The organism is Gilliamella sp. LMG 34359, assembly GCF_984569085.1.
Genome location: NZ_OZ474906.1, coordinates 1,095,758 through 1,153,428, shown reverse-complemented (window position 1 = coordinate 1,153,428; position 57,671 = coordinate 1,095,758). Strand labels below are relative to the sequence as shown.

Annotated in this window: 54 protein-coding genes (1 of these 54 cut by a window edge); 33 read left to right on the top strand and 21 right to left on the bottom strand. The window is 35.3% G+C overall.

Features of this window, described 5'->3' with window-relative positions; all coding sequences use genetic code 11:
* Nucleotides 1-1,127 carry the 5' portion of a mannitol dehydrogenase family protein gene (locus AC5LXV_RS05370; protein WP_493467568.1) on the bottom strand. 343 nt of this gene lie to the left of the window's left edge, so 1,127 of the gene's 1,470 nt are visible here — the first part of the coding sequence; its start codon is at nt 1,125-1,127; the stop codon falls past the left edge of the window.
* 280 nt (nt 1,128-1,407) lie between these two features.
* On the opposite strand from AC5LXV_RS05370, the gene AC5LXV_RS05365 reads away from it, so the two are divergent.
* The 3 genes from AC5LXV_RS05365 (at nt 1,408) to AC5LXV_RS05355 (ending at nt 4,520) form a co-directional block, all read left to right on the top strand.
* The gene (locus AC5LXV_RS05365; RefSeq protein WP_110434383.1) at nt 1,408-2,169 is read left to right on the top strand and encodes a GntR family transcriptional regulator; all 762 of its coding nucleotides are present in this window, start codon (nt 1,408-1,410) and stop codon (nt 2,167-2,169) included.
* Between the two features lie 75 nt (nt 2,170-2,244).
* Entirely contained in the window at nt 2,245-3,426 is a 1,182-nt protein-coding gene (uxuA, locus tag AC5LXV_RS05360) for a mannonate dehydratase (RefSeq protein WP_493445958.1), read from the top strand.
* 632 nt (nt 3,427-4,058) lie between these two features.
* Entirely contained in the window at nt 4,059-4,520 is a 462-nt protein-coding gene (locus AC5LXV_RS05355) for a DUF3597 domain-containing protein (protein ID WP_110434385.1), read from the top strand.
* Between the two features lie 90 nt (nt 4,521-4,610).
* Here AC5LXV_RS05355 and pth read toward each other — a convergent pair whose 3' ends face one another.
* Both pth and AC5LXV_RS05345 read right to left on the bottom strand, forming a co-directional pair.
* A complete protein-coding gene (pth, locus tag AC5LXV_RS05350) occupies nt 4,611-5,195 on the bottom strand; it encodes an aminoacyl-tRNA hydrolase (RefSeq protein ID WP_110424142.1) in 585 nt (194 codons plus the stop codon).
* Nucleotides 5,196-5,273: 78 nt separating this feature from the next.
* The gene (locus AC5LXV_RS05345) at nt 5,274-6,221 is read right to left on the bottom strand and encodes a ribose-phosphate pyrophosphokinase (RefSeq protein WP_034883364.1); all 948 of its coding nucleotides are present in this window, start codon (nt 6,219-6,221) and stop codon (nt 5,274-5,276) included.
* A gap of 259 nt (nt 6,222-6,480) precedes the next feature.
* On the opposite strand from AC5LXV_RS05345, the gene trmB reads away from it, so the two are divergent.
* The 8 genes from trmB to galM all read left to right on the top strand — a co-directional run bounded on the left by trmB (nt 6,481) and on the right by galM (nt 15,134).
* On the top strand, nt 6,481-7,182 hold the full coding sequence (gene trmB, locus AC5LXV_RS05340) for a tRNA (guanosine(46)-N7)-methyltransferase TrmB (RefSeq protein WP_493451793.1): 702 nt from the start codon (nt 6,481-6,483) through the stop codon (nt 7,180-7,182).
* A gap of 18 nt (nt 7,183-7,200) precedes the next feature.
* Nucleotides 7,201-7,926 (top strand): oxygen-insensitive NADPH nitroreductase, encoded by a 726-nt coding sequence (gene nfsA / locus AC5LXV_RS05335; protein WP_493451794.1) that lies wholly within the window; start codon nt 7,201-7,203, stop codon nt 7,924-7,926.
* Nucleotides 7,923-9,086, top strand: coding sequence for a histidine-type phosphatase (locus tag AC5LXV_RS05330; protein ID WP_493451795.1), 1,164 nt, complete (start codon nt 7,923-7,925; stop codon nt 9,084-9,086). The genes nfsA and AC5LXV_RS05330 overlap by 4 nt, the downstream gene beginning before the upstream one ends.
* Nucleotides 9,087-9,539: 453 nt before the next feature.
* Nucleotides 9,540-10,814 carry an MFS transporter gene (locus AC5LXV_RS05325; protein WP_493467567.1) on the top strand — a complete coding sequence of 425 codons (1,275 nt, stop codon included), beginning with the start codon at nt 9,540-9,542 and terminating at the stop codon, nt 10,812-10,814.
* Nucleotides 10,815-10,853: 39 nt separating this feature from the next.
* Entirely contained in the window at nt 10,854-11,870 is a 1,017-nt protein-coding gene (galE, locus tag AC5LXV_RS05320) for a UDP-glucose 4-epimerase GalE (RefSeq protein WP_493467566.1), read from the top strand.
* A 67-nt stretch (nt 11,871-11,937) separates the two neighbouring features.
* A complete protein-coding gene (galT, locus tag AC5LXV_RS05315; protein ID WP_493467565.1) occupies nt 11,938-12,987 on the top strand; it encodes a galactose-1-phosphate uridylyltransferase in 1,050 nt (349 codons plus the stop codon).
* Complete coding sequence (gene galK / locus AC5LXV_RS05310) at nt 12,988-14,145, top strand: galactokinase (RefSeq protein ID WP_493467564.1); 1,158 nt, start codon at nt 12,988-12,990, stop codon at nt 14,143-14,145.
* Entirely contained in the window at nt 14,136-15,134 is a 999-nt protein-coding gene (galM, locus tag AC5LXV_RS05305) for a galactose-1-epimerase (RefSeq protein WP_493467563.1), read from the top strand. The genes galK and galM overlap by 10 nt, the downstream gene beginning before the upstream one ends.
* A 204-nt stretch (nt 15,135-15,338) precedes the next feature.
* Here galM and AC5LXV_RS05300 read toward each other — a convergent pair whose 3' ends face one another.
* On the bottom strand, nt 15,339-16,334 hold the full coding sequence (locus AC5LXV_RS05300) for an alpha/beta fold hydrolase (RefSeq protein WP_493467562.1): 996 nt from the start codon (nt 16,332-16,334) through the stop codon (nt 15,339-15,341).
* Between the two features lie 253 nt (nt 16,335-16,587).
* Here AC5LXV_RS05300 and coaD point away from each other — a divergent pair, with 253 nt between their 5' ends.
* From coaD to relA, 3 genes are read left to right on the top strand one after another with little or no spacing between them, the layout of a single operon-like run.
* Nucleotides 16,588-17,076 carry a pantetheine-phosphate adenylyltransferase gene (coaD, locus tag AC5LXV_RS05295; protein WP_110434395.1) on the top strand — a complete coding sequence of 163 codons (489 nt, stop codon included), beginning with the start codon at nt 16,588-16,590 and terminating at the stop codon, nt 17,074-17,076.
* A gap of 15 nt (nt 17,077-17,091) precedes the next feature.
* Nucleotides 17,092-18,417, top strand: a complete 1,326-nt coding sequence (gene rlmD / locus AC5LXV_RS05290; RefSeq protein ID WP_493467561.1) for a 23S rRNA (uracil(1939)-C(5))-methyltransferase RlmD — start codon at nt 17,092-17,094, stop codon at nt 18,415-18,417.
* 5 nt (nt 18,418-18,422) lie between these two features.
* A complete protein-coding gene (relA, locus tag AC5LXV_RS05285) occupies nt 18,423-20,681 on the top strand; it encodes a GTP diphosphokinase (protein ID WP_493467560.1) in 2,259 nt (752 codons plus the stop codon).
* 56 nt (nt 20,682-20,737) lie between these two features.
* Here the strand turns inward: relA and folA are convergent, their stop codons facing one another.
* Both folA and AC5LXV_RS05275 read right to left on the bottom strand, forming a co-directional pair.
* The gene (gene folA / locus AC5LXV_RS05280) at nt 20,738-21,238 is read right to left on the bottom strand and encodes a type 3 dihydrofolate reductase (RefSeq protein ID WP_493451805.1); all 501 of its coding nucleotides are present in this window, start codon (nt 21,236-21,238) and stop codon (nt 20,738-20,740) included.
* A 10-nt stretch (nt 21,239-21,248) separates the two neighbouring features.
* Entirely contained in the window at nt 21,249-22,313 is a 1,065-nt protein-coding gene (locus tag AC5LXV_RS05275) for an MJ1255/VC2487 family glycosyltransferase (protein WP_493467559.1), read from the bottom strand.
* A 313-nt stretch (nt 22,314-22,626) separates the two neighbouring features.
* Between AC5LXV_RS05275 and AC5LXV_RS05270 the strand changes: the two genes are divergently transcribed.
* Nucleotides 22,627-22,938, top strand: coding sequence for a hypothetical protein (locus tag AC5LXV_RS05270; RefSeq protein ID WP_493467558.1), 312 nt, complete (start codon nt 22,627-22,629; stop codon nt 22,936-22,938).
* Between the two features lie 120 nt (nt 22,939-23,058).
* On the top strand, nt 23,059-24,618 hold the full coding sequence (locus AC5LXV_RS05265) for a multicopper oxidase family protein (RefSeq protein ID WP_493467557.1): 1,560 nt from the start codon (nt 23,059-23,061) through the stop codon (nt 24,616-24,618).
* A 78-nt stretch (nt 24,619-24,696) separates the two neighbouring features.
* Here AC5LXV_RS05265 and AC5LXV_RS05260 read toward each other — a convergent pair whose 3' ends face one another.
* Complete coding sequence (locus AC5LXV_RS05260; RefSeq protein ID WP_110434402.1) at nt 24,697-25,452, bottom strand: DeoR/GlpR family DNA-binding transcription regulator; 756 nt, start codon at nt 25,450-25,452, stop codon at nt 24,697-24,699.
* A gap of 272 nt (nt 25,453-25,724) precedes the next feature.
* Between AC5LXV_RS05260 and AC5LXV_RS05255 the strand changes: the two genes are divergently transcribed.
* From AC5LXV_RS05255 to AC5LXV_RS05215, 9 genes are all read left to right on the top strand, one after another.
* Nucleotides 25,725-26,246 carry an RpiB/LacA/LacB family sugar-phosphate isomerase gene (locus AC5LXV_RS05255; RefSeq protein ID WP_034883345.1) on the top strand — a complete coding sequence of 174 codons (522 nt, stop codon included), beginning with the start codon at nt 25,725-25,727 and terminating at the stop codon, nt 26,244-26,246.
* An 18-nt stretch (nt 26,247-26,264) separates the two neighbouring features.
* Nucleotides 26,265-27,635 (top strand): PTS galactitol transporter subunit IIC, encoded by a 1,371-nt coding sequence (locus AC5LXV_RS05250; protein ID WP_493467556.1) that lies wholly within the window; start codon nt 26,265-26,267, stop codon nt 27,633-27,635.
* A complete protein-coding gene (locus tag AC5LXV_RS05245) occupies nt 27,632-27,916 on the top strand; it encodes a PTS sugar transporter subunit IIB (protein ID WP_110424157.1) in 285 nt (94 codons plus the stop codon). Before AC5LXV_RS05250 ends, AC5LXV_RS05245 begins: the two co-directional genes overlap by 4 nt.
* Before the next feature lie 14 nt (nt 27,917-27,930).
* Complete coding sequence (locus AC5LXV_RS05240) at nt 27,931-28,380, top strand: PTS sugar transporter subunit IIA (RefSeq protein WP_493467555.1); 450 nt, start codon at nt 27,931-27,933, stop codon at nt 28,378-28,380.
* 54 nt (nt 28,381-28,434) lie between these two features.
* Entirely contained in the window at nt 28,435-28,974 is a 540-nt protein-coding gene (gene hxlB, locus AC5LXV_RS05235) for a 6-phospho-3-hexuloisomerase (protein WP_493467554.1), read from the top strand.
* Nucleotides 28,975-29,157: 183 nt separating this feature from the next.
* The gene (locus AC5LXV_RS05230; protein WP_493467553.1) at nt 29,158-29,502 is read left to right on the top strand and encodes a hypothetical protein; all 345 of its coding nucleotides are present in this window, start codon (nt 29,158-29,160) and stop codon (nt 29,500-29,502) included.
* Nucleotides 29,503-29,586: 84 nt separating this feature from the next.
* Entirely contained in the window at nt 29,587-32,316 is a 2,730-nt protein-coding gene (gene secA, locus AC5LXV_RS05225; protein WP_493467552.1) for a preprotein translocase subunit SecA, read from the top strand.
* A gap of 115 nt (nt 32,317-32,431) precedes the next feature.
* The gene (gene mutT / locus AC5LXV_RS05220; protein ID WP_110424162.1) at nt 32,432-32,836 is read left to right on the top strand and encodes an 8-oxo-dGTP diphosphatase MutT; all 405 of its coding nucleotides are present in this window, start codon (nt 32,432-32,434) and stop codon (nt 32,834-32,836) included.
* Between the two features lie 281 nt (nt 32,837-33,117).
* A complete protein-coding gene (locus AC5LXV_RS05215; RefSeq protein WP_034883332.1) occupies nt 33,118-33,330 on the top strand; it encodes a DUF4177 domain-containing protein in 213 nt (70 codons plus the stop codon).
* Nucleotides 33,331-33,416: 86 nt separating this feature from the next.
* Here the strand turns inward: AC5LXV_RS05215 and AC5LXV_RS05210 are convergent, their stop codons facing one another.
* Genes AC5LXV_RS05210 through AC5LXV_RS05190 form a run of 5 tightly spaced genes read right to left on the bottom strand, consistent with a single transcriptional unit; the run spans nt 33,417 to nt 35,313 of the window.
* On the bottom strand, nt 33,417-33,806 hold the full coding sequence (locus AC5LXV_RS05210; RefSeq protein WP_110434409.1) for a DMT family transporter: 390 nt from the start codon (nt 33,804-33,806) through the stop codon (nt 33,417-33,419).
* On the bottom strand, nt 33,806-34,162 hold the full coding sequence (locus AC5LXV_RS05205) for an EamA family transporter (RefSeq protein ID WP_034883329.1): 357 nt from the start codon (nt 34,160-34,162) through the stop codon (nt 33,806-33,808). Before AC5LXV_RS05205 ends, AC5LXV_RS05210 begins: the two co-directional genes overlap by 1 nt.
* Complete coding sequence (gene zur / locus AC5LXV_RS05200) at nt 34,150-34,584, bottom strand: zinc uptake transcriptional repressor Zur (RefSeq protein ID WP_493467551.1); 435 nt, start codon at nt 34,582-34,584, stop codon at nt 34,150-34,152. The genes AC5LXV_RS05205 and zur overlap by 13 nt, the downstream gene beginning before the upstream one ends.
* A gap of 20 nt (nt 34,585-34,604) precedes the next feature.
* Nucleotides 34,605-34,883, bottom strand: coding sequence for an RnfH family protein (locus AC5LXV_RS05195; protein WP_034883326.1), 279 nt, complete (start codon nt 34,881-34,883; stop codon nt 34,605-34,607).
* Between the two features lies 1 nt (nt 34,884).
* Nucleotides 34,885-35,313 (bottom strand): type II toxin-antitoxin system RatA family toxin, encoded by a 429-nt coding sequence (locus AC5LXV_RS05190; protein WP_034883383.1) that lies wholly within the window; start codon nt 35,311-35,313, stop codon nt 34,885-34,887.
* Between the two features lie 66 nt (nt 35,314-35,379).
* On the opposite strand from AC5LXV_RS05190, the gene smpB reads away from it, so the two are divergent.
* Complete coding sequence (gene smpB, locus AC5LXV_RS05185) at nt 35,380-35,862, top strand: SsrA-binding protein SmpB (protein ID WP_034883325.1); 483 nt, start codon at nt 35,380-35,382, stop codon at nt 35,860-35,862.
* Between the two features lie 13 nt (nt 35,863-35,875).
* On the opposite strand, the gene AC5LXV_RS05180 is transcribed toward smpB, so the two are convergent.
* The 3 genes from AC5LXV_RS05180 to AC5LXV_RS05170 are packed head-to-tail and all read right to left on the bottom strand — an operon-like array spanning nt 35,876 to nt 39,323.
* Nucleotides 35,876-36,874 (bottom strand): LacI family DNA-binding transcriptional regulator, encoded by a 999-nt coding sequence (locus tag AC5LXV_RS05180; RefSeq protein ID WP_493467550.1) that lies wholly within the window; start codon nt 36,872-36,874, stop codon nt 35,876-35,878.
* A gap of 20 nt (nt 36,875-36,894) precedes the next feature.
* On the bottom strand, nt 36,895-38,013 hold the full coding sequence (locus tag AC5LXV_RS05175; RefSeq protein ID WP_110434413.1) for a glycoside hydrolase family 172 protein: 1,119 nt from the start codon (nt 38,011-38,013) through the stop codon (nt 36,895-36,897).
* 41 nt (nt 38,014-38,054) lie between these two features.
* Nucleotides 38,055-39,323: an oligosaccharide MFS transporter gene (locus AC5LXV_RS05170; protein ID WP_493467549.1), complete on the bottom strand. Its 1,269-nt coding sequence runs from the start codon at nt 39,321-39,323 to the stop codon at nt 38,055-38,057.
* 350 nt (nt 39,324-39,673) lie between these two features.
* Here AC5LXV_RS05170 and AC5LXV_RS05165 point away from each other — a divergent pair, with 350 nt between their 5' ends.
* The 5 genes from AC5LXV_RS05165 to AC5LXV_RS05145 all read left to right on the top strand — a co-directional run bounded on the left by AC5LXV_RS05165 (nt 39,674) and on the right by AC5LXV_RS05145 (nt 46,157).
* The gene (locus AC5LXV_RS05165; protein ID WP_034883319.1) at nt 39,674-40,951 is read left to right on the top strand and encodes an MFS transporter; all 1,278 of its coding nucleotides are present in this window, start codon (nt 39,674-39,676) and stop codon (nt 40,949-40,951) included.
* A 106-nt stretch (nt 40,952-41,057) separates the two neighbouring features.
* Nucleotides 41,058-41,975 (top strand): GntR family transcriptional regulator, encoded by a 918-nt coding sequence (locus AC5LXV_RS05160; RefSeq protein WP_110434414.1) that lies wholly within the window; start codon nt 41,058-41,060, stop codon nt 41,973-41,975.
* Nucleotides 41,976-42,088: 113 nt separating this feature from the next.
* The gene (locus AC5LXV_RS05155; RefSeq protein ID WP_493467548.1) at nt 42,089-43,528 is read left to right on the top strand and encodes a tagaturonate reductase; all 1,440 of its coding nucleotides are present in this window, start codon (nt 42,089-42,091) and stop codon (nt 43,526-43,528) included.
* A 27-nt stretch (nt 43,529-43,555) separates the two neighbouring features.
* Nucleotides 43,556-44,572, top strand: a complete 1,017-nt coding sequence (locus tag AC5LXV_RS05150) for a zinc-binding alcohol dehydrogenase family protein (protein WP_034883984.1) — start codon at nt 43,556-43,558, stop codon at nt 44,570-44,572.
* A 67-nt stretch (nt 44,573-44,639) separates the two neighbouring features.
* Nucleotides 44,640-46,157 carry a UxaA family hydrolase gene (locus tag AC5LXV_RS05145; RefSeq protein WP_493467547.1) on the top strand — a complete coding sequence of 506 codons (1,518 nt, stop codon included), beginning with the start codon at nt 44,640-44,642 and terminating at the stop codon, nt 46,155-46,157.
* Between the two features lie 62 nt (nt 46,158-46,219).
* On the opposite strand, the gene AC5LXV_RS05140 is transcribed toward AC5LXV_RS05145, so the two are convergent.
* The 6 genes from AC5LXV_RS05140 to AC5LXV_RS05115 form a co-directional block, all read right to left on the bottom strand.
* On the bottom strand, nt 46,220-47,542 hold the full coding sequence (locus tag AC5LXV_RS05140; RefSeq protein WP_493467546.1) for a glycoside hydrolase family 28 protein: 1,323 nt from the start codon (nt 47,540-47,542) through the stop codon (nt 46,220-46,222).
* A 111-nt stretch (nt 47,543-47,653) separates the two neighbouring features.
* The gene (locus AC5LXV_RS05135; RefSeq protein ID WP_110434418.1) at nt 47,654-49,168 is read right to left on the bottom strand and encodes an MFS transporter; all 1,515 of its coding nucleotides are present in this window, start codon (nt 49,166-49,168) and stop codon (nt 47,654-47,656) included.
* 92 nt (nt 49,169-49,260) lie between these two features.
* Nucleotides 49,261-50,760, bottom strand: coding sequence for a UxaA family hydrolase (locus AC5LXV_RS05130; RefSeq protein ID WP_493451897.1), 1,500 nt, complete (start codon nt 50,758-50,760; stop codon nt 49,261-49,263).
* Between the two features lie 13 nt (nt 50,761-50,773).
* Complete coding sequence (locus tag AC5LXV_RS05125; protein WP_493467545.1) at nt 50,774-52,237, bottom strand: tagaturonate reductase; 1,464 nt, start codon at nt 52,235-52,237, stop codon at nt 50,774-50,776.
* 47 nt (nt 52,238-52,284) lie between these two features.
* Nucleotides 52,285-53,697, bottom strand: coding sequence for a glucuronate isomerase (gene uxaC / locus AC5LXV_RS05120; protein WP_493467544.1), 1,413 nt, complete (start codon nt 53,695-53,697; stop codon nt 52,285-52,287).
* A 76-nt stretch (nt 53,698-53,773) separates the two neighbouring features.
* Complete coding sequence (locus AC5LXV_RS05115) at nt 53,774-55,039, bottom strand: MFS transporter (protein ID WP_110424178.1); 1,266 nt, start codon at nt 55,037-55,039, stop codon at nt 53,774-53,776.
* A gap of 246 nt (nt 55,040-55,285) precedes the next feature.
* On the opposite strand from AC5LXV_RS05115, the gene exuR reads away from it, so the two are divergent.
* Together exuR and AC5LXV_RS05105 are read left to right on the top strand one after the other, a co-directional pair.
* A complete protein-coding gene (exuR, locus tag AC5LXV_RS05110) occupies nt 55,286-56,062 on the top strand; it encodes a transcriptional regulator ExuR (protein ID WP_110424179.1) in 777 nt (258 codons plus the stop codon).
* Between the two features lie 431 nt (nt 56,063-56,493).
* The gene (locus AC5LXV_RS05105; protein WP_493467543.1) at nt 56,494-57,504 is read left to right on the top strand and encodes a substrate-binding domain-containing protein; all 1,011 of its coding nucleotides are present in this window, start codon (nt 56,494-56,496) and stop codon (nt 57,502-57,504) included.
* Nucleotides 57,505-57,671: the final 167 nt, after the last annotated feature.

Below are 57,671 nucleotides of genomic sequence, written 5' to 3'. Positions count from 1 at the left end.
TGGGTACCATCCATAGCAATTTGCCATGTTCGATGTTTTAGTGATGGATTACTAAATCGTTCAATAAGTTTTTCAGCATATTGTTGTAAATTCATGTGTGAAGGAACATTTAAAGTTGGTGCTTGTTGTTGCATCATTAATGATAAAGTCGCTTTTTTATAATTTTCGTCATTCATACAATCATTAATATGCTCATAACCAGCTAAATAACCTAAATAAGCTAAGAATGAATGGCTACCATTTAACATTCGAAGTTTCATCTCTTCATATGGAACAACATTATCAACAAATTCAGCACCAACTTCATTCCAATTAGGTCGAGATGTTACAAAATTATCCTCAATAACCCACTGAATGAATGGCTCACAAGCAATACCACAAGGATCAAACACGCCGCCTAATTCCTCTTGGATTTCTTCTAAGGTTTCAGGCGTTGCGGCAGGAACAATACGGTCAACCATCGTACATGGGAAAGTTGTATTGCTTTCAATCCATTTTGCTAACTCTGGATCACGGGCATTGGCTAAATCTAAAATAGCTTTGCGCAAAACTAAACCATTTTCTGGCATGTTATCGCAGGATAAAGCAGTAAATGATTTTAAACCTCGTTGCATTCTTCTATGTAATGCTTCAACAATAACGCCCGGCGCTGACATAGGTTTACTTGGTGAAGCTAAATCGGCTTTAATTAATTCATTATTCAAATCCAATCCTGTTCCGCCAGGCAACATACAATAACCTTTTTCTGTCACCGTTAACGAAACAATTTCCACCAGCGGATCAGCCATTTTTTCTAAAATTGTTTCTATACCATCAGTTGGAGCTAACAATGACTCTTTAACACTACCTATAATATAGGCTTGTTTAGATGTTGCCCCTTTTTCTAATACTGTATAGAGATGATCTTGTTTACGAATATCATTGATTAACTCCTCCCCTCCAACAATATTCACTTCACAAATAGCCCAATCACTATTGCCTTTATTTAACAGGCGATCAGTAAATAATGCCTGATGTGCTCTATGAAAGGCGCCGAAACCGATATGAACAATACGAGCAGTCATTGTTTGCCTATTGTATAAAGGTTTATTTTTAATTGATTGTGGGGTTTTTAATAAATTGAGCATTTTTTATACCATGATTAACTAGTTAACAACATTTATTGGTTAGACATATTTTCATTTGTTGACAAATTTTTCATCTATATTTTTTAATTTTTGTGACTTATATCACATTTTTTGGTTTATTTTATGAGGATGTTTGCTAAAATCTCTATAATGCATAACAACATTGGTACACCAATTTAACGGTGTTATATATTTCTTTGATTATTCACTTAGAGGAGTTGTGATAATTAGCGTATAATTATCTGCAACAAACTTAATAGAATTCTGAGGATTATAGATTATGCCAAGGGTCCATCGACTCTATCAAAAAATTGGTAATGAGTTAAAATCATTATTAACTAGTGGTACCTTTAAAATTGGTGACCGACTACCACCAGAAAGAGATATTGCAGAAACTTTTAATGTTAGTCGTACGGTAGTTCGAGAAGCATTAATTATGTTAGAGCTTGAAAAATTAGTTGCCGTAAAAAAAGGTTCTGGTGTTTATGTTATTGGTTTACCTGACGAGTTCTTATCCGAAAAAGATAGAGAAATAGAGGAAGAAGATTTTGGCCCATTTGAGCTGTTACAAGCAAGACAACTTCTTGAAAGTAACATCGCCGCATTTGCTGCGTCACAAATTGTAAAGTCCGATATTATTGAGTTAAGAACTATAATTGAACAAGAACGGCAAACTTTAGAACAAGAAGTACTTGATGACTATAGTGCCGATGAAATGTTTCATGTTGCAATAGCTCGAGCCACAAAGAACTCAATACTTGAGCGTCTGTTAGAAGACTTATGGTCAAAACGTTCATCGAGTAAAATGTGGGACCAATTGCAAAGTAGAATAATTGATCATAGTTATCGAAAAAAATGGTTATATGATCATGAAAGAATTCTACAGGCACTACAATTAAAAGATTCAATGGCGGCACGTCACGCTATGTGGCAACACTTGGAAAATGTTAAACAAACATTAATGACAGTTTCTGACAGTGAAGATCCAAATTTTGATGGTTATTTATTTGACTCTATTCCAGTCACTATTGTTAACCAATAGAAACAAATATGCATTGTTTATGGATCTTCATTTTAGAATAAATTAGTAAATGAAAAATCATTGAGGAGATTTTAGATGGAACAAACAATGCGCTGGTTTGGACCTAACGACCCTGTATCATTGGCCGATATTAGACAATCAGGGGCAACAGGAATTGTTACCGCCTTACACCATATACCTAATGGTGAAGTTTGGACAATTGATGAGATTGAAAAACGAAAAAAAATGATTGAAGACAGTGGTCTTACTTGGTCTGTTGTTGAAAGTATTCCTGTTCATGAAGAAATTAAAACCCATTCTGGTAATTTTGAACAACATATTGCCAACTATCAACAATCAATTCGTAATTTAGCTGCTTGTGGTATTGATACAGTTTGTTACAACTTTATGCCTGTATTAGATTGGACACGTACCGATCTTGGTTATCAATTACCGGATGGTTCTCGAGCATTACGCTTTGATCAAATTGCTTTTGCAGCATTTGATATTCATATTTTAAAACGACCTAATGCCGAAAAAGATTACACACCAGAAGATATACTGGCAGCAAAAAGTTATTTTGAACAAATGTCTCAAGCCGATAAAGATAAACTGGTTGGCAATATTATTGCTGGTTTACCTGGTGCTGAAGAGGGTTATTCACTCGATCAATTCCGAGCTCATCTTGCCACTTATGATGGTATTGATAAAGCTAAGTTACGCGAAAACTTTGCTTATTTCTTAAAAGCTATTGTTCCAGTCGCAGAAGAAGTTGGTGTAGTTTTAACCGTTCATCCAGATGATCCTCCTAGACCAATTTTAGGTTTACCACGTATTGTTTCAACCATCGAAGATATGCAATGGATGAAAGAGACTGTTGATAGTATCCATAACGGATTCTGTTTCTGTACTGGTTCTTATGGTGTTCGTAGCGATAATGATCTTGTGACAATGGCGGAAAAATTTGCTGATCGCGTTCATTTTATTCATTTACGTGCAACAGTTCGTGAAAATAATCCATTATCTTTCCATGAAGGCGATCATTTAGCTGGTGATGTTGATATGTATGGAGTAATTAAAGTACTGATTGCTGAAGAAGAACGACGTAAAAAAGCGGGAATTAAACGTTCAATACCTGTTCGTCCAGATCACGGTCACCAAATGCTTGACGATCTTAATAAAAAAACTAATCCTGGCTATTCGGCGATAGGCCGCTTAAGAGGTTTAGCAGAAATTCGTGGCGTTGAATATGCAATTAGACGTGCATTTTTTGAGTAAAATTTAATTATTTTTTAATTATCTTAATTTCTTAGTTATCTTAGTTAAAGAGCCCATAATAATGGGCTCTTTTATTATCTTAATTTGCACATAAAAATAGCGTGATATACACGCTATTTTCCTTATATTGTTAGGAAGTTTTTATTATAACTAATTATTTGCATAATTAATTATCGATATTTACTATTTAGAACACCTTCAAATCAAATTGAAGAATAAAATTCATAGATTAATTTCTTCGTTTAGACTAATGTTCAATGATTTAAGGCTAATTAATAGAGGCTGTATTATAATTGGTAAACCAAATAATACTACTATTTTAAACCAATATATTGCTGAATTTGTTAAATAACGTGACACAAATCACATTACTTGTACAAATTGGTATAATAAATTTTTATAGTAAAAAAATCAATCCGTTTAAATTAATAATTAAATAATTTCAAAAAAGAATATTCAATAAAAGCAAAAGGTATCTTTGTACACCCTTAATTCGATATTACAAAAAATGCTATCAGTTAATTCTAGCTTTGACACTATTTATATTTAACCGCTATACTTTAGGGGATATTTTCTACATCTGTATCGTTAAGCAGTTTTTTAATAAGCAGTTTAAACATAAGGGGTGTAAAATGGGTATCTTAAATAATATTTTTTCTAAAATATTTCCAAGCGCACAGGCCGCTGTAGGTCATGCAAAAGATGCGGTGAAAGAGCAAGTTGATAAAATTACTGACACCGTTAAAGACAAAACTTCTACCAATACCGACAATACCGGAAATAACAGTAATTCCGATCAAAATCAACAAAATTCCTCAGAAAACAAAACGCCTATATCTCAAGTCGACGTTATGTCAATTTTGGATAATTTGGCTAAAAAATTTCCTGAAAAACTTAATTGGAAAACTTCAATTGTTGATTTATTGAAATTATTAGGTATTGATAACAGTTTAGATGCACGCAAAAAATTAGCAACTGAACTTAATTATACTGGTAGCACAGACGACACCGCCGCAATGAATACATGGTTAATCAAAGAAGTAATGAAAAAAATTGCAGAGAAAGGCGGTAACGTTTCTCACTTATTTTCTTAGTCTGAATGGATACGTGATTTGTCATCCACCTGTTCATCAGGTGGATTTTTTATGTTTAATTTATTACGGGACAGGTTATTTTTAGCAAGTTTAAGCTTTGAATGAATGCAGACGATTCATCGCACTTTCTATGCCGTCCGTTAATAGAATATTGGTACAATACACTGATTCATCAATAGCTTTATCAATTAACTCTTGTTCAGGTTTAGATGGTTTATTTAATACATAACCGACGACTTTATTTTTATCGCCTGGATGCCCAATTCCAATTCTTAATCGATAAAAATTCAGATTATTGCCAAGTTTACTGGCAATATCTTTCAAACCATTATGACCACCATGACTACCGCCAAATTTCAATTTAGCAATACCGGGATTAAGATCTAACTCATCATGAGCAACCAATATCTCATCAGGTTGAATTTGATAAAAAGACGCCATCGCTTGAACCGCTTTTCCACTCAAATTCATAAAGGTTGTTGGTACCAGCAAACGGACATCATGACCATTAAGATTAATTCGGGTAGTGTATCCAAAAAATTTAGGATCATTTTTTAATGGTTGATTATAACGTTCAGCAAGAAGATCCACATACCAAGCACCAGCATTATGGCGAGTTGCCGCATATTCATTACCGGGATTTGCTAAGCCTACAATAAGTTTGATTGTTGTCATAATAGTTTAATCATTAATTATTCGGTTATTAGTAAAAAGCCCCTATGAGGGGGCATTTATCTAATTGGCAAGAAAAGATTATTGATGGAACATTGCTGAAATTGATTCTTCGTTACTAATACGTCGAATTGCTTCAGCAAGCATGCCTGATAATGTAAGTTGACGCACATTATTTAATCCTTTAACTTCAGCAGTTAATGGAATTGTGTCACAAACTACGATTTCATCAATGGCAGAATTTTTAATGTTACTAACCGCTTTTCCTGAGAAAATTGGGTGAGTAGCATAAGCGAAAACACGTTTTGCTCCGCGAGCTTTTAATGCATCAGCCGCTTTACAAAGCGTTCCAGCAGTATCGATCATGTCATCAACTAAAATACAATCTCGGTCTGCGACATCACCAATAATATTCATCACTTCTGCTTCATTAGCACGTTGACGGCGTTTATCAATAATCGCCATATCTGTATCATTTAAAAGTTTGGCTATCGCACGCGCTCGAACCACACCACCAATATCCGGAGATACCACGATTGGGCGTTCAAAATCACGTTGTAACATATCTTCTAAAATCACAGGGCTACCAAATACATTATCAACTGGTACATCAAAAAAGCCTTGAATCTGTTCAGCATGAAGATCAACAGTTAAAACCCTATCAACACCAACAGTTGATAAAAAGTCTGCAACAACTTTGGCAGTAATAGGAACTCGAGCTGAACGCACTCGGCGATCCTGCCTTGCATATCCAAAATAAGGAATAACAGCAGTAATACGACCGGCAGATGCTCGACGCATTGCATCAATCATTACTAATAATTCCATTAAATTGTCATTTGTAGGCGCACAAGTTGATTGGATAATAAAAACATCTTCACCACGGACATTTTCATTAATTTGGACATTGACTTCACCGTCACTAAAACGGCTAACAATAATATCACCAAGGGAAGTATAAAGACGATTAGCTATACGTTTTGCTAGTTCGGGTGTGGCGTTACCAGCAAACAGCTTCATATCAGGCACGAGAAATCCTCAAGCATGTAATCATGATTACATAAAACGTAATCGGTTAAATCGGAGTTATAATTATATAATCATTTACAGATCATCCTCAACCAGATTATAAAAAATTCTTACAAATATTTTATATCTGTCACTATTATATATAGAAAAATAAGTAACAAGATGTTTTTTGAAGTGGATTAAAAATCGGTTAAACTACTGTACAACAAAGGTGAACAATTACCTTGATAAACTATTTAACAATAACAGCAGATACGCAATGAGTGAACAATTAAAAACCAATAATCAACAGACAGAATCTAAACGAACAATACGTAGTTTTGTATTGCGACAAGGTCGCTTAACCAAAGGGCAACAACAGGCTTTAACTCATTTATGGCCTATATATAGCATTGAATATAATGCAAATTCATTAATCTCTGTTGAGGAGAATAAACCGACAATATTAGAAATCGGTTTTGGTATGGGCGCTTCATTAATTGAAATGGCTAACGCCTCTCCAGACAAAAATTTTATAGGTATTGAAGTCCATCGACCTGGTGTCGGTGCCTGTTTAATGGCTATTGAGGAAAAACAATTAACTAATTTAAAAGTGATGTGTCATGATGCCGTTGAAGTTTTAGAAAACATGATACCTAATGAATCATTAGATAAAGTACAAATCTTCTTTCCCGATCCATGGCATAAAGCAAGACACAACAAACGCCGCATTATTCAACCACAATTTGTACAATTAATTCGGCAAAAATTGAAAGAAGGCGGTATTTTACATTTAGCTACCGACTGGCAAAATTATGCTGAACATATGTTAGAGGTTTTAACCGAAGCTGAAGGTTTTGAAAATTTATCAGCGACAGGCGACTACATTCCAAGACCCGAAGATCGCCCTATTACCAAATTTGAAAAACGTGGTCAAAATTTAGGTCATGGTGTTTGGGATTTACAATTTATAAAAAAATAGTGGTATTAAGGAGCCATTATGCAAAATAAAACAATTGATATAATTTGTCATCGTCGTTCAATTCGGTCTTACCAATCAACGGCATTAACTACAGAGCAGATAGAATCACTTGTTCAAGCTGCACAATCGGCTCCAAGTTCCAATTTTCTACAATGCGCGACAATAATTAGAATTACTGATAGCGAGAATCGCTCAAAACTAGCACATTATGCGGGAGATCAGGAGTATATACTTCAGGCTCCTGAATTTTGGGTGTTCTGTGCCGATTTTAATCGGCATTTTCAAATTGATCCAACTATTCCCCTTGAAAAAGCAGAACAGCTTTTAGTGGGTTGCATTGATACGGCTCTTATGGCACAAAATACCGTTATTGCAGCGGAATCATTAGGTTTAGGCACGGTTTATATTGGCGGATTACGCAATAATATTGAGAAAGTAACACAATTACTGGCCTTACCTAAATATGTTCTTCCGCTTTTTGGGCTTTGTATTGGTTATCCTGACCAAAATCCAGATCTAAAACCAAGATTACCGAAAGAATTAGTTTTTTTTGAAAATCACTATCAACCAATCAATCATCAATTATTAGCACAATATGATACTCAGATGCGTAAGTACTATGAGCATCGACTGGCTAATCAAAAAACCAATGGTTGGAGTGATAAAATCGCAGAAACAATTATCAAAGGGCAACGAGATTTCATTTTAAATTATTTGCATAAACAAGGATGGATAACTAAATGAACAACAATCAATACCAATTAGACAAAGTCGTTATATTAAGCCGCCACGGTATCCGTACACCGCTAGAAAACACGATAGCATTTTTAGAAAAGTCCAGCCCACTAAAATGGCCTAGCTGGGATCATGCTTATGGTTATTTGACCACCCGAGGTGGAGTATTAGAAACTTTTTTTGGCCATTATCTATCTCAATGGCTTGAGCAACAAAATATTAAACTCACCCCTGAAAATCCAGATATCTATGTTTATGCCAATAGTCTTCAAAGAACGGTAGCGACAGCTCAATTCTTAGTTGCTGGCGCTTATGCTGGTTATGATATTCCTATCGAGCATAAATATACCATTGAAAAAATGGACCCTATTTTTGATCCAAGTGTAAAAAACGACTCATCAGAAATTAAACAAAAAGTATTAAAAGAAATCGAAGAAGCTGACCAAAAAGAGTCGATCTTCAAAAATTTAGCCTCGGCATATAAAATGGTATCGGATATATTAGACTATTCACACTCACAATTATATGCTGAACTTAAATGTGATTTTGCAGATATCCCTTATGAACTTCATTTTGTAAAAAACCAAGAGCCTGAACTACGCGGGCCATTAGCCATTGGTATTTGTGTCATCGATGCTTTTTTATTACAGTATTATTCGGCATTTCCTAAAGAGCATATTGCTTGGGGAAGAATAACCAGTCAAGAACAGTGGCAACAATTGATGCAAATTCGCAACCATTATATTGACTTAGTTTTTCATTCTAGAACGATTGCTCGACATAATAGTAAATTATTAATTAATAAGATAGATGATTTATTACACAATAAAACTCATAAAGTCAATCTACTGGTCGGTCATGATAGTACCATTGCCGCACTGCTCGGCGCTTTGGATTTTGCACCATATCAGCTGCCAAACCAATTTGAAAATACACCAATTGGTGGCATGGTTATCTTACAACGTTATCGACATGTCACATCCGGCAAATACTTTTTTAAAGCTGAATACGTCTACCAAAGTTTTGAACAGCTATATACTGGCGAAGCGATTGATATTAATAATCCTCCACAACATTATCAACTCAAGTTGCTAAATGCGACACCGAATAGTGATGGTTTTTATTCGTGGCATGATTTTGAAAAACGTATAAAAGATTTTCAACCCTAAGTTTAATTAATTAGATTGTCTATATGGCTACTAGCTTTAAGTCATTAGACAATCTACAAAATAGCTAATAGACTTAAAATTGTTTTCCCTGATTTTATATAACTTGGTCATTGCCACCATAAAAAATGTAATCGATACCATGAAATAAATGATATTCTGTTAAAATCCTGAAAATCAGACATAAACAAACCTCTATAATTAGTTGCTTAAAAGATAAATAACGCTTTTACCACGGAACGCATTGAATTCTCGTAATTACAATTAAGATTATTAATCATCTAAATTAATACTTACAAAAATGTAAGCGATTTCACAAAATGTTAACTAGATCACTTTTTTGCCCAATTTTAAATGCTATCATCCTGAGCAATTTATCGCTTTTTGTTTATTTAAAATGTAAGCGATTTCTAGATGATTAAGTAATCATTTAAAGCTTAGCAAAGGAAGTTCATTATGAATCAGAAAATTAAGTCGACAATGCGCAACAAAAACTATTGGGTATTTAGCCTCTACTTTTTTCTTTATTTCTTTATCATGGGAGCTTATTTCCCCTTTTTTCCAGTCTGGTTAAAAATGATTGGCTTAGATCAAGCTGATACAGGATATGTTTTCTCATTTATTTCGCTATTTGCATTATTCTTTCAACCAGTATTTGGATTGATATCCGATAAATTAGGTTTAAGAAAACACCTACTTTGGATGATCACCTTTCTATTGGTGCTATTTGGGCCATTCTTTATTTTTATATTAGGTCCTTTACTCAAATTAAATGTAACGCTTGGTGCTACTGCTGGTGGTTTATATTTAGGTATGGTATTTAGTGGTGGCGCACCGGCAATTGAAGCTTTAGTTGAAAAAATCAGTAGACGAAGCGGTTTCGAATTTGGTCGTTGTCGGATGTTTGGTTGTTTTGGCTGGGCGATTTGCGCTTCATTTGTCGGGATTATGATATCCAAAGATGTTAATGCCGTTTATTGGTTATGTTCAGGATTCGCTTTAGTATTATTAATTTTAGTCAAAATTGCTGATCCGGCTAAAACGCCTACCACGGATGTTGTTGAACAAATGGGCTTAAACAAACCTGAACCATTTAACTTAAAATTGGCGGTGGATCTACTAAGAATGCCTAAGATTTGGTTCTTTATGCTCTACATTGTTGGTGTAGCTTGTACTTATGAAGTATTTGACCAACAATTTGCCAACTTCTTCACTTCATTCTTCTCCAGTGAACAGGTAGGGCGTGAGGCCTTCGGCTATGTCACCACATTAGGTGAATTTTTAAATGCGACTGTGATGTTTTTTGCGCCAGTTATTGTTATGAAAATTGGCAGCAAAAATACCCTATTAGTTGCTGGGGCGATCATGTCAATTCGCATAACAGGTTCAGCCTTCGCCAGTTCAGCTGTTGAAGTGGTTATCTTAAAAACATTACATATGTTTGAGGCACCACTATTGCTTGTCGGTGCATTTAAATATATTACCAAACATTTTCCGATTCGTTTTTCAGCAACGGTATACTTAATTGCTTTCTGTTTCGCAAAACAACTATCTATTATGTTTATGTCCACCTTTGCAGGTCAAATGTATGTTAAAATTGGATTTGAAGGAGCTTATTTAGTGCTCGGCTTAATCGCATTTAGCTTTACACTAATCTCGTCCTTTACGTTATCAGGTCGAGGACCGTGGGATTTGTTTAAACATAATAAGATTGAAGAATCGGAAAATTAGTACAAATTAATTAGAATTAGCATATGTTAAGGTATCAAGATGAAAATATTAGTAACGGGTGGTTGTGGATATATCGGCAGTCATACTTGTGTTCAATTAATTCTTGCCGGATATACTCCAATTATTATTGACAATTTATTTAATAGTAAAGCCTCGGTATTGGAAAGAATAAAAACCATCACAGGACAATCAATCGATTTTTATCATGGCGATGTATGTGATGCAAATATATTAGCAACAATTTTTAAAGAACATGATATCAAAGCCGTTATTCACTTTGCTGGATTAAAAGCCGTTGGTGAATCAGTCTATAAGCCACTTGAATATTATGAAAATAATGTTTACGGCAGTATTGTCTTAATGAAAGCAATGCGTGATGCTGGTGTAAAACAGTTGGTTTTTAGTTCATCTGCCACAGTATATGGTGAGCTAGCGCCGATTCCTTACGTCGAAACCTTACCGCAAGGGTTACCCTCTAGCCCATATGGTAAGAGTAAACTTATGGTTGAACAGTGCATGATGGATTTAGCGGTTGCTGAACCTGATTGGTCCTTAACATTATTGCGATATTTTAATCCTGTCGGTGCGCATCCAAGTGGTTTGATGGGAGAAGATCCGCTTGGCGTACCTAATAATCTTATGCCATTTATCACCCAAGTTGCCGTAGGTAAGCGCGAGTCATTATCGGTATTTGGTAATGATTACCCAACTGTTGATGGTACCTGCGTGCGAGACTTTATTCATGTTGTTGATTTAGCGGATGGTCATATCGCTGCACTTAAAGCTGACCAAAATAGAGCCGGTGTACATATCTACAATTTAGGCTCGGGAGTAGGCTTCAGTGTGCTACAAGTGATTAAGGCCTTCGAAAAGGCATCCGGTAAACCACTTAATTGGCAGTTTGCGCCAAGACGTGCTGGCGACTTGCCTGCATTTTGGGCTGATGCCAAGAAAGCTGAACAGCTGTTAGGTTGGAAAACCAAATTAACCCTTGATGATATGGTTAAAGATTCATGGAATTGGCAATCTAAAAATCCACAAGGTTATCCCGATTAAGGTTATATTTACGCAACAGTTGTATTTATACAACAATAGTCGCAACATCATAATTAAAGAGGCAAAAATGGATATTTTTAACCCAGTTGACCATCCTCATCGCCGCTATAACCCATTGACCGACCAATGGGTGTTAGTTTCGCCACATCGAGCAAAACGGCCTTGGCAAGGTCAGCAAGAGACCTTAAATGAAGAACCAAAACCCCATCATGATCCAAATTGTTATTTATGTCCGGGCAATAAACGAGTCACCGGTGATATAAATCCTAATTATACGGGTACCTACGTCTTTACCAATGATTTTGCTGCATTAATGGAAGACACACCTAATTCAGCCAATAGTAACGATCCTTTATTTCAAATTCAAAGTGCTAAAGGAACAAGTCGAGTGATCTGCTTCTCCCCCGATCACAGTAAAACTCTACCCGAACTCGATCTACCAGCAATTGAAACAGTGATAAAAACGTGGATAAGCCAACAACAGGAGCTAGGTAAACACTACCCTTGGGTACAAATATTTGAAAATAAAGGCTCAGCCATGGGCTGTTCAAATCCCCATCCACATGGACAAGTTTGGGCGAATAGTTTTATCCCCAATGAAATTGCGCGAGAAGATAGCAATATGCGCAACTATTTTCAAAAATATGGCCGAAATTTATTAGTCGATTATGTAGAAAAAGAGTTAACTAATCAAGAACGCATTGTGGTTGAAACAGAGCATTGGCTAGCTGTCGTGCCTTTTTGGGCAATATGGCCTTTTGAAACGCTGCTATTGCCGAAAACACATGTTGCTAGATTAACCATGCTTAATCAGGAAGAGCAGAAAGATTTAGCCATTGCCTTAAAAAAACTAACCTGTCGCTATGACAATTTGTTTAACTGTTCTTTCCCGTATTCGATGGGATGGCATGGGGCACCGTTTGTCGCTGGCAATAGTGATTATTGGCAAGTACATGCCCATTTTTATCCGCCACTATTACGTTCAGCTACTATTAAAAAGTTTATGGTTGGTTATGAAATGTTTGCTGAAGTTCAACGGGATTTAACACCAGAACAAGCTGCCGAAAGGTTGCGCAACGTTAGTGATGAGCATTATAAAGATGAAAAGGATAAATAGATGAAAGCATTAATCAATAAAACCATACAAGCTTTTACAGCTATATTTGGTTATAAACCAGATACCGTTGTTGAAGCTCCCGGGCGAGTTAATTTGATTGGCGAACATACTGATTACAATGATGGTTTTGTTTTACCTTGCGCCATCGATTATCAAACAGTTATTAGCTGCCATAAACGTTCTGACAACTTAATTCGTGTAATTGCTGTTGATTACAATAATGAACAAGACCAGTTTTTGCTTGATTCAGAAATTGAGAAACATCCAAATTATCAATGGGCTAATTATGTCCGAGGGGTAATTAAACATATCATCAAATATACTAAAAATATTAGCGGTGTTGATTTTGCTATTAGTGGTAATGTACCTCAAGGTGCAGGTTTAAGCTCATCGGCCTCACTTGAAGTAGCAATTGGCAAAATGTTTCAAGTACTTTTTGATTTACCTTTAGATGGCAAACAAATAGCCTTAATCGGCCAAGAAGCTGAAAATCAGTTTGTTGGCTGTAATTGTGGCATTATGGATCAATTAATATCCTCACTTGGTCAAGCACAACATGCTTTATTAATTGACTGCCGATCACTTGAAGTATCACCTGTTTCAATTCCTGAAGATCTCGCGGTTGTGATTATTAACTCCAATATCAAGCGTGGATTAGTTGATAGTGAATATAATACTCGTCGCAAGCAATGTGAAGCAGCAGCCAAAGCACTTGGTGTTAAAGCACTTCGTGATGCTTCGTTAGTTGATTTATTACAGATCCAAGCCTCGCTCGATCCTATTGTTTATAAACGGGCTCATCATGTCATAACGGAAAATGAACGCACACTTAAAGCCGCTCACGCGCTGGCTAATGAGGATTATCCACTACTCTCTAAATTAATGGCTGAAAGTCACAACTCTATGCGCGATGATTTTCAAATCACCGTACCAGCAATTGATTATCTAGTTAACATTGTTCAAGGCGTTATTGGCAATCAAGGCGGTGTGCGAATGACTGGCGGTGGTTTTGGTGGCTGTGTTGTTGCCCTAGTTCCTAAAGATAAAGTTGGTGATGTCAAAGATGCGGTAAGCCAAAACTACCATAAAAAATTTGCAATCAAAGCAGATTTTTATATTTGCCAGCCAAGTGAAGGGGCACATAAACTATGTCTGTAAAACACATTATTACGCTGACAAACCGTCAAGGCATGCAAATTAAACTGTCCAATTGGGGAGCTACTTGGCTTTCCTGTATCATTCCAGTTGGCGAAGAGAAGCGTGAGTTACTACTTGGTTGCCAATCATTCGAACAATACCAACAGCAAGATGCTTATTTAGGTGCGACCATTGGACGTTATGCTAACCGCATTGCAAATGCGCAAATAGATATCGCAGGCAAACACTATCAACTTACTGCCAATCAAGGTGTTAATCAATTACATGGTGGCAAACAAGGTTTTGATAAGCAATTATGGAAAATTGAATCACAATCGAACCAACAAATTGTATTTAGCTTAATTTCTCCTGATGGTGACCAAGGCTATCCAGGCGAACTTAAAGTTACGGCTAGTTATACGTTAACTGACGATAATCAGGTAAATATTGAATATTATGCGAATACTAGCAAATGCACACCAGTTAACTTAACAAATCATGCCTATTTTAATTTAGATGGTGAAACCGAAAATATACTTGCACACAGTTTAAAAGTGAATGCTGACTATTATCTACCGGTCGATGCTACTGGTATTCCGAATAGCGATTTAGTTAATGTGACGGAAGGTGATATGGATTTAAGACAGTTGCGAGTGATAGCTAATAATTTATTAACTAGTTCAGCTCGAAAAATTACTGGTGGCTATGATCACGCTTATCTATTAGATAAATCAAAATCGGTCGCAGCTCAACTTGTCTCATCAGATAAAAAAGTAACGATGGACGTAACTACGTCTTACCCTGCCCTACAAGTATATACGGGTAACTTTTTAGCCCACACGCCAAATCGTCATAATAGTCAATACGCTAATTTTGCGGGGGTGGCATTAGAAGCACAGTTTTTACCTGATAGTCCACATCATCCGACATGGCCACAACCAAGCTGTTTCTTAGAGCCGGAACAAACTTATCATCAGCAAATTTGTTATCAGTTTTTTATAAATCAATAAATGGATTCTCACTATTTTTTATTATTGATGAAGAGTGAATAACTTCATCAATAATAAACAGTTCAACAAATCTCTGCTTAACGCTAACCGATTTAAAATAATAAAAAAGTTGAGGAACATTTTTTTCAACCTTAAAAACACCATAAATTATGATAGAAATGATTAAATTTCTTCAATCAAATCGGCAAAATAAACTTATAAAAACTATCTATCTGATTTAAGAAAATCAATCACAGAAGAAGTAAATAAACTTCTGCCATATTTATTGCGATCCAAATGGGCAAAATGCGTGCCGTTAGGTATTTCCACAAGTTGCGCTTGCTGAGCTTCATTAACTATCGCTACTGCATCCGCTTTACGGCTCCAAAAATCATTTTGTGAAAAAATAACTAATATTGGCATCGTCAAATGTTTGGCCTGCCACTGTTTTTTACCAATCGCTAACTCAAAACTATCAGCCATGGCACCCGTTGGTGAGCGAAATTGTGGAGGTAAATGCGAAAAAGATTGAGGATCAGAATTGATTGCTTCTTCAGCATAAGCATTAGCAACTAAAGGATCACGCCATAACTCTTTATTATCCAAGGGAATACTCGAATCCCACGCGGTAAATAGGCTTTCTCGAGTATTTAACTGATAACCGCCAATATCATGATTAAATTCTTCTAGGTGTTGCTTATCCTCAAATACCGATCCTTTGCCTAACAGTTGGTGATTATCTATAGCACCATATAATGAGTTATAAATAATCAGTTTTTTCACGTTATCATTATGTTGCTCGGCATAAGCGGCAGCCCAATGTCCTCCTGTGGCCCACCCTAACATATTGACTTTTGGGGCATGAGTCCATTTTAAAATTTGCTTTACTGCGCAGCCGATATCAGCAATTGCCGCTGGTGTCCTAACCAATGGTTTAGACTCATTCGGCGCATTCAACATCTCTTTGGGACGGCTTGACTTACCATAACCTCGTAAATCGATAATATAGATATCAAATCCAGCCAGAGCTAAATCTTCGGCTAACGATCCCCCTTTGACAGGTAGATCAAACGAACCAATACCGGCTACTCTAGCACCATGAATCAATAACAAAGGTTCATGGTTTGCTGGTTGATGATTATCTTTTAACTTAACCTGTCTAATAAAGATATTCTCATCTGAATAACAAGACTTAATAAAATGGTCACTCTTTTCAATCATATTCACATTACCTGCATTGGCTAGAGTCAAAACAAACTTATTATGACTATTTTAATTAGTCTGCTTAGATTAACAACAAAACATATCAGCAAGCATAGCCTTTAAGCAAATTTATTTATAATTATAATTACAAATAACAATGAGGAAAGGTGGTTTTGAACATAAAAAAACGAAGATTTTGCATACTTAAGCTAACAATCCAAGCTAAAATTAGGTATGATATTCTCCTATTCGCTGATGGATAATAAGATAAATGAAAAGTAAAACTCTCACAGCTATTTTCCCGGGAACATTTGATCCAATTACCAATGGTCACATTGATCTGATTACTCGAGCCTCCCAGCTATTTCCTCGTTTAATTGTTGCTATAGCAGAAAATCCTAATAAAAAAACGCTATTTGCTTTAGATGAACGTGTAAACCTAGCCTCAACATCAGTTGAACACTTATTAAATGTTGAAGTGATTGGTTTTGATAATCTTATGGCGGACTTTGCCCAAAAACATGCCGCGACGGTTATTGTTAGAGGAGTGAGAACCACTCACGATTTCGAATACGAAAGACAATTAGCTGAAATGAACCGCGCATTAAAATCCGATTTAGATACTATCTTCTTAATGCCATCTATTGCGATGGGATTTATTTCATCTACCATTGTAAAAGATGTGGCTTACCATGGTGGTGATATCACTAATTTAGTACCTTTACATGTTAAAACCCAACTTCTTAAACGTTTAACCTAATGTCGATTTATTAAAATGGTTAATTTTTATACCCCCCCGAAAAAAAAGCTAACTTCGCAAAAATTGACTGTTACCGTCACAAAACTAGATACTTTTGGTCAAGGCGTTGCCAATCATAAAGGTAAAACGATTTTTGTAAAATCGGCATTGCCAGACGAAACTGTTGATATTCAATTGACTGAAGATAAAAAAAATTACGCCAAAGCAAAAGTAATAAAATACCACAATTACAGTCAACAACGTGTTAAGCCAAAATGTCAATACTATACAAAATGTGGCGGCTGTGAATTACAGCACATCTCATCAGAGTTACAACAACAAGCCAAATACGAAGCGCTAATTAAATTATTATCAAAAGAAACTGGGGCTCTGTTAGAGGATAATCCACCTGACATAGTTGCAGATCAACCCTATCATTATCGTCGACGAGCTAGGTTAGCCATCAATTTAGTCAAAGGTGAATTATTTATCGGTTTTAGACAACCTGAATCAAGTCAAATTATAAATATAGAACACTGCCCGGTATTGGTTGAACAATTAGATGCTTTGTTAATTCCATTACAATCTTGTTTAAGACAAATCAAACAGAAAAAAGCCCTTGGGCATATTGAATTGATTGCGGTTGATAGTGGAATAATTTTAGTTTTAAGACACACTATGCCACTAACAGAACAAGATAGCCGATTACTTATACAATTTGCTGAAGTTCATCACATTTCGCTCTATTTTCATGGTGATAATTTGCGCCATGCTTCTGGTTCTAAAGAACATTACTACCTGATTAACCAACTAAAATTAACCTTTAGTCCACTCGATTTTATTCAGGTTAATAGTCGAATTAATCAGAAGATGATCGAGAAAGCGCTCGCGTGGTTAGATGTGTCAGCAAACGATAACATACTTGATCTATTTTGTGGTATGGGCAATTTTTCACTACCAATAGCAACAAATTGCCAGTCGGTAACCGGTATTGAGGGCGTTGAGGCATTAGTTGAAAAAGCGAAATTCAATACCAAATTGAATAAAGATAAAGTTAAAGCTAAGACACAATTTTTTACCTGTAATTTAGAAGATAAGCAACAATCTTCGCTATGGAATCAAACCATTTTTGACAAAGTATTATTAGATCCGGCAAGAGCTGGGGCTTATAATGCTACAGAAGAAATTATTAAGATATCGCCATCAAAAATCGTTTATATCTCTTGTAACCCAGCTACATTAGCCAGAGATTGCAAGTTATTTTTTAAGGAAGGATACAACATTGCTAAAATTGCTATTTTGGATATGTTTCCACAAACTAAGCATATAGAATCAATGTTGATGTTAACCAGATCAGGATAATAATTATGGTATCAATTAGAGGCGCCCATCAACAAAATGACGAGCATTATACTCTAACACAGTTTGATGTTGAACAATGGGCTAAACAAGAACTACTATTAACCAACCTTGAATCCTATCAAAAGTTCAAAGATATCTGGGATTTTTGTTTTGAACATAGTGCAGGCGCGCCTGAACAAGCCTATTGTTTTCAAAATGCTATTGAAATGGTTGAAATTTTATCGACCTTAAATATGGACATTAATAGTCTATGTACTGCCCTTTTACTGCCTTTCTTTGACACTAAAATTATCTGCCGAGACGATCTTCCCGAAAATTTTGACCGAGAAATTATTCACATCCTTACCAGTGTTGTCAAAATGAAGGAAATTAGGCAACTACGAGCCATTCGTAATGGTCATGCCACTACAGAGCAAATTGATAGTATTCGCCGTATGTTACTGGCTATGGTGAATGACTTCCGTAGTGTGGTGATAAAATTAGCAGAGCGTATTACTTATTTACGTAATCTTATACAGGCACCAAAAGAAGATCAAGTACTGGCTGCTAAAGAGTGTTTTAATATCTATGCACCTCTAGCCAATCGATTGGGAATCGGGCAATTAAAATGGGAACTTGAAGATTTTTGCTTCCGTTATTTGCATCCAGATCAATATCGCTTTATTGCTCATAAGTTACATGAAAAACGCCTTGATCGTGAATCATACATTAATCAATTTGTTAAACATCTACAGGATATGATGAATCATGATCATATTCGTGCAGAAGTTTACGGTCGACCAAAACATATTTATAGCATTTGGCGAAAAATGGAGCGTAAACATCTACAATTTGAGGAGTTATATGATATTCGAGCAGTACGTATTATTTGTGACCGAATTGAAGATTGTTATAACGCTTTGGGGATTGTGCATAGCCATTATAAACATATAGCTAAGGAATTCGACGACTATGTGGCTAACCCAAAACCAAATGGCTATCAATCCATTCATACTGTGGTTTATGGTCCACAAAACAAAACTATTGAAATTCAAATCCGTACTGAGCAGATGCACAATGATGCTGAATTAGGTATAGCAGCACACTGGAAGTATAAAGAAGGCAGTACCGATAAGATGACGGCATACGATCAACGAATTTCTTGGTTACGTAAGCTATTAACTTGGCAACAAGAAATGTCAGAAAGTGGCGAAATTCAAGAAACAGTTCGTAGCCAAATTTTTGATGACCGCGTTTATGTATTTACGCCTAAGGGTGACGTTGTAGATTTGCCAGCTGGTTCAACGCCTTTAGATTTCGCTTATCATATACATAGTGATGTTGGACATCGGTGTATTGGCGCTAAAGTTGGCGGTCGTATTGTGCCATTTACCTATATATTGAAAACAGGCGATCAAGTTGAAATTATCACCCAAAAGCAACCAAACCCAAGTCGTGACTGGTTAAATCCAAATGCAGGTTTTGTTAATAGCAGCCGAGCGCGAGCAAAAATTCAAGCCTGGTTCAAAAAACAAGATAGAGATAAAAATATTGCAGCCGGTCAACAAATTCTTGAAAACGAACTGGTGCCATTAAATATTACCTTAAAAAGCGTCGAGAAGATTCTTATTAGCAAATACAATGCCCACTCGTTTGATGAAGTGCTCGCCGGAATAGGTAGCGGTGATGTGCGAATCAATCAATTGGTTAACTTCATTAATGCTCAATTTAATAAGCCGACAGCAGAAGAAGAAGACGAAGCGGTTCTTAAACAAATCACTCAAAAATCAACATCGCAAACTAAAAACACCGGAAGATCGACTGCAATAAAAGGTGGTGAAATCATTATTGAGGGTGTTGATAATTTACTTTATACCATTGCTAATTGTTGTCGTCCTATTCCTGGTGACTCAATTGTTGGCTTTGTAACGCAAGGGCGAGGAATTTCAATTCATAGAGCTGACTGTGAACAATTGCAAGAGTTAAAAAATCATGCGCCGGAGCGTATTACCAGTGCGGTATGGAGTGGTAATCATAATTCTAGTTATACGATGGTTATTCGAATCATCGCAAATGATAGGAGCGGTTTATTACGAGACATCACCACCATATTAGCTAATGAAAAAGTGAATGTTTTAGGAGTTTCAAGTCGAATTGAAATGAAACAACAAATAGCAACTATTGATATGGATATGCAAATTTTTGATCAAGATTCACTTGAACGAGTACTAAACAAAATTAAACAACTAGCAGATGTGATCGAGGCAAAACGGTTACAAGGGTGATAATTATTTAAGTTGCCACAAATTTTAGGTGGCAACTTATATAAATTATCTGTTGATTAATGCCTTTCCAATATCTCAAATTGATAATCATAACGATTTTTTTCATCTGCTTGATGTTCTTCTAGATGAATTTGTCGCCAAGACATTTGAGTATAATCAGGAAAATAAGTATCACCTGATAATTGGGCATCAATATGCGTTAAATAAAGACGATTAACTAGTGGTAAAACCTGATTATAAATATTACCGCCACCGATAATAAAGGCTTCATCAACCAACTGTTTATTAACCAGTGTTATTGCGTCATCAATCGATTGAACCCAAGTTACATCAGAATTAATTGAAGTTTTGTTGGCAATTTGACGACTTATGACAATGTTATGGCGGTTGGGCAAAGGTCTACCAATAGATTCAAACGTTTTACGCCCCATAATAACCGGCTTATTTAAGGTGTTTTTTTTAAACCAAGCTAAATCTGCTGGCATATGCCACGGCATTTGATTATTTAATCCAATAACCCGATTATCTGCCATCGCAACAATAATACTCAATATCATGTTAGCCCCTTTATACATAACCTAACGATTTGATTTGTTGTCTCACATTGTCAGGAAATACAGTCTGTTGCCAGAGCCTTTGGCTTAAAGATAGTAAGGTCTCTTTTTGTCCGGAAACAATCCAATTAGCTAATTCGTCAGCAACATTCGGATATATAATCGGTTTGGTTGAGGGTAAGCTAAGCCAATATTTTAGCTTCAAACTACTTAGATTTTCCATCACGGTTGCCATATCTAAAGATTGCAAGCATTGAGCATTGTAAACTTGCTCGAATTGACCAGCGACTGGCTTAGTAAGAATCTTCTTGCCTAAAGATAATGCTTCGGAAATTAATGCAAATCCGGTATTAGAAATAATACCAGAACAACTAAGTAAAGCTTGGGTAAAAGTATCTCTACTTAATGGGTGTAGCAATAAATTCTTACGTTCAGAAATTTGTTTCACATCGGGATGAAAACAACAAAATTGATATTGTGGAAATTGATTGACTAGTTGAGCTATTTCCTGCAAATCTTCAAACGGCAAATAAACAACAATTTTACCATCTTCAGTTGGCTGAGTTTCAAATGAATCAATCATCGGTGGAATAAGTTTCTGACCAAAATGAAACCAATGCAAGCCAATTGGTTTAGTAACCGGAGCATAGTACTTCATAATTACATTAGCTATCATGCCATACTCTTTAGGTTTCAGATAATGGCAAATAGATTGATTACTGATACCCAAACAATCTCGATTTTGATGATGTGCAGCCCAAGCGCTCACTGGCTCAAAATCACTAATAATGCAATCATATTTTGATAAATCGAGATCACGAACATCTTTTATTAATCTAAAGGCACGAATTCGTTGAATGGTTTTACGAAAATTAATTTTTCCATTAAGTGTCGCAAAAGACAAACCACTAAAAGTTCGATAATTACCAAAGGCCTGCATATCAAAGTAATCTTTAGGATCACGACCACTTAAAATATAATCAACATCAGCACCAGCCTTTTTTAAAGCTTTTGCTAATGTTCTACAACGACTGATATGGCCATTTCCTGTTCCTTGAACTCCGTAAAGAATTTTCATATCGTTTTTATTCAGAATAATATTTTTATATAAATATAATACCAGAACCATTTATGTTTGGCTTATTTATTTTATGATTATCTTTTACTGCAAAACTATTAACTTAGTCAATTAATGTGAATATTGCAGATTGAAAAATTGTTGATTATTGGCAATTGAACTTGAATAAAATTGCCAATTACTAAAATGGTATAAATTTTATGTTTTATCTAGTAAAATAAAATCATGGTTTGTTAGATTAATTGTGTGATAAACAATGTCATTAGCCATTAACAAAAAGCGATTTAATATTTTAATTATATCGACAATCTTTTTGTTTATTTCTTCTATTTGGCATTTTTCGTCAATTATTCCCACAACCTGTTCAGCTGACCATTCACCAATGTTAATCTCCTTAAGGGTGAACGCAAATCTCTATTATTCAATTACCGATTTGCCGACTTCTAAATCAACAAAACCTTTTATTGGTAAATCAGTCAATCATTGCACCAGTTGTGGTACAGTAATAACTAATTACACTGTTAATATTGATTATCCGATTCACCGCGAACAATATCTACCAACTAACGTTATACCTGAATATAAAGAATTTATTCCTGAGTTAAAACCACCAAAATTTATCTAATTTACACTGCTGTGTATAAGTAATAAGTACTGGAAATCAATAACACAGTCTTTACTGCTTGTAGTTTTGCAAGCTGAATGGCTGTTATTGTTTAACGTAATAAATAATGATAGGAATAGTATGAAACGCCGAATTTTTATAAAGAATATAACCGCTGCCGTTGGTGGTTTAATTGCAACTAAAGCCATTGCCAATTTGGATAATTCACCAATATCGGACATGGTTTGTGATGTTAAATCTGATAATTGTGACAAGGGGGACAACATGCACGATCATATGAACATGAATATGAATATGAATATGAACATGAGCACAAAAAAACCGCAAAAACTATTATCTACTTCAGCATTACCAAAAGGTCAGGATTTACCCAAATTCAAACATTTAAAGAATAATAGTAATCAATCAGGTTTATTCGAAGCAACTATTGAAGCAAAACCAGTAAAAATTGCTTTAACACCTGATATTACTACAGAGTTTTGGGCATATAATGATTCAATTCCAGGACCACTTATTGAAGTTTATGAGGGCGATAAAGTCAAACTTACAGTGAAAAATAAACTTCCACAAGCAACAACTGTACACTGGCATGGTTTACTGGTTCCTTCAAATCAAGATGGCAATCCACAAGATGAAATCCCAGCCGGTGGAGAGCGTATTTATGAATTTACCATTCCTGAAGATAGTGCTGGTACCTATTGGTACCATCCGCATGGTCATAATACCGTTGCAGAACAAGTCGCCAGAGGATTAGCGGGTGTATTTATTGTTCGAAGTAAAAACGATCCATTAGCCTCGTTACCTGAACTCAATTGGTTCTTCTCCGATCTAAAACTGACAGACAAAGGAGAAATTGCCGATAACTCAATGACGGATTGGATGAATGGTCGAGAAGGGCAATTTGTGTTAATTAATGGTGGTTATCGTCCAAAAATGAAAGTTGATAGCGCAACTCGTGTTCGTGTTTGGAATGCCTGTTCTGGACGTTATCTTAACCTTTCCATTCCCGGTTGTGATGTCTTCTTAGTCGGTAGTGATGGTGGATTAATGCCTGAACCTATTTCTCTTGAAAAGCCTCTCTTGTTATCACCGGCGGAACGCGCTGAATTGGTAATTTTACCCAAACAAACCGGCAGTGTATATTTACAATCAATTGGTTATGATCGCGGCAAAATGGGAAATGTGCCGGTAGAACAAGATATAATACTTGCTGAATTAGAACTTCATCAGGCCAATTCAATTGTCTTACCATCAACATTACGTACCCTACCAAAAATGGCCGAAGCAAAAACCCATAAATCACTTGAATATACCGAAGTGATGGATAAAAGCGAACCTAGAGGGGGCATGCTATTTTTAATTAATGGTAAACGCCATGATATGAAACGTATTGATCTAGAAAGCAAAATACATGAGGTTGAAGAGTGGACGATAACCAATAACTCACATATGGACCATAACTTCCATATTCATGGTACACAATTCACTGTGGTATCCCATGAATTTGATGGTAAAAAATATCCTCCAGAATATGTCGCATTAAAAGATACCATCAATTTACGCCCTCACGAAAAAATCACCATAAAAATCCAGCAAAACATGCCTGGATTACGTATGTATCATTGTCATATTATCGAGCATGAAACGCTTGGCATGATGGGACAATTGATGGTTAAATAAACTAATCAGTTATCTCCCTTCCCTTGTTTATTTAAGGTAAGGGAGATCTTTATTATTTGGCGTTGCTAAGAAATATTCTTAACACAAAATAACTTTGGTTTTAGCTTCTAACTTAGCAACCTGTGCCTGATCTGCAAGATTATTGGTAATTAATGCGGTTATATCACGCCAATCACAAATTTTATACAGACTCTTCCTATTAAATTTCGTGTAGTCGCCTAAAATATACTTTTTCTCGGCATGAGCGATGATGGCTTTATCAATATAAGCGTCTGAAGATGAAGGACTTGAAGGTCCAGTTAAATTACTAAATCCATCAGTACCTAAAAAACAGAGATCAACCTGAATTTCATTAATCATAGATAACGCCCAACCGCCATAGACTGATGAACTTTTATTGCGTAACTCCCCACCAAACAAGAAAACTTGGTTTTCAGAGGAAATAAGGGTATTGGCAACAGGTAATGAATCTGTAAAAATCTTAAAACCTGAACGATACATCAACAATTTGGCTAATTCTAATGTGGTACTACCAGTACCAATAATCATAGAGCAATTATCAGGTAGTAACGTTAGTGCTTTTTGCGCAATACTTTTCTTTAAGCTGGCATTTTCTTTCTCTCTAATTTGAAATGGATGTTCAATAGCACCTTGTTTTAGTGTTGCACCGCCATGACATTTAACTAAATACCCTTTTTTTTCTAAATCGGATAAATCCTTACGAATGGTTTCGTAAGTCACTTGGTATTTGCGAGCTAATTCACTCACATATACCGTTCCAACAGTGATTAACTCTTCTAAAATTAATTCTCGTCTTTCATTCATTAATTGCATTGTTAACAATCTCAAATTTTGATTTAGATATGACTAACCATGTCTGATTATTACCAATATTTTAGCAAAAAGTCCACATGATTCATTCATAACTCATCGTATCTTTCCTGATCTCAAATTAAATAACATATTATAAAAAACAAATTAAAATTGGTTTATATTGGTTTTTTTAATATTATAAATCATCATCTTATTATTTTTGTGATCTTGATCACATTGACATGCCAATAAAAACCAATTATAAAATAATTATTAATTTAGGAGAGGAAAAAATGAAAACAAAAATTGCTATAGCTAGTGACGACTTAGGTTTCGAATATAAAGAAGAAATCAAAAAATATCTGATTAATGAAAAAAATGCCGATGTTGTTTATGACCCGGTAAAGGTTAAAACAGATGGTATTAATACTTATGCCAAATTGGCTGATGAAATGTCAATCTTGATTCAGAAAGATGTTTGTCGTTTAGGAATATATATTTGTGGAACAGGTATTGGTTTTACCTGCCAAGCTAACAAACACTGGGGCATTCGTGCTGTTGCTGTCACTAATCCCTATTCAGCTAAACGAGCTAGGCTAAGCAATAATGCTCAAATCATAGGACTAGGTTGTCGAGTCAATAGCCTTGAATATACCAAAATGATCTTAGACGCATGGTACGACCAACCATTTGATTTTACTACTGCGCGTGAAAATTCTAAGAAAAACTTGCTTGAAGCTGAGCGTAATGACAATGCGTTATTGGTCAAACCTGCTCATATTGCTTGGAATATGGGCTTTCGAGCCAATGAGTAACGATAAAAGGAGTCACATATGGAATTAATTACACAATTTATCAATGATTTAGGAAACTTTATTTTTATTCCGATAATATTTTTAATCTTAATGGCTGCGCTCGGCAGGCCTATTTCTGAATGTATTGCGTCGGCAATGAAAGTTGGCATTGGATTTATTGCATTAAGTATGACAATTAAATTTATGCTAGATAAAATGGCACCTGCCGTTACGGGGCTAGCCGAAAGTACCGGTTCGTCATTAAGTGCAATTGATGTTGGTGGCGCTGCAACTGCGGTAATGGGCTTTGGTTCAAGCATGGGACCAATTATTATTCCATTATGTGTTGCCGTAAATGTTCTATTACTAATTATGAAAATCACTGATTGTGTGAATGTTGATGTGTTTAATTTACACCAAAATGCGTCAATGGGAGCAATTGTCGGCGTTTATTCAGGTAGTTTTTTATATGGTGTATTAACAGCCGCACTATTTCACGTTTGGGCATTAATTGCTGCTGATCTAGGCGCAAAGAATAATGAGAAATTCTTTAATCTTCCAGAAGGTGTCTCAATTTCGCATCCGGTTGCAAACACCTATCTTATTTTTGCTTATCCATTTAATTGGATTTATGACCGTATCCCGGGTTTTAGAAATATAACTGTAACCGCAGAGACTATTCAAAAACGTTTTGGGGTACTTGGTGATCCAACCGTAGTCGGTTTTATTATTGGTGTTTTACTTGGTTTTTGCGGTTACTCATGGCAAAGTCCTTATCATACTATTATTTCAAGCTTACAGTTAGGCATGTATTTAGCGGCGGTAATGTTATTGTTGCCTCGCATGACCTCAATTATGATGGAAGGTCTAGTTCCTTTATCTAATGTGGCTAGAAAAAAATTAGTTAAACGTTTTCCCAATCGCGATATTACTGTAGGTATGGATACCGCATTAATTGTGGGTAATCCTTCGGTTATCGCCCCAGCTTTATTATTGATTCCTATTATTGTCATTTTAGCGGTGATTTTACCTGGTAATAAAGTCATGCCGTTGGGTGATCTATCACAATTTGTCTTCTTTATTGCCTGTATGGTTCCTGTATTTAGAGGCAATATTATCCGGACTTGGGTTACCTCAATATTTTTATTTGGTGGAGGTTTATATATCGCGTCATGGATGACCCCTGCAACTAACGAAGTATTCCAAGCGTTTGGTTCTAATCCAGATGCCTCTGTAATGTATACCTCATTAAATCCGTCAGCCAATCCATTTACTGGACTCTTTGCTGCAACTAGCCATGTCGGAATATTTGGTTACTTATTGATTGGCTTAATTTTGCTATCAGTGGGCTATCTATTAAAGAAAAAAGAAAAAAATTCAAAAATTAATACAAGCGAGGTTTCAAAATGAAAAAAATATTAGTGGTATGTGGTAATGGCATTGCTTCTTCATCAATTATGGTTTCAATTTTGCAAGATTATTTGAAAGAGCAACATATTGATGCACAAGTAGATAAATCATCACTTATGGCTTGCAATGCTGATATTTTTAATAGTTATGATTTAGTGGTTTCATCAACTAAAATTGATAATCCAGATATTACAACCAATGTCATTGTTGGTGCTGGTTTACTCACCGGTATTGGCGAAGATGCCATTTTTGATGCGGTTAAGCAGAACTTAACGCAATAATTAGGAAGTTAACCATGCACATTTTAGTTCATGATTTACAGGAAAAAGTAAAAATATATCAAGATGCGATATTAACTTCAGGCGAATATTTATTAGAAAAAAATTATATTACACCTGAATATATTACGGCTTGTATTGACCGGGAAAAAGATTATCCAACGGGATTACTAATCAACAGTGGCATAGGTATTGCTATACCACATGGTAATTCCCGGTTAGTTAAATCAGATTCAATTAGTTTAGTTCGTTCAAGCAAAGGGGTAATTTTTGGGCAAATGGCAGATGCTAGTTTGAAGGTAACTTGCCAATTGATCTTCAATTTAGCATTAGCAACAAGCGATCAACACTTATCAATACTTAGACGTTTAGTTACTTTATTTCAAGATGAATCTTTTGTAAGTAAATGCCAAAAGTTTAATTGCCAGCAAACTGAAGAATTAATCACTCAGCAGTTAAATATTTAGTTTACATTTTATAGTCGAAAAATAGCATTAGCTATTTTTCGACAGGAGACAGCAGTGCAAGCACAATTAATCATTAATGAATTGAATCAATCAGTTAGAACATTGAGCGATGATGACATCATTGATCTAATACAAAAAATACAACAGCATAAACGTATATTTGTTTATGGCACAGGACGTTCAGGTCTTATGCTCAAAGCATTTGCAATGAGACTTATGCAACTTGGTTTAAACTCTTTTGTTGTTGGTGAAACAACCACTCCATCAGTTCAGAAAGGAGATTTACTTATTCTAGCCTCCGCATCTGGTGAAACAGAAAGCGTAAATATTATGGCGAAATCAGCGCTCAATCAAGGAATTGACTTAGCCATTATTTGTGCATCCGACACATCAACATTAGCAAAACTCCAATCACCGAACATATTATTACAATCAGGAACCAAATTTAATCAGTCACAAGTTAGCCAACAACCTTTAGGTAGCCTTTTTGAGCAAATGCTACTAATTATATTTGATACTGTTATTTTAGTTATGAGTAGAGAGCAAAATGAGAGTAATAATGATATGGCAAAACGACATGCTAGTTTAGAATAATATTACCGTAATTCGACTGAAAACCACTTGTTTTTATCAGTGGTTTTAAAATCAGATACTACCTATCAGCTCTATTTTAAAATTAATTTCTTTTTATAAATAGATGAATCCTAAATAATAAACAATTACCTATTTGTAATAATAGTTTTTCATTTTGGCAAAAAATGCTAAGATATTACCGTTATGACCGTGATTAATTACTGGCAAAAAATTAGTAAACGCCTCATCATTAAAACTGCACTATCGCACTTATTATTAGGTGTGATTGCTACTGGGTTCGGTTTTTACGAAAAAAATGCATTACCAGTTCAATCATCTTCCACCCAGGTGGGGATTATTGCGATTACGGCAATTGTACAAGATCACCAAACACCGATAAGAAAAGAATCGCAAACTTTACCTTTGTCTCAAAAACAGCATTACGATAAGCAAATTGTCTCGTTAAGTTATGACAAAGTGAACCCAAGCACCGTTATTCGATTATCACCCTATAATGGAATAAGGGCCGGTCCCCAAGCTACCGTTTAACACATTTTTATCTAAATAAATTAATTTTTTGAATAAGGTTGATTCCTTATTACTCCCATTATAAAAAAGAATAAGAGAACAGTTATGTTATTAAAATTATTAACAAAAGTATTCGGTAGCCGGAATGAACGCGTTTTAAAAACTATGCGCAAACGAGTTGAAAATATTAATGCGCTTGAACCATCAATGGAAGCATTAACCGATGATCAACTTAAGGCAAAAACCAATGAATTTAAGCAAAAAATTGCTGATGGCACTAATTTAGATGACATATTAGAAGAAGCTTTTGCCGTAGTTCGTGAAGCCAGTAAACGTGTATTTGGTATGCGTCATTTTGATGTGCAACTAATTGGTGGTATGGTTTTAAATGAACGTTGTATAGCTGAAATGCGTACTGGTGAAGGTAAAACTTTAACTGCCACATTACCTGCTTATTTAAATGCCTTAACTGGCAAAGGCGTCCATGTTGTTACAGTCAATGATTATTTAGCGCAGCGTGATGCGGAAAACAATCGCCCGCTATTCGAATTTTTAGGATTAACGGTTGGTATTAACTTACCAAATATGCCACCACATTTAAAGCGTGAAGCCTACAATGCTGATATCACTTATGGCACCAACAACGAATATGGCTTTGACTATCTGCGTGACAATATGGTCTTTAGTAAAGAGTCTCGCGTTCAACGCCCTCTTCACTATGCCTTAGTCGATGAGGTCGATTCAATTTTAATTGATGAAGCAAGAACACCGCTCATCATTTCAGGCCAAGCTGAAGACAGCTCAGATAGATATGTTAGTATTGATAAAATTATTCCATATTTAGTTAGTCAAGAAAAAGAAGATTCAGATCAGTTCCAAGGTGATGGTGACTTTTCAATTGATGAAAAATCACGCCAAGTTAACCTTACTGAACGAGGTTTAATTAAAGTTGAAGAGCTATTAATCAAACAAGGTATTATGAAAGGTGATGAATCACTATATGCGCCTAATAATATTGTGTTGATGCACCATGTTAATGCCGCTCTTCGAGCTCATCATCTATTCCACCGTGATGTAGATTATATTGTTCGAGATAATGAAATCATCATCGTCGATGAACATACAGGCCGTACCATGGATGGACGTCGTTGGTCTGATGGTTTACACCAAGCAGTAGAAGCTAAAGAACATGTTAAAATTCAAAACGAAAATCAAACGTTAGCTTCTATCACTTTCCAAAATTATTTCCGTTTATATCAAAAATTAGCCGGTATGACAGGGACTGCTGACACTGAGGCTTTCGAATTTAACCAAATCTATGGTCTTGATACCATTGTTATTCCAACTAACCGACCAATGGTTAGAAAAGATTTACCTGATTTGGTCTATATGACAGAAAAAGAGAAAATTAATGCAATTGTAGCTGATGTACAAGAATGCGTTAAACGCGGACAACCCGTTTTAGTAGGTACTGCTTCAATCGAGAAATCAGAACTTGTCTCTCATGCCTTTAAAAAAGCGGGTATTAAGCATAATGTACTTAATGCCAAATTCCATGCACAAGAAGCAGAAATTATTGCTAATGCAGGTAGTAAAGGTGCAGTAACGATTGCAACCAATATGGCTGGTCGTGGTACCGACATTATGCTGGGTGGTAATTGGCAAAGTGAAGTTGCAAAATTAGAAAATCCAACGGATGCCGATATCGAAAAAGCCAAACAAACATGGCAAGTTAGACATGAAGAAGTTATCCAACTTGGCGGACTTTACATTTTAGGTACTGAACGTCATGAATCTCGTCGTATTGATAACCAATTACGTGGTCGTGCTGGTCGTCAAGGTGATCCGGGGGTATCGCGTTTTTACCTGTCATTAGAAGATCCATTAATGCGTATCTTTGCATCAGAACGGGTTGGCAATATGATGCGTAAATTTGGCATGAAAGAGGGTGAAGCTATCGAGCATCCTTGGATCACTAAAGCTATCGCCAATGCTCAGAAAAAAGTTGAAAGCCGCAATTTTGATATTCGTAAACAATTACTGGAATATGACGATGTTGCCAATGATCAACGTAAAGCTATTTATAGCCAACGTAACGATTTATTAGATAACTTAGATATCAAAGATACCATTGATTCAATACGCGGCGATGTATTTACTGCTGTTATTGATCAATATATTCCACCACAATCTATAGAAGAAATATGGGATATTCCTGGACTTGAAACCGCCTTAAAAAATGACTTTGATTTAGAGTTGCCTATTGCCAACTGGCTGGATGAAGAACAAAATCTTCATGAGGAGACCTTACGCGAACGTATTTTACAACTCGCCCAAGATAAATATCTCGCAAAAGAAAATGCTGCCGGTTCCGAAGCCTTTAGGCAATTCGAAAAGAGTGTTATGTTGCAAACACTTGATACATTATGGAAAGAACATTTAGCGGCAATGGATTATTTGCGTCAAGGTATTCACTTACGCGGCTATGCTCAAAAAGATCCAAAACAAGAGTACAAACGCGAATCGTTCAATATGTTTGCCAACATGTTAGACACCCTAAAATATGACGTAATTGGTATATTAAGCCGGGTACAAATTCGTTCACAAGAAGAAGTTGATGAAGCCGAACGTCAACGCCAAGCTGAAATCGAAAGATTAATGGCAAAACAGCAAGCTAATCACGAATCAATTGGTGGCATGGATGGAGACAACAACGGGCAACCAGCAAATTCACAACAACCGATTGTTCGCGCTCAAGCAAAAGTTGGACGTAATGATCCTTGTCCTTGTGGATCAGGTAAAAAATATAAACATTGTCATGGTGCTGTTAATTAACTGAAAAATTTAGTATGATTAACTATCATTGATGTTTAATTAACCGATTAAGGTTATAACAAATAAATGGGAAAGCAGTAGCTTTCCCTAACTTTAATCACATATAGATAGGATCATGAGAAAACATACTGAAATAGCTGTAGGTATCATTCGTTCACAAGACTGCCAAATCTTTATCACCCAACGCGGTGAAGACTCTCATCTTGCTGGTTTTTGGGAATTTCCAGGAGGAAAAATCGAAGTTGGTGAAACACCTTATCAAACCTTAGAACGTGAAATAGCAGAGGAAGTTGATATTCATATTCAACAATCTCAATTTTTAAAAACATTTGAATATAGTTATGATGATCGTGATATCACTATTCATGCTTACTTAGTAGAAGAGTGGGATGGCGTTCCTTTCGCTAAAGAAGGACAACCAAGTCGTTGGATAGATCAGGAAGATCTCAATGCCGATGAATTTCCAGATGCGAATAGACCAATTATCGAAATGCTTAAAAACTTAGATAAACAAATTTAATTTATTTCATTATGCAAATTTTTGCATAACGTTTTTCAACATAACTGCCATATTGAAATCCAAACGTCATCCACGTATTGGCATGACTTTATTCATACGTTGTAAATCTGAATATTACTATTGGAAACTAGCTAATAATTTTCAATTGTAAATATTGTTAATTTATATACTGGATAAAATGACCAAAAAAGTATATTGTGTACAAGATTTTTCTTAATGTAGTTTTATGTTAGGAATTTTTTTTGTTTTATTATAATATTTTAATAAGGTTCTAAAAATAGATGAAAGAATATAAAGTAGTTATATATCAAGAAGGCGCTTTGTCTTCATTAATTTTTGGTGCAGCTAATTCAAATGCTGACAAATTTTCCGCTTTTTTAAATGAAACTGCCAAAGAAGGCTGGCGGGTAATTACAATGCAAAAAGATATGCGTCGCTTATTCTTATTCTGGCAACGTGAAGCTTATCTAATTGTGATGGAGCGAGATCGTTAGTTAATTGAAATAGAAAATATTATTTTCTAAAGCAAATCAGGAATCAATATATAAATTATTTTGATTCCTGAAAATAGCAAAAATAATTAATTTGCAGGACTATTGTGTAGGCGTTGTTCCGCCAAAGCCAGAAAGATAATTCCCACAATAATAGACAAAGCACCTAGTAGTCGAGATAAGGTAATTTGTTCGTTAAAAGCAATGACAGATACTAGCATAACTGTTACTACTTGTAGATGAGATGCGGCAAACGCAGGGCCAACTGGCGCTTTTTGCAATAACACCATCCAAGTAATAAATGCCCCAGCATAACCAATTATAACTAAATATGCCCAACCATGACTAAAAACTCTCAATAACCAAGCAATATCCATTTCGAACGGCAGTGCTGAAAGCGCCGTAAGTTTGAAACTAGTTTGCCCAAACGTATCAAAAAAAAGGAGTAAAATAAAACCAATAATATAAAATTTTTTCATTAAGTTAATCCTACTAGTACGACGCCAAGAGTAATAAAAAAAATGCCAATTAAACGAAATGGCGTCAAATATTCTTTAAATAACACACGCCCTGCAATCATTACCGTAATAATATTGAAAGAACCTAATAGTATGCTTTTCGACAGAGAGACTTCACTTAAAAATGCCAACCAAAATACGAAACCAATTAGGTAAGCCCCAAAACCTAACCATAACCACATATTACCAAATAATTTCTGCCAATAATTTAAACCCTGTTTATCATTAGAAGTAATCGCCGCATATTTAAAGGCAACTTGGCCAACTGTGTCGCAAGCGATATTAGTTAACCACAAAAAAAAGATTAAGGTTGACATGTGTGACAAATTCCATGAATTTCAAGCACACTATGAGTTATTGAAAATTGACTTTGACTAGCGAGTTGTTTAAGTTGCGATTCAATATCTTCAGAGTGTTTTTCAATAATCTGCTGACAATTATCACAAATAAATAGAATTGATATATGTTGCGGATCCTGAAAATGCGGACAAATAATATAACAATTGGTTGATTCCACTTTATGAATAAAACCTTGCTCAAGTAAAAACTCAAGCGCTCGATAAATGGTTGGTGGTTTTGCTTGAGGCTCGGTGACCTTTAAGAGGTCTAAAAGATCATATGCGCTCATGGCTTTATTCGCTTTAAGCATGATATCTAAAACGGTTTTACGCTGAGTAGTCAGCTTAATACCGCGTTTTTTGCATAAAGTTTCAATTTTTTCAATCAGCATATTATGCATTGAGTTCAGTTTCCTTCACTTTATTTATGACTTTTTAATGCAGCTTTTTTTCGTCTTATCTCTTTGGGATCATTGATTAATGCTCGATATATTTCGATACGATCACCGTCTTTGACTGGTTCACTAAGTTCACAACGTTTACCATAAATGCCAACTAGATGCTCATCTAACTTAATTTGGCATATTGATAAGATATTGGATTTTGTTATCGCTTGCAAGATATTAGTTTGCTCATCAACCACGCAATCAATGATTGTCGGTTGGTTAGGTAGTGCATATACCACTTGTATATTTATCATATTAATAGATCTGCCTTGCTCTTTGCGAAAATGCTTTAACCATGTTACTCATCACTTCTTTAAATATTGGCGTAAAAACGGCACTCATTACTTTATTGTTGAACTCAAAATCCAAACTAAAACTAATTTTACTTTTTTGCTCAGCAAGCTCAGTAAATTGCCATCGCCCTTTTAGATGTTTAAATGGACCATCTATCAACGCCATATCAATTGAATTTGGTTCATTGATCTGATTTATCGTAGTAAAAGATTTTTTAAAGCCTAACTTTTCAACCTCAATAAATGCGGTTAAATAATTATCTTGTTTGCTAATAATCCCAGTTGCGATACAATCAGGAACAAATTCGGGGTATCTAGCTATATCGTTCACCAATGCAAACATTTGCTGAATCGAATAAGGCTCGATCACTTCATGAAAAACATGTGCCATAATAATCAAATTAAAAGTTAAAATTATTGGCATATAGTATCATGTAACTCTATAATAACGCACATTATGACTAAGAAAAAATCACATAAGCCGGGTTCGGCTACCATTGCATTAAATAAACGTGCGCGTCATGAGTACTTTATTGAAGAGGAAATTGAAGCAGGTTTATCCCTACAAGGTTGGGAAGTTAAATCACTACGAGCAGGCAAAGCGAATATTAGTGATAGTTATGTATTACTAAAAAATGGTGAAGCATGGCTCTTTGGAGCAACCATAACACCATTGAATGTTGCCTCTACCCATGTCGTGTGTGAGCCTATGCGTACACGAAAATTGTTGTTAAAAGAGCGTGAGTTAAATTCACTTTTTGGACAAATAAATCGACAAGGGTACACTGTTGTTGCACTCTCTTTATACTGGAAAAATGCGTGGGCCAAAGTAAAAATTGGTGTAGCGAAAGGTAAGAAAGAGTACGACAAACGCACTGACATCAAAGAACGTCAATGGCAAGTTGATAAGGCACGTATAATGAAGAATGCCAATCGCTAATAAAAAATGCCAATTAACGATGGCGTATAATTTGTGGTTCAATAAAAAATGCATGATGTTTTAATTCGTTAAAATTTAACAAATCATCAATCACATCGACACAAGTTAGCGCCATAGTTTCAATATCTTGAATAATAGCGTCAATTGGATAGTAAGAATAATTCAAATAGTTATTGTAATCATAAGAACATAAGTATAACTGATTTGGATCAATTTTAGTTTTAACTAAATAACTTAGTACTTCTTCCAATAAATTACCGGACGGGGTAAAAATAGCTTTCGGCACTCGACCTAATCTTTCATGAACTCCTTTGATTAATTCATAGCCTTTATTTGGGCAATAATCATCACTGACAATCCATTCTGGTTTTACCGTTAAGCCTACACTTTCTAAACCTCGCTTAAACCCTTTTAGCCTAGCTCGTATTGAAGTTAACTGAATATCACAACCAATAAAATAAAATTCATCTAAATCCTTGGCATAAGGCTTAATTAAATCACTTACCGATTGTAACGATTCACTAGTAATAAAAGGCAGTATCGTATCTTTTAAATAACGATCAAACAGCAGTACCGGTGTATTTTGATTGATATCCACATAAAATTGGTCGCTATCTAATGACGTTACCACAATCATGGCATCAACTTTTCGCTCGACTAAATTTTGCGCTACTTTAATTTCGACCTCTTTATTATAGTGGCTACAAGTAATAAGTAATTGAATATTCTTTTGCCGAAAAGCGGACTCAAGATGATGCAAAAACATCGAAAAGAATGAATTTGACATATCGGGGACAATGACACCAATCGTATTAGTGCTATTAGCCTTAATCAGATATTGACGAATATGAGGTTGATCACTATATTTCTCGGCAATTGATAAAATCTTTTTCCGTGTTTGCGGTGAAATACGATATTTTTTATCTCGTTTATTAAATATATGACTGACGGTCGTTGCCGACACGCCAGCCAAACGAGCAATATCATTAATTTTCAGTTTATTACTCGCCATAGTTCAATCACCTTTATACACTAACGTGGAGTTCGTTGTTGTTTATTTGGGAACACCGGATTGTGATTAACCGATGGACTTTGATACCAATAAGCAACACTGGCAATATCATCACAACGTTCATATAATCTTATATCATCATTACCGATTTGTTGGAACGCTAGTTTGATATTTTTATGAAATGCCACTGGATCTGGAAGATGCCAACGATATAAACCATGCATTGGTAAGCCATCATCACCAAAACCATGTACCGGATTAGAATCGCCAGTTTGGAAAAAGTCGCGGGTCGCATCACGATTTGTTTGGTAAGGATAGCCCATAAACATAGTTTGGAAACATTTTGCTTTTGGTCGACCTTGGCTATCGCGATTATGGAATGCCCATGCACCACCAAAGTAATCTTCCGAACCTGTTGAATGTTGTGTTGGATAATCACTATCATCATCAAGGTAGAATTTAAACTCGCCTTCACCCCACCAATAACGCTCTAAAGCAGTAAGCGCTAAATAAGTACCCACATAATAACCATAACCTTGAACATTATCTAAAATAACATAATCTTGAGCATAATTAGTTACTCGTTGACGACGCCATTGAGCATGGAAGTAAAGTGGATTTTCAAACGGTTTTGGCATTATCGCGTAGTTAATCGCAAAGAAGAAATGTTGTAAGTCAGCTTCATGTTCATTATGAATTTCAATTCTAGCTTTTTTATTAAATGGCATTCTAAAATAACTATTAAAGCCACCTGTTGGGTTAACGACTATTGGCATTGAATTAATATCACACCTTGCCCCAAAACCATTACAGAAAAAGTCACCGATAGGACTTTCCACTGAAGGAACAGTTTCATCATCCCAATAAATTCGAATGACTACATCACGCAATACAAAGCTGCCACGATGTGTTTTATCAGTTAAAGTAAACCACATATGACGAATTTCTGCTGGACCCGTAATTTCAGCAATAGTGACTTTTTCACCAGAAGGAATAGATATAAAGCCTTGCCCTTTCCTACATGGACCTAAAGCACTGCCTTTCATACACGATTTACCCTTTTCACCGGTCAAATTTTCAGGCGAAATGGTTCTGGTTTGTTCAAAGTGAAATTGTGTTACTGAATCAAAAATATTCATTTTGTATCCTTAATATGTTTTATCAAATTTTATCAATTAAACTATAAATTTTGTTTACCTAATTTACTTCCGTTACCCTTTTCTGGGGTGTCTGATTTTTTATCACGGCTTAAGAAAGCCACAGCAAATAACATGAAGCCTAAAACAACTAAACCTAAATAATTAAATGTGGTAGCTGCACCTTCAGTATCATAGAAATCACCAACATAGGTAGAGAACAATATCACCCCTACTGAGCCTGCTACTTGATAACCGATTAAAAACACGGTGGCTGATAGACGAGAATTAAAATTATTATCAATATATTTAAACACTGAAACTAAAATAGTTGAGATCTCCAAACAGTGCATCAGTTTTATTACTGAGATAATGACAATGCTTTCCACATGTCCGGTTAAAAATATTCGAGTAGCAGATATAAATGCCGCAAAGATTAATGCATTTTTGGCACCAACTTTATTAACCACAAATGGTACACAAAACATAACTGCTGCTTCTAAAAAGACTTGGAAAGAATTTAAAACACCATATAGACGATAACCATCATTTACATCAGTAAATTGCTGAGTAAAAAAGACTGGGAATAACTGTTGGTCATAAATGTTGTACAAACTATAAGTACCAAGTACATAAACCACAAATATCCAAAACTTTTTAAGACCAAATACTGAGACAATCTCGTTAAAACTTAGTTTATCTTTCTTTTGGAATACAGCTGCCGATGATTTACTTAAATCTGGTTTGAAATTCAGATTTAATACCATAAAACAGACACCAACTACTGAAGCTGCCCAAAAGTTAAGGTGTGGATTAATACTTATCAATATACCTGCAATAAAGGTACCAACGGCATAGGCAATACAGCCCCAAGTTCGGCATTGTCCAAATTCAAAATCAAACGCCCGGCTGATTTTTTCACAATAAGAATCGATTAAGCCCATACCGGCAACCCAACCAAAACCTAAGAAGAAGCTACCAAAAATAACCCCAGCATAAAAATTATGTCGCAATAGTGGTTCATAAACATAAATTAGCGCCGGTGCAGCACAAGTTATAATGATACTTTGAAACCAAATAAGGTGTTTTTTAAGCACAAGTTTGTCTTGATAAACACCATAAATGATCATAATGATCAATGAAATAAAATAGTTAAATGAATAGATGATACCGGTTTGCTTTGCAGTTAAACCAATCTCTTTACTAAGCCATATTGCATAAAAAGAAAAAACAAAACTACCAGCTGCGTAATACATAATGCTATAAAACGAAGCAAACCAATAAGTTGGTTTTTTATAAAATGCACTTGTCATAATTTATCCTATAAAGAGTTAAGTACTGATTGGAGTATGAATAGCTAAAAATTTAGCTTTAACGGCTTTATTAGATAAATGTGATCAACTTCAAAATTATTTTATTTATCTTAAAAAAATATAATTTGTTAACAGCGCAATAATTATAAAAAACAGATAAAAAACAGAAAAATATTATCCCCACCACAATCAAGGAAATAATTCCTTATCTAAAGCCAATTATTTTTTAATATCAAACTAATCATTATTAAAAAAATAACTTATTAAAAGATCCCCCTTTACTAGTTCAATTATTAATAATGATATTTAAACGAATATATTATTTAACCATTTGTAAAAAGAGGTTTTTTATGCCTAAACAGAATAGTCGTGTTCGATTTCATATAGCAATACTTATGCTATTTGCCATAATAATTAATTATTTAGATAGAACTGTAATGTCAGCTGCTGCACCAATTATTGCTACAGATTTAAATATTTCACCTGAAGCGATGGGATGGATAATGTCTGCATTTTTCTTAAGTTATGCTTGTTGCCAAATACCTGCCGGCTTCCTTGCGGATAGATTTGGACAGCGAAAGACGTTAGCCGGTTCGGTAACTTGGTGGTCTTTAGCCACAGGTGCAACAGCATTAGCAACCACACCTATTGGTTTTATTTTTGCTCGAGTATTTATGGGCGTTGGAGAAGCAGCAGCATACCCTTGTAATGGTGGTATAACGGCCAAATGGTTCCCAGATAGAGAAAGAGGACGTGTCACTTCACTATTTGATAGTGGTTCAAGATTTGGCACCGCCTTTGCCATGCCTCTGGTTGTTTGGATCATTGCTTGTTGGGGATGGCATGCGGCATTCTTTATTTGCGGAGGATTAGGACTGATTTGGGTGGTTTGGTGGTTATGTGTCTATCAAGACCCTGAACAACATCCGAAGATTAGTGAAACAGAACTTAAATACATTCGCGATGGACAAGTAAAAAAAGAAGGAATCGACAAAATACAACCAATGAAATGGTATCAATTATTAAAATACCGAAATGTCGTTGCTATGTGTATTGGATTCTTCATGCTTAATTATGCTGTCTATTTTTTCATTACTTGGTTCCCTACTTACTTAATGAAAGAAAGAGGTTTAAGTCTAACAGAAATGGGCTTCCTAGCGATGCTACCTCCGCTATGTGGGATAATTGGCCAATGGGTTGGTGGCTGGCTAACTGATTTTATTTATATAAAAACCAATAATATCAATGTTGCCCGAAAAGTGAATTTAGTTTGTGGCATGCTAGTTGCAACTTCAATCTCACTTGCTGGATTAGTCGACTCGATATCAGTTATGATGATGTTATTATGTATATCTTATATAGGTTTAGCTTTTGCTGGTTCAGCAATCTGGTGTTTACCTGGAGATATTGCACCAAGAAATATGACATCAGTTTTAGGCGGCATTCAAAATACCGTATCAAATTGTGGTGGTATTTTAGGACCAATTGTAACAGGCTACATTATCGGAGCAACAGGTTCATTTATGTATGCTTTAGTTGTTTCTGGCGGCGCTTGTGCAATAGGCGCATTGGTTTATTTATTAGTATTAAAAGATATTAAGCCGATTACCGTAAACGAATCGATTTAATAACATTAGGAAATTAACCATTATGTCTGAAAATTCTACCAAAACTTTTGTGTAGAATTTTCATAAACTCAAATTTTTATATTAAAAAATTATTGAGAAACGTAATATGGGCAGAAGTAAAACATTAAGACAAAATACAATTAATCAATTTATTGATTGCATCAATAACAAAATATTATCTTTTCCTCTTCCTTCTATATCAATTCTTGCTGATGCTTTTAATGTCAGTCGCACGACAATTAGAGCGGTATTAGATTATTTATGTCAAGCCGGAATTTTAGTCTTTGAAGAAGGAGAATATCGTCAACTAAGACAACCAACCTCAGAAGATAAAATTGCATGTGTATTTGAAAAAAGGAATATTCAAGATAAAAAATTTGAGCACTATTTTTACCATTTAATCAATAGTAAAAAAATCCTACCTGGAGATAATTTTAATGAAATCCAATTAGCTAAAGATACCAATGTTAGCCCATTTGTAGTCCGTGAATTTTTATTACGATTTTTACATTATGGACTAATTGATAATGTAAAAAAAGGCGAATGGAAATTAGAAACCTTCGCTAATGACTATGCTGAAAAATTATATGAATTTCGTTGTATATTAGAAGTTTTTGCCCTTAAAACCTTCATGGCTCAACCTGATGATCATATCAACTGGATTAAAGCTAAAGAGTTATTAGAACGACATAAACAACTTCAAACCAATATACAACATGAATACAGACTATTTTCAACGCTTGATCGCGATTTTCACGAACTGATTTTATCTTGTAATAACAACCCTTTTTTCATGCAATCTTTTGATTTAATATCCGTCATATTTCATTTTCATTATCAATGGGATAGTAGTGATTTAAAACAACGAAATAGTATTGCCGTATCTGAACATATTGCAGTGTTAACAGCAATTCTACAAAAAAATGAGCAAGCAGCTACAACAGCATTATGTCGACATCTCAATACTGCTAAAAAGTCAATGCAAGAATCAATTGGAAGAACATCAGCAATAAAAAACAGATAAAAAACAAAAAAGTTATATCTTCAACACGAAACCACTAAAAAAAAACATCGCATAATTTGTCATCTTTTATAGTTCTCTTTACCTACTAATCAATTAGATAAAGAGAACATTATATGAATAAACAATTAAATCGAACCAATTTCCCTGGACCGGTATACCCTGAAAAAATAATTCAATTTGGCGAAGGTAATTTTTTAAGAGCTTTTGTTGATTGGATTATAGATATTCTCAATGAGAAAACCGACTTCAATAGTGGTGTGACGATTGTAAGACCAATTGATACCCATCAACCATCTATCAATGAACAAGACGGCCTTTATACCACCATTATTCGAGGTATCAATGAACAAGGTGAAACGATAGCCACACCAAGAATTATTTATTCTGTTAACCAAGAAATATTGATTTATAAACAATACCAACAATTTTTAAAATCTGCTGAAAATCCCGATTTAGAGTTTATCTTCTCTAACACCACTGAAGCCGGTATATCCTTTAATAATAACGATAAACTAACTGACACACCACCATCATCATTCCCAGCTAAATTAACAGCTTTTTTACATCACCGTTTCCAATTTTTTAAAGGTGAAAAAAACAGAGGATTAATCATCATCCCATGTGAACTTATTGATTATAACGGAGATAAATTAAAAGAATTAATTCTTAAATATGCAAAATTATGGCAACTCAATGATGATTTCATCACTTGGATAAATGAACACAATACGTTTTGTTCAACGCTGGTCGATCGTATCGTCACCGGTTATCCAAAAGACGAAGCGCTACAAATTGCAAATGATCTTGGTTATCAAGATCGTTTTTTAGATACCGGTGAATATTTTCATTTGTTTGTTATCCAAGGTCCAAATTGGTTAAAACAAAAACTGAAATTAGATCAGGTCGATCTCAATATATTAGTCGTTGAAGATATCAAACCATATAAAGAAAGAAAAGTTGGTATTCTAAATGGTGCTCATACCGCCATGGTACCGGTTGCCTATCTTTCTGGTTTACGCACTGTTGGCGAAAGTATGAACGATCCGCAAATTGCAACGTTCATCAAGAATTTACTTAATCAAGAAGTCATACCTACACTATCATTAGATAAAGAAGAGCTAGAAAAATTCGCTGACGAAGTTTTAAAACGATTTAAAAATCCATTTATTAAACATGAATTAATGTCTATTTCATTAAATTCATTAACAAAATTTAAAACCCGCTTATTGCCACAATTATTGACCTATAGTCAAAAATTCAAAAAACCACCAACTTACATTTCATTTTCCTTAGCGGCGCTTATCGCCTTTTACCAAGGCGAATATCAAGGTCAAGTTATTGAACTCACTGATGATGCTCATTTACTCGATAAATTTAAACAGTGGCAACCGCTCTATAAAAATGACTGCAAAGCACTCGTCACTAATATTTTGGGATTAAGTGAGCATTGGGACCGTAATTTAAATGAAATTACTGGGTTAACAGAGTTAGTCACTGAGTATCTCGAGAAGATTTTATCAAGCGATATCAAACTTTATATTCCAAAAAATTAAATTATAGGAGCAAAAAACATGAATAAAATGAAATATATTGTAATTCCTGAACCCGGTAAAGTTGAAGTAAAGGAAATGGATAAACCGGTATTACAACCAGGAGAAGCGATTCTAAAAGTACTCTATGGCGGAATTTGTGGTTCCGATATGGGTACCTATAAAGGAACCTTCCTTTATGCTAGTTATCCTCGTATCCCCGGACATGAATTTTCAGCCGAAGTCGTTGAAGTTGCCGATAACGATTATGGCATAAAACCAGGTATGATTGTTACCGCAAATCCTTACTTCAATTGTGGTAAATGCTATTCATGCCGACGTGGATTTGTTAACTGTTGCACCAGTAATCAGACACTCGGCGCTCAACGTGATGGTATTTTCCGACAATATTATAGTATGCCAATTGAGCGTATTTATGATGGTAAAGGCTTAGATGCTTTAACATTATCAATGATTGAACCTTTCTGCATTAGTTATCACTCAGTTCAACGCACCGCGGTTAAACAAGGCGATAAAGTATTAGTTGTCGGTGCTGGGCCGATCGGTTTGTTTGCTGTCATGGCTGCTGTATTAAAAGGGGCTGAGGTATATGTTAGTGATGTAATGCAATCAAGACTAGACAAAGCGCTATCACTAGGGGCAAAAGGCATTATCAGAACCGATAAGGAAGATTTTGCAGAATGTGTTAAATCAATCACTAATGGCGATGGCTTTGATGTCTGTATTGAGTGTGCAGGGTTACCACAAACATTCCAAAATTGTATCGATGCTGCCGCATACCGAGGTAGAGTTGGCTTAGTAGGCGTGAGTAAACAAAAACTAGACTTTGCCTTTACTCAAATTCAAACCAAAGAATTAGATATATTTGGCTCTCGTAACGCATTGAAAAAAGATTTTGTTGAATTAATTGATTTAGTCCGCTCAGGAAAATGTGACGTCAAAAAAATCATTACCGATGTTTACGAATTAGAAAATGCTGAAAATGCTTTCAAAGAAATGCGGGATGATCCAAGTAATCGATTAAAATCAGTGATAAAAATAAATTAAATACTCTTTTAATCATTTCCGTTACTACTTCATTAGTAACGGAAATGCGTATTTAAAGGAAGAATGAATGAAAAAAACAATTAAAATTAATAACAATGATAATGTTATTATTGCATTAGAAGAATTGTATCCGGGCGATAAAGTAATCTACCAAGACGCGAAGCAGCAGAACGAAGTAACCATATTACAAAATATACCTTTTGGACATAAAGTAGCCATTAAACCAATAACAATTGGTGAAAACATTATCAAATATGGGTTTCCAATTGGCCATGCTACCCAAATTATTCAAGCGGGTGAACATGTTCACACATTTAATATAAAAACCAATCTTGCCGAACTTAATCAATATCAATATCAACCAGTTGATGAAATAATTTCAACTACCTTACCTGATAGAGAGGTTAAAATATATCGAAGAAAAAACCATGATATCGGAATTAGGAACGAATTATGGATTATTCCAACTGTTGGCTGTGTAAATGGTATTGCCAATCAAATACGCAAACAATTTTTGTCTGAAATTCAGCAAGATATTTTACTCAATCAATCATTCTTTGATGGTATTCACTTACTTTCTCATCCTTATGGTTGTTCCCAGTTAGGAACCGACCATCAAGCAACTAAAAAAATATTACAAAACATGGTTAAGCATCCCAATGCCGGCGGGGTGTTAGTAATCGGATTAGGTTGCGAAAATAATCAACTAAATGCTTTTAAAGAGAGTCTGGGTGAATATGATAGTAGCCGAGTAAAATTCATGATTGCCCAAGAAGTTGAAGATGAAATCCAACAAGGGGTCAGTTACTTACATGAGCTATATCAAACTATGAAATCAGATAAACGCGAGACTGGTAAGTTAAGTGAACTCAAATTTGGACTTGAATGCGGTGGTTCCGATGGTTTATCCGGTATCACAGCTAATCCTTTATTAGGAAAATTCTCAGATTATGTTATTTCTCATGGTGGCACTAGCGTACTGACTGAAGTACCCGAAATGTTTGGTGCAGAAACAATATTAATGTCTCATTGTATTGACTCATCAGTCTTTGACAAAACGGTAAGCATGATTAATAATTTCAAACGATATTTCATGTCATATAACCAACCCATTTATGAAAACCCATCCCCTGGTAATAAAGTTGGTGGCATTACAACGCTTGAAGATAAATCACTAGGTTGTACCCAAAAAGCTGGAATGAGTAAAGTTATGGATGTTTTAGAATATGGCGACATGCTTGAAAAATCAGGGCTTAATTTATTATCCGCTCCGGGCAATGATGCAGTGGCAACCGGTGCTTTAGCCGCTTCAGGTTGTCATATGGTACTATTTTCAACCGGTCGCGGTACGCCTTATGGCGGCATAGTTCCTACCGTTAAAATATCGACAAATTCGGCTCTTGCACAAAGAAAAAAACATTGGATAGACTTTGATGCTGGTCAATTAGTCAATGAAATAAAAATGGAGCAATTACTTGATCAATTTATTAATTTAATTGTCGATATAACCAATGGCAAACAGACATGTAACGAAATTAATGAATTTCGTGATTTAACCATTTTCAAAAATGGCGTCACTGAATAGTACTCACAAATAAAAATAAAATAACCGCTGACTCTATGCCGCGGTTATTTTAGCGATCATACTTAAGCTTTCAAGCTAATTAATTTACCATCTTGCTTAACAAAAGATTGATTAACATGAACGTCTTCACTATTTTTAACCAATAGCGGTTCACTGACGATATTATCGATAATTACATTATTAAATAACACGCTCTGGGCGTTCTCAATAAAGAATCCTTTGCCCGCTTCAGGTTTGACATCTTTAAACATATCAACTTCGCCTGGTTGCGCATTTTGTTGCATTGAAACCCGGATATTATCAAAAGAGATATTCGAAATTGGTGATTCGGGAATACCATATAAAAAGCCAGCATAAGCACGTACATTTTTAGCAATAATGTTTGAAAAACTGATGTTATGGCAAGCGGGAGTGGCTTCATTTATTGGCATCGGCTCTTTATTCCAAACAATAGGATCATTCCCTTTCGGACCACAATAGTAGTAATAGTTCATCACAAAAGCAGATAGCACTTCGTCCATAACAATATTACTAAATGTGATATCAGAAATCGTGCCCCCTCGACCTCGGCGAGTTTTGAATCTTACTCCGCGATCAGTTTTTTGGAATACACAATTAGTAATTGTGACATTACGGATGCAACCACTCATTTCACTACCAAGAACCACGGCACCATGCCCATGAATCATATTACAATTAGTAATCAAAATGTTTTCACATGGGCTTTTTTCTGCCGTTTCTTCAGTGCCGGCTTTAATGGCAATACAATCATCGCCAACATCAATATAACAATTTGAAATTCTCACATTACGACAAGATTCAGGGTTAATACCATCGGTATTTGGCGAATCAGCCGGATTAAGAATTGAAATATTATCGACAACGACATTATTTGATTCCATCGGATGGACTGTCCAACTCGGTGATTGGGTTAGAAAGACTTTTTCAATAGTAACTCGTTCACAGAAATCAAAACCAATTAAATAAGGTCGTGGGTATTTAAGATTGCTTCGATCATGACGAAATATATGCCACCATTTTTGACCATTTCCGTCAATCTTACCATTGCCGGTGATAACCACATTTTTGATATTTTGGCCATATATACACGGCATATACACATCTTGCTTAACACCTTCCCAACGAGAATTAACCACCGGATAATCCTTAGCATCATCAGAAAAGAGTAAAGTTGCGCCTTGTTCAATAACCAATGTTAGGTTGCTACAAAGCTTAATTGCTCCAGTAAAATAGGTACCAACAGGAACAATTAGCGTTCCACCACCTAATTGTTCAATATGCCCAATTGCTTTGGCAAAAGCTTGAGTATTGATTGATTTGCCATCACCAATAGCGCCAAAATCTTTTACAGATATAGTCGTCATAAGTTTGTCCCTTCTATATTTACAAACATAAACCTGGTAATTTGGCTCTAATGTTTGCTGTTGTATTGTATAACCGCAGGATCAGCAGCCTGATCCTGATATATATTTTCTTTATTTCGTTGTGCTCTCTTTTTGCTTAAAGCCAATGTTATTATTACCAAAACATTTGTCATAAGCGATGCCTGATAGTTCTTCAACCACTTTTCGGGTTTCAGGAGTAACATCTTCCATTTTGCCACCTTGGCGGATACGGGCAACTTCATTAATAATGATGGAGTGAGTAGCGTGATCAAGCTTCATTCGCCAAGCGAAAAAGGCGCCAATTAATGCCATACCAACTACCCCATACAAAATAATACCATTAATAGCATCAATCGCACTTTGTGGTTGAATATGTGATTTCGATTCAAATCCATAAGCACTTAATATCACACCAAGTACAAAAACAATTGAAGCTCGAACTAATTTACCAGCCATCGTCATTGCGCCTGCATATACCCCTTCACGACGACGATTGGTTACCACTTCATCTACATCAGCAAGGAACACATAGACACTCCAAGGAATATAGTAAACACCACCAGTCCCCAAGCCAAACCAAATAGTAATACCCACTACAATCCAGGTAATATGTGGTAGATTAAAGTAATAAATACCGACATACCCCATCATTGATGAAATAACAATTAATAGTGCGATAATAAATGGTTTTTTAAAGCCTTTTTTAGCACAGTACATCATAAAAAATGCTGTAGAAACCAACTGACAAATACTACTTAATGAATTCATTGAAGCTACAAATGAGCGCGGTTCACCTAAACTAAATACGATGAAATAGGTAAATACCGCGGTAAACAACCATTCAGCACCAAATCCAAATAGATACATGCCCAAATGGGTTCTAAATGTTTTGATACGGAAGGTTGATAATATGTCGATAAAAAGTTTTTTAATAGCTTCAAAAAAGCTATGAACAGATTCATCTTTTACTTCTTCTTTAGGTTTTTCCCAACTATTACAATAGAGTAGAATTAACGCTAACATCATGATAGTGGCATAAGTGATGCCGGTTAATAAAAATGGTGTTGCGGATTCTTTACTGTAAAAATAGAAAAATACCCCCGGTATTGCGGCACCTAAGAAATTAGCTACTTTACCAAACATCGCTTTCGAACCAGTCAAATAAGTACGTTCAGAGAAATTAGCGGTCATTTCTACCGGTAGGGTATTAAATGGGATCATAATACTGGTATAAATAATCTCAAATAAAATATAGGTAACTAAGTAGTACCAAAATCCCATACCATCAATCCATAGCATTGGGTAAATAACCATCAACGGTATACCAATCAAAATAAAAAATCGCCGTCTGCCAAAACGTTGCCCGATTTTAGTTTGATAAAAGTTGTCGGTAATAAAGCCCATCAATGGATTGAGTATGACATCCAAATAAGTAGCGATCGAAAAAATTAATGCTGCTTGCACCACACTTAAACCACAAAAAGTGGTATAAAAATAGAGTAACCAAGCCCCACTAATGGCTAATGCGCCACTACCAATTAAATTACCACTACCGTAGGAGAATCTTACTAACCATGTAATTTTATTCTCTTTTCTTTTGCCCATAAAAGATTCCTATAATTTTTATACAAAAAAAGATCCCTTGCATTAAGTCCCGAAGGACTTAATGACATAGATATTTATTTTTTTATTTTTACTTAGAGAGTTACACCACTTTTTAAAATGGCTAAGTTTCTGAAGTTGTTAATTTCGTTACGTGTTGGTTTGCCATTAGCAACCTGAACGATATACTCAATAAACTCTAACAACAAAGATTGCATTGATACACCCTGTATAAGTTTACCGGCATTGAAATCGATCCAATTGGTTTTCTTATCTGCCAATTGAGTATTGGTTGCAATTTTGACCGTTGGCACAATACCGCCATAAGGCGTTCCTCTGCCTGTCGTGAAGAGTACCATATGACAACCAGCCGCTGATAACGCGCCAGTAGCTACTGCATCATTACCTGGTGCACTTAGTAAGTTCAGTCCATGTTTAGTTAACATTTCACCGTATTTAAGTACATCAATAACTTCACTACCGCCGGCTTTTTGGGTACAACCGAGAGATTTTTCCTCTAACGTTGTAATGCCACCAGCCTTATTACCAGGAGAAGGGTTTTCATAGATAGGTTGATTATTTGCAATAAAATATTGTTTAAAATCATTAATCATATGTACTGTTTTGTCAAAAGTGGACTCATCAATACAATGTGACATTAAAATATTTTCAGCACCAAACATTTCTGGTACTTCAGTAAGCACACTTGTGCCGCCATGAGCAATAACATAATCAGAAAACAGACCAAGCATTGGATTGGCGGTGATCCCAGAAAAACCATCTGAACCACCACACTCTAAGCCAAATTTCAATTCACTTAAACGCCCTACTTCACGTTTATCTTGTTGCATAATGGCATAAAGTTCTCTTAAATGAACCAGCGCTGATTCGACTTCATCACTCTCTTGTTGAGCGATTAAAAATCTAACTCGAGACTCGTCGTACTCTCCTAAATCAGCCTTAAATTCAGAAACCTGATTATTTTCACAACCAAGTCCTATCACCAAAACCGCACCAGCATTAGGATGTTTAACTAAATTTTGTAAAATAGTTTTGGTATTTTGATGATCTTGTCCTAATTGAGAACATCCATAAGGATGTTCAAGTACCGTAATACCGTCAATTGCTAATTGGTTATTTAACTCATCACGAAACTGTTTAACTATTTGTTCTGCAATCCCGTTAATACAAGTTACCGTTGGTATAATCCAGAGTTCATTACGAATACCAACTTCACCATTCTTACGTCGATAAATTTGCACTTCTTTATCAGCTATCTCGTGCAACAACTCATTTTTTGATAAAGTAGGTTGATATTGGTAATCATTAATATCACTTAAATTGGTTTTCAAATTATGCGAATGAATATGCTCACCCGCTTTAATTAAGCGGGTAGCATGGCCTATTGGTAAACCATATTTAATAATATTCTCGTTTTGCTCAATATCGATAAGTGCAAACTTATGCCCTTGTTTAATCGGCTCTTGTAGGTCAATAACCTGCCCATCAACGACGATATTTTTTTCATGTGCTTCTAAATCAGATAATGCCACACCGACATTATCTTTATTATTGATTTTTATATATTTAACCATTAAATCACTCATGTTATTCGCTACCAACAACACATTTTTCAATTGCTTGACGCATCCCCTCTTCGGTTATGACAGTTAAATAGTGTGTTAAAGTTTGTGCTAATTGAGGAATACTTAATAGATCATGCTGCCAATGAGCTGTGTCACCTAATACTACTTTGATTAAATCCTCTAATGAACTTTTGCCTTCAGCAATGGCTGTCCAGCTATTATTAAAACGTTCTAACCAAATTGCATCATCTTGTAATGGATAGTTTTGCCCATTACGTACACCTCGATAAAATGCAATTAATGCCGCAAAAGAGAAGACCAAATGTTTAGGTAACGTCCCTTTCTCTTGCTGATAATTGATTAATTGAGGAAGAATACGGGTTTTAAACTTAGTCATACTGTTTAAGGCAATTGACATCAATTGATGTTCAATAAATGGATTTTTAAAACGACTAATAACAGACTGAGCAAAATCAACCAATTCTTGATGAGGTAAATCTAAAACAGGAATAATTTCCTCAAAAATAGTCTCTTTAATATAAGATAAGATCTGTGGATCATTCATTGATTCACCAACAGTATCAATGCCCGATAAATAAGCAACAGGTACTAAAGCGGTATGGGCACCATTTAAAATGGCCACTTTACGCTCTTTATATGGTTTGATATCGTCAACAATTTTGATATTTATATCGCATTTATCTAGGCATAACTTGTCTGCCAACCATTGAGGTCCTTGAATAACAAACAGATAAAAATATTCCGCTGAATCAATAAAATTATCTTTATAGCCCAATTCAGCTTCAAGTTCAGCAATTTGCGCTTTCGGATAACCTGGTACGATTCTATCAACTAAAGTCGAACAGAATAAATTATCATTTTCAAGCCAGTGTATGAATTTGTCTGACAAGTTCCATTGGTTGGCATATTTCAGTACTAATTTTTTAAGTGCATCGCCGTTATAATCAATTAATTCACAAGGGATAATAATCAAACCACTTTCTTTACTACCCGCAAAGTGAACAAATCTTTCATATAAAAATGCGGTTAATTTAGCTGGATAGCTAGTTGCAGGTTTATCGGTTAATTGGTCACTTTCAACATAACTAATGCCCGCTTCGGTAGTATTTGAAAATATAAACTGAATATTCGGATCTTTAGCTAACTCAAGATATTCATCATATTGAGTATACACATTGATTTCATTATTCACTGAACGAATCAATCTAAACTCTTTCACGGCTTGATTCTGTTCATTTAAACCACGAACCAATGTGGTATACAAACCATCTTGAATACTTAATGATGGCGGAAAATCGGTATTTAACGGTCGAACCACCACAACACCCGCATCAAGATCAGTTTTCTCATTAAGAATATCTAACTGCCAATCTAAAAATGCCCGTAAAAAATTACCTTCGCCAAACTGAACAACACGAGTCGTATATTTTGCACCCGGAAAATCATTTCTGTTTAATGTTTTCATTACTCTAACTCTTCTTTAATTAATCTAATTACAACGACTTAATGCTCTTAGCTTAGTTCAATGCCAAAATAGTTTTTAGCATTATCAAAACTAATATTTTTAACCATTTGACCTAATAATTGGATATCACGTGGTGCTTCACCATCTTCAACCCAACGTCCAATCATGCGACATAAAATACGTCTGAAATATTCATGGCGAGTATAAGATAAAAAGCTACGGCTATCTGTTAACATACCGACAAAACGACTTAATAAGCCAAGTTGGGCAAGCTGTGTCATTTGACGAATCATGCCGTCTTTTTGATCGTTAAACCACCAACCAGAACCAAATTGCATTTTTCCTTGAATACCTGCACCTTGGAAGTTACCAATCATAGTACCTAGGATTTCATTATCAGAAGGATTTAAACAATATAAAATCGTTTTAGGTAGCGCATCTTGTTTTGCTTGGGCATCTAATAATCGAGAAAGTGGCTGCGCAATCGGTGAATCATTAATAGAATCGAACCCTACATCTGGCCCCATTAAATTAAACATTCTTGAATTATTATTACGCAATGCGCCGATATGATATTGTTGAACCCATTGACGTTTGTGATATTCAACACCTAAGAAAATAAGTACTGCCGTTTTAAATTGAGCAACTTCTTTAGCGGTTAAAACCTCACCAGATAAACGTTTAGTTAAAATGGTATCCAACTCTTTTTCAGAGGCTTCTTCATAAACAACGGTATCTAATGCATGGTCAGAAATCTTACAACCATGAGCAGCAAAATGGTCCATTCGTTTAGATAATGTCTGACAAAGCGCTTGGAAGTTAGAAATTTCCACATCGGCTACCGCAGAAAGTTTTTCCATATATTGGCCAAAAAATTCCGAATCGATATTAAATGCTTTATCTGGACGCCAGCTTGGTAAAACTTTAACCTCAAATGAACTATCTTCGGCAATAGTTTTATGATGAGCTAAATCATCAATAGGATCATCGGTGGTACCGGCCATTTTAACATTCATTTTTTTCATAATGCTACGAGCTGAAAACTCTGGAGTGGCAAGCATCTCATTACAAGTATTCCAAATTTGCTCTGCTGTAGCTGGTGATAATAAAACATTATCAATTCCAAAAGGACGACGCAGTTCTAAATGAGTCCAATGATATAAAGGATTACCAATGGTGTGAGGAACAGTTTCCGCCCAAGCCTTGAATTTGTCTAAATCACTCACATCAGTACCAGTACAGAATTTTTCAGCAACACCATTGGTACGCATTGCACGCCATTTATAATGATCACCCTTTAACCAGATGTCATACAGATTTTTAAATTGATAATCTTTAGCAATCTGTTCTGGTGGTAAGTGACAGTGATAATCAAAAATCGGCTGATCAGCAGCAAAATCATGATAAAGCTGACGAGAAAATTCAGTATCTAGTAAAAAGTTTTCAGTTAAAAAACTCATTTTATTCTCCATAAATAGTAGTTAACTATTAAAGATTACAGGAGTATATACTCCTATAATCTAATTAATTTATTAATTATTTTTGATCTGCTGCGGGTTCTTTTAAGATTGTCCAAACCGCTAACGCAGCTAATAGATCTAAACAAGATAAAATCACAAATAGCGGACTAAATCCAACAGTATCTGCAAGTGCTCCAACAATAAGGGCAAAAATAGTACTTGCTAACCATGCCGCCATACCGGTGAACCCATTTGCGGTTGCAACTTCATTACGGCCAAATACATCAGAAGATAAAGTAATTAATGCGCCGGATAATGCTTGATGAGCAAAACCACCAATACAGAATAAAAAGATTGCAACATAAGGGCTTGAGAATAAACCTATCAGACCAGGGGCAATCATAAGAACACCACCAACTGTCACTACCATTTTTCTTGAATTAATTAAGCTTACATTAAAATGTTTTTGGAAGAATGGTGACATATAACCACCTAGGACGCAGCCAACATCAGCAAAAAGCATCGGCATCCAAGCAAAAATAGCGATTTGTTTTAAATCAAAGCCATAAGCGGTGAACATAAATAATGGAATCCAAGCATTAAAAGTCCCCCAGGCAGGTTCGGCTAAAAATCTTGGTAAAGCGATCCCCCAAAAACGTCGACTTGTTAAAATTTTACTCGTTGGTAATTTTTCAGTATTTGATGTCTGATGACTCGCTTCTTGACCAGATAAGATATATTTTCTCTCTTCTTCAGAAAGGCGTTTCTGTTTTGTTGGATGGCGATAAAGAATTAACCAAAAAATTCCCCAAATAAAACTTAATAAACCACATAGAATAAATGCCCATTGCCAGCTATGGAACCATATTGCCCAAGCAACTAATGGCGGTGCAATCATTGCCCCCACTGACGAACCTAAATTAAACCAACCAACCGCAATCGATCTTTCTTTAGCAGGAAACCATTCACTGGTTGCTTTGAGTCCAGCCGGAATCATTGCCGCTTCGGTTGCCCCTACCGCACCTCGAGCAAAAGCCAGTCCGATCCAACTACCGGAAAATGCAGTACTTACACAAAATACTGACCATAGAATAGCAAACACTGCATACCCCATTCTTGTGCCTAACAAGTCTAGAACATATCCGGCAATTGGTTGCATAATGGTATAACAAGCTGAGTATGCTGCTACCACATATGAATATTGTTGAGTTGTTAACCCCATCACTTCATTTAAAACTGGGGCGGCTACCGCGATTGAATTGCGAGTAAGGTAACCAAGTATTGTCCCTACGGTGACTAATGCTATCATATACCATCGCAGGTTTTTTATCGTTTTGTACATCTTTAATTGCTCCTAAATATATATAGATATTTTGGCGTATAATAACATGCCTGACAACTAAAAAAGTTGACATACATCACAAAAATCTTCTATACCCATAATAATTAAAGGGATATTTTTTAGCCAAATAAAGTTAGCTGACAAAAAACTTTATTAAAAAAATGCAGGAATATTATTTAATTTGAAGCAATTAGATGTTATTTTAAAAGTCTGAAAAAAACTTAAAGGACTTATACAAAATTCATCATGACTGAACAACAGAACGAATATCAAAGACTTTACCAAGTTATCGCCACAGAACTTAAAAACCGAATTATTGACGGCATTTATCCGGTAGGAAGTAAACTACCATCTGAAAGATTGATTTGTGAAGAATTAAAAGTAAGCCGTTCAGTTGTCAGAGAAGCCATCATCATGCTAGAAGTTGAAGGCTATGTTGATGCAAGAAAAGGCTCGGGGATTCATGTTATCGCCAATAGTTTACAACCAAATGTCCTAACCGCTTCACAAGGGCTAAATTTCTCAACTACAGGACCATTTGAATTATTACAGGCCCGTCAACTTATTGAAAGTAATATTGCCGAATTTGCAGCAACACAAATCACTAAAGACGACATCGTCAAATTATTAGAAATTCAGCATAATGCTAAAAAAGAAGATCATTATCGGGATTCAGATTGGGATCTAAAATTCCATACGCAAATTGCCATGATCACCCGCAATACCGCTTTAATTACCATCGTTCAAGAAGCTTGGCAACAACGAACATTGAACCCTATGTGGAAAAAACTACATGAACATGTACAACAACAAGACATTGAAAGTTGGTGGCAAGAACATGATAAAATATTAGAAGCGCTCATTAATCGCGATCCTAAAGCGGCCAAACTAGCTATGTGGCAACATTTAGAAAATACCAAAAAAATGTTATTTGATGCCGCAAGTGAAGATTTTGAGACCAAACGGGATCACTATCTATTTTCTGATAATCCTGTGATAAGTATTAATGAAAAATTAAGTTAAGTCAATTTATAACCTATTGATAATCATCACGTTATAATTAACGTCAGGATAATAGATAACATAATTTGTCATTAATACATGACAAAACTGTAGCTTAGGTTATAGCCAGTTAGCTGATTATGACGTTTAAATATTCATCTATTTACTTTTAATGTGAGTAAACAGAAATGTGGCGTTTTTTAAACTAAAAAAATTTAAATATCATCATAATTTTTTATATTAACTTATTGGAAAGATTTTTTAACATCATTGATCGCAACACAAATAATAATGTCGAAGATAAATATTTAAAACAACTTCATGATAATTTAACAAATATTAATGATAGTAGATAAGAAATAAAATGATGATAAAATACCCGCATTAAAATATAAAAAACATTCACTTCCGTGAGATAGTCGCGCTTATGAAGCACAATAATGAGTATAAGAATGATAAAGAAAAGAACCGGATTATTAGATATTGCTAAACAAGTTGGAGTAAGTAAAGCAACAGTAAGTCGTTATTTGAATACGCCTGATCTGGTATCACCCTCATTACAAAAACGCATTTCAACAGTTATAGAAACCCTAGGATATTTACCCAATAAAGTCCCCAATATGTTATCCCATGCAAAAAGCCACGCAATAGGTGTCATTTTGCCGTCAGTAACTAATCAAATCTTCACCGAAGTTTTACAAGGTATCGAAACAATTACTGACCAAAATAATTATCAAGTCATGATAGCCCATACAGGACGTCACAAAGATAAAGAAGAGATGAGACTACGTTCGCTACTGTCTTATAATATTGATGGTTTAATTCTCACGGAACGAAATCATTCCCCCGCATCTCTGAAAATGATCCAATTAGCCAACATCCCCGTGGTTGAAATAATGGACTGTATTAGCCCTTGTATTGATATGGCGGTTGGCTATGATAATTTTAAAGCCTCAAAAAATATGGTTGAACGTATGATAAAAACCAACAAAAAAAATATTGTCTATTTAAGTAGTCAATTAAATGAAAGAGGCACTTTACGTAAAGATGGTTACGAAGCGGCAATGGCTGAACATAATTTAGAGACCTTTACTATCTTATCAAATGAGATCACTTCTTATACACTTGGCGAACAATTACTCACTCAAGTATTGAATGAATACCCGCAAGTTGATGGCATATTTTGCAGCAATGATAGTCTTGCTTTAGGGGTACTTTTTGCCTGCCAACGACGTAATATTGCTATTCCTCAACAAATCGCCATAGCCGGTTTTCATGGATATGATATCGGACAATCAGTAAATCCCAAACTATCATCAGTTTTAACACCGAAGTTCGAAATGGGAAAAATTGCCGCGGAAATATTACTCAAACGGTTAAATGGAAAACTCATATCCTCTAATGTAGTTGAACTTCCTGTCCAATATATTGAAGGAGAGAGCATAACTAACTATCACGGTTAATCACTGATGATTATTAACTATTTTTAATTAGAAATATCTAGACAGATATAATAGGTATATTACAAAAATTAACCAACATGCCCCTATAACCATCATCAAAATAGGTTTGCATGAACCAATAACACTAAGTTTTACAAAACGCCAAAAACTGATTACTTGTGCATAGC

What these genes read in the sequence shown, in the direction of transcription:
- AC5LXV_RS05365 (WP_110434383.1), top strand. Translation starts at nt 1,408, where the DNA reads ATGCCAAGGGTCCATCGACTCTATCAAAAAATTGGTAATGAGTTAAAA.
- uxuA (WP_493445958.1), top strand. Translation starts at nt 2,245, where the DNA reads ATGGAACAAACAATGCGCTGGTTTGGACCTAACGACCCTGTATCATTG.
- AC5LXV_RS05355 (WP_110434385.1), top strand. Translation starts at nt 4,059, where the DNA reads ATGGGTATCTTAAATAATATTTTTTCTAAAATATTTCCAAGCGCACAG.
- pth (WP_110424142.1), bottom strand. Translation starts at nt 5,195, where the DNA reads ATGACAACAATCAAACTTATTGTAGGCTTAGCAAATCCCGGTAATGAA.
- trmB (WP_493451793.1), top strand. Translation starts at nt 6,481, where the DNA reads ATGAGTGAACAATTAAAAACCAATAATCAACAGACAGAATCTAAACGA.
- nfsA (WP_493451794.1), top strand. Translation starts at nt 7,201, where the DNA reads ATGCAAAATAAAACAATTGATATAATTTGTCATCGTCGTTCAATTCGG.
- AC5LXV_RS05330 (WP_493451795.1), top strand. Translation starts at nt 7,923, where the DNA reads ATGAACAACAATCAATACCAATTAGACAAAGTCGTTATATTAAGCCGC.
- AC5LXV_RS05325 (WP_493467567.1), top strand. Translation starts at nt 9,540, where the DNA reads ATGAATCAGAAAATTAAGTCGACAATGCGCAACAAAAACTATTGGGTA.
- galE (WP_493467566.1), top strand. Translation starts at nt 10,854, where the DNA reads ATGAAAATATTAGTAACGGGTGGTTGTGGATATATCGGCAGTCATACT.
- galT (WP_493467565.1), top strand. Translation starts at nt 11,938, where the DNA reads ATGGATATTTTTAACCCAGTTGACCATCCTCATCGCCGCTATAACCCA.
- galK (WP_493467564.1), top strand. Translation starts at nt 12,988, where the DNA reads ATGAAAGCATTAATCAATAAAACCATACAAGCTTTTACAGCTATATTT.
- galM (WP_493467563.1), top strand. Translation starts at nt 14,136, where the DNA reads ATGTCTGTAAAACACATTATTACGCTGACAAACCGTCAAGGCATGCAA.
- AC5LXV_RS05300 (WP_493467562.1), bottom strand. Translation starts at nt 16,334, where the DNA reads ATGATTGAAAAGAGTGACCATTTTATTAAGTCTTGTTATTCAGATGAG.
- coaD (WP_110434395.1), top strand. Translation starts at nt 16,588, where the DNA reads ATGAAAAGTAAAACTCTCACAGCTATTTTCCCGGGAACATTTGATCCA.
- rlmD (WP_493467561.1), top strand. Translation starts at nt 17,092, where the DNA reads ATGGTTAATTTTTATACCCCCCCGAAAAAAAAGCTAACTTCGCAAAAA.
- relA (WP_493467560.1), top strand. Translation starts at nt 18,423, where the DNA reads ATGGTATCAATTAGAGGCGCCCATCAACAAAATGACGAGCATTATACT.
- folA (WP_493451805.1), bottom strand. Translation starts at nt 21,238, where the DNA reads ATGATATTGAGTATTATTGTTGCGATGGCAGATAATCGGGTTATTGGA.
- AC5LXV_RS05275 (WP_493467559.1), bottom strand. Translation starts at nt 22,313, where the DNA reads ATGAAAATTCTTTACGGAGTTCAAGGAACAGGAAATGGCCATATCAGT.
- AC5LXV_RS05265 (WP_493467557.1), top strand. Translation starts at nt 23,059, where the DNA reads ATGAAACGCCGAATTTTTATAAAGAATATAACCGCTGCCGTTGGTGGT.
- AC5LXV_RS05260 (WP_110434402.1), bottom strand. Translation starts at nt 25,452, where the DNA reads ATGCAATTAATGAATGAAAGACGAGAATTAATTTTAGAAGAGTTAATC.
- AC5LXV_RS05255 (WP_034883345.1), top strand. Translation starts at nt 25,725, where the DNA reads ATGAAAACAAAAATTGCTATAGCTAGTGACGACTTAGGTTTCGAATAT.
- AC5LXV_RS05250 (WP_493467556.1), top strand. Translation starts at nt 26,265, where the DNA reads ATGGAATTAATTACACAATTTATCAATGATTTAGGAAACTTTATTTTT.
- AC5LXV_RS05245 (WP_110424157.1), top strand. Translation starts at nt 27,632, where the DNA reads ATGAAAAAAATATTAGTGGTATGTGGTAATGGCATTGCTTCTTCATCA.
- AC5LXV_RS05240 (WP_493467555.1), top strand. Translation starts at nt 27,931, where the DNA reads ATGCACATTTTAGTTCATGATTTACAGGAAAAAGTAAAAATATATCAA.
- AC5LXV_RS05230 (WP_493467553.1), top strand. Translation starts at nt 29,158, where the DNA reads ATGACCGTGATTAATTACTGGCAAAAAATTAGTAAACGCCTCATCATT.
- secA (WP_493467552.1), top strand. Translation starts at nt 29,587, where the DNA reads ATGTTATTAAAATTATTAACAAAAGTATTCGGTAGCCGGAATGAACGC.
- mutT (WP_110424162.1), top strand. Translation starts at nt 32,432, where the DNA reads ATGAGAAAACATACTGAAATAGCTGTAGGTATCATTCGTTCACAAGAC.
- AC5LXV_RS05215 (WP_034883332.1), top strand. Translation starts at nt 33,118, where the DNA reads ATGAAAGAATATAAAGTAGTTATATATCAAGAAGGCGCTTTGTCTTCA.
- AC5LXV_RS05210 (WP_110434409.1), bottom strand. Translation starts at nt 33,806, where the DNA reads ATGAAAAAATTTTATATTATTGGTTTTATTTTACTCCTTTTTTTTGAT.
- AC5LXV_RS05205 (WP_034883329.1), bottom strand. Translation starts at nt 34,162, where the DNA reads ATGTCAACCTTAATCTTTTTTTTGTGGTTAACTAATATCGCTTGCGAC.
- zur (WP_493467551.1), bottom strand. Translation starts at nt 34,584, where the DNA reads ATGCATAATATGCTGATTGAAAAAATTGAAACTTTATGCAAAAAACGC.
- AC5LXV_RS05195 (WP_034883326.1), bottom strand. Translation starts at nt 34,883, where the DNA reads ATGATAAATATACAAGTGGTATATGCACTACCTAACCAACCGACAATC.
- AC5LXV_RS05190 (WP_034883383.1), bottom strand. Translation starts at nt 35,313, where the DNA reads ATGGCACATGTTTTTCATGAAGTGATCGAGCCTTATTCGATTCAGCAA.
- smpB (WP_034883325.1), top strand. Translation starts at nt 35,380, where the DNA reads ATGACTAAGAAAAAATCACATAAGCCGGGTTCGGCTACCATTGCATTA.
- AC5LXV_RS05180 (WP_493467550.1), bottom strand. Translation starts at nt 36,874, where the DNA reads ATGGCGAGTAATAAACTGAAAATTAATGATATTGCTCGTTTGGCTGGC.
- AC5LXV_RS05175 (WP_110434413.1), bottom strand. Translation starts at nt 38,013, where the DNA reads ATGAATATTTTTGATTCAGTAACACAATTTCACTTTGAACAAACCAGA.
- AC5LXV_RS05170 (WP_493467549.1), bottom strand. Translation starts at nt 39,323, where the DNA reads ATGACAAGTGCATTTTATAAAAAACCAACTTATTGGTTTGCTTCGTTT.
- AC5LXV_RS05165 (WP_034883319.1), top strand. Translation starts at nt 39,674, where the DNA reads ATGCCTAAACAGAATAGTCGTGTTCGATTTCATATAGCAATACTTATG.
- AC5LXV_RS05160 (WP_110434414.1), top strand. Translation starts at nt 41,058, where the DNA reads ATGGGCAGAAGTAAAACATTAAGACAAAATACAATTAATCAATTTATT.
- AC5LXV_RS05155 (WP_493467548.1), top strand. Translation starts at nt 42,089, where the DNA reads ATGAATAAACAATTAAATCGAACCAATTTCCCTGGACCGGTATACCCT.
- AC5LXV_RS05150 (WP_034883984.1), top strand. Translation starts at nt 43,556, where the DNA reads ATGAAATATATTGTAATTCCTGAACCCGGTAAAGTTGAAGTAAAGGAA.
- AC5LXV_RS05145 (WP_493467547.1), top strand. Translation starts at nt 44,640, where the DNA reads ATGAAAAAAACAATTAAAATTAATAACAATGATAATGTTATTATTGCA.
- AC5LXV_RS05140 (WP_493467546.1), bottom strand. Translation starts at nt 47,542, where the DNA reads ATGACGACTATATCTGTAAAAGATTTTGGCGCTATTGGTGATGGCAAA.
- AC5LXV_RS05135 (WP_110434418.1), bottom strand. Translation starts at nt 49,168, where the DNA reads ATGGGCAAAAGAAAAGAGAATAAAATTACATGGTTAGTAAGATTCTCC.
- AC5LXV_RS05130 (WP_493451897.1), bottom strand. Translation starts at nt 50,760, where the DNA reads ATGGTTAAATATATAAAAATCAATAATAAAGATAATGTCGGTGTGGCA.
- AC5LXV_RS05125 (WP_493467545.1), bottom strand. Translation starts at nt 52,237, where the DNA reads ATGAAAACATTAAACAGAAATGATTTTCCGGGTGCAAAATATACGACT.
- uxaC (WP_493467544.1), bottom strand. Translation starts at nt 53,697, where the DNA reads ATGAGTTTTTTAACTGAAAACTTTTTACTAGATACTGAATTTTCTCGT.
- AC5LXV_RS05115 (WP_110424178.1), bottom strand. Translation starts at nt 55,039, where the DNA reads ATGTACAAAACGATAAAAAACCTGCGATGGTATATGATAGCATTAGTC.
- exuR (WP_110424179.1), top strand. Translation starts at nt 55,286, where the DNA reads ATGACTGAACAACAGAACGAATATCAAAGACTTTACCAAGTTATCGCC.
- AC5LXV_RS05105 (WP_493467543.1), top strand. Translation starts at nt 56,494, where the DNA reads ATGATAAAGAAAAGAACCGGATTATTAGATATTGCTAAACAAGTTGGA.